A 55821-nucleotide genomic window follows, 5' to 3' on the forward strand; every position below is an offset into this window, starting at 1 on the left:
CGCCGCGGACGCCCAGCGCCAGCGCGATGATGTCGACCTGCTTGCCGCGCGCGCCCATGCCCTGGCCAGTGGCGCGCCGTTACCCGAAGCCATGGAGCCGGACGACAGCGCACTCGACCCGCTGCTGCTGGAAATTTTCCGCAACGAAGCGCAGAGCCACCTGGACAGCCTCAACCAGTTTTTGCACCAGGCCACCGAACAGATGCCGCTGCCCGTCAGCGATGAGTTGCAACGCGCCCTGCATACCCTCAAGGGCAGCGCCTACATGGCGGGGGTGCTGCCCATCGCCGAACTGGCGCGGCCGTTGGACCACCTGACCCGTGAATACAAGGCCCATCGCTTGCCGTTGGACCTGGATGAAATCGAACTGCTGCTGGAGGGCGAAGCCTTGTTCCAGCGCGGCCTGCGCCAGTTGGACAGCGATCCTCTGGTGCCCATCAACGGCGCGGCCGACTTGATCAAGCGCACCCAGGCGCACCTCGACAGCCATCTCGAAGCGGTGCTCAATGCGCCGAGCGCCGGCCTGCGGGTCAAGCGCGACCCACACTTGATCAGCAACTTCCTGGCCCAGGGCATGGACATCCTGCTCGACGCCGAAAGCCTGCTGCGGCGCTGGCAGCAACACCCTGGCGAGCGCCAGGAACTCAGCGCATTGCTGGACGAGCTGACCACCCTGGGCGAGGGCGCGCACCTGGCCGACCTGCACCCGATGGATGAGCTGTGCGAAGCCTTGCTCGACCTGTATGGCGCAGTGGAAGAGAGCAGCCTGGCGGTCAGCGAGCGGTTTTTCCAGGAGGCCGAGCAGGCCCATGAAGCCCTGATCAATATGCTCGACCAACTGGCCGCCGGCCAGGAAGTCAGCCCGGCGCCGGCGCGCATGAAAGCCTTGCGCGAGTTGCTCGATGAAGGGCTGGACCCCAGCGCCACCGGCCTGATCAAAACCGACGGCAGCCGCGCATTGAGCATTGCCGAACTGGGGGCGGCCACCACGCAGTTGCAACAGGACTGGGTGGTGGACGATGAAATCGTCGAGATTTTCCTTGAGGAAGCGGTGGATATCCTCGACAGCGCCGGGCAATCCCTCAAGCGCTGGTTGCTGGAGCCCGACGGCGTGGCGCCGCTGTCGTCCCTGCAACGGGACCTGCATACCCTGCGCGGCGGCGCGCGCATGGCCGAAATCGGCCCGGTGGGCGATCTGGCTCAGGAACTGGAAAGCCTTTACGAGGGCCTGGTGGACCGGCGCTACAGCTACTCCGGTGAAATAGCGCAAGTGTTGATGGACAGCCACGAACACCTGGCCTTGCAGTTGGAGCAGTTGCAAGAGCAGCAACCCCTGAGCGACTCCAACGCCCTGATCAGCCGTTTGCGCGAGGTGCGCCAGAACGCTGCGCCGGTCGCGGCGCCCACTGCACCCGAGGCGCAGGGGGCCGGTAGTGATCCCGAGCTGCTGGATATCTTTCTTGAAGAAGCGGCCGACATCCTCGACAGCTCCGGCGCCGCGCTGTTGCGCTGGCAGGCCGAGCCCCAGGGCCGTCAGGAAGTCGAGACCCTGCTGCGCGACCTGCACACCCTCAAGGGCGGCGCGCGCATGGTCGAAATCGGCCCGATCGGTGACCTGGCCCATGAGCTGGAGTTTCTCTACGAAGGCCTGTCGGCGGGCTTGCTGGCGCCCACCAGCGAGCTGTTCGCGCTGCTGCAAGGCTGTCACGACCGTCTGGCGCAGATGGTCGAGGCGGTGGCGGCGGGGTTGCCGGTCGGCTCGGTGGAACGCCTGATCGAACGCATCAAAAGCCTGGTCCAGCCCAGCGAGGACCAGGCGGTACCGGTCGCCATGGTCGCCAGCAAACCGGAAGCGCCGGCAGCCAGCGAGCCGGGCGCGGACATGGTGAAAATCTCTGCCGAGCTGCTGGATGACCTGGTCAACCTGGCCGGCGAAACCTCGATTTTCCGTGGGCGTATCGAGCAGCAGGTCAACGATGCTCGCGCCGCCCTCAGCGAGGTGGAAACCACCATCGAGCGTATGCGCGACCAACTGCGCCGCCTCGATACCGAGACCCAGGGGCGCATCCTCAGCCGTCAGCACGCCGAAACCGAGCGCCTGGGCTATGAAGAATTCGACCCGCTGGAAATGGATCGTCATTCCCAGTTGCAACAGTTGTCCCGTGCGTTGTCCGAGTCAGCCTCGGACCTGCTGGACCTCAAGGAGACCCTCGACCAGCGTAACCAGGACGCGCAAAACCTGTTGCAGCAACAGGCGCGGATCAACACCGAGCTGCAAGAGGGCCTGATGCGCACGCGCATGGTACCGTTCGAGCGCATGCTGCCGCGCCTCAAGCGTATCGTGCGGCAAGTGGCCGGCGAGCTGGGCAAGGACGTGGAATTCGTGGTCGGCAATGCCGAGGGCGAGATGGACCGCAACGTGCTGGAACGCATGGCTGCGCCCCTGGAACATATGCTGCGCAACGCCGTCGACCATGGCCTGGAATCGCGGGATGCGCGGTTGTTGGCGGGTAAGCCGGAGAAGGGCCGGATCACCTTGGACCTGAGCCACGAAGGCGGCGACATCATCTTCGACATGCGTGACGACGGTGCGGGCGTGCCTCTGGATGCGGTGCGGCGCAAGGCGATCAAGCGCGGCCTGCTGGACCCGGAGATGGAGATCAGCGACCGCGACGTGTTGCAGTTCATCTTGCAGCCGGGCTTTTCCACCGCCGAAAAAATCACCCAGATTTCCGGGCGCGGCGTGGGCATGGACGTGGTGCATGAAGAAGTGCGCCAACTGGGCGGCAGCATGGTGATCGACTCCACGCCGGGGCAGGGCGTGCACTTTCGCATTCGCCTGCCGTTTACCGTGTCGGTCAACCGGGCATTGATGGTGCAGTGTTTTGAGGATCAGTACGCGATTCCGCTGAACACCATCCAGGGCCTGGTGCGCGTGCTGCCCAATGAGCTGGAAGGGCATTACCAACTGGACCCGCCGGTGTATGAATACGCCGGCCAGCACTACGAGTTGTATTACCTGGGCGAGTTGCTGCACACCGTGGCCCGGCCCAAGCTGTTGGGGCAAAGCCAGCCGCTGCCGGTGCTGCTGATGCAGTGCAACGAGCGGTACATTGCGGTGCAGGTGGACGACATGGCCGGCACCCGGGAAATCGTGGTCAAGGGCCTCGGCCCGCAGTTTGCGGCGGTGCAGGGGCTGTCGGGGGCGACCATCCTCGGCGATGGCCGGGTGGTGTTGATCATCGACCTGCTGGCGCATATCCGCGCCCTGGCCCCGGCCTTGCCGGCCCAGGCGGCGGACACCGCATTGGCGGTCAACGAGCCGCAGAAAAAACAGCGGTTGCTGGTGCTGGTGGTGGACGATTCGGTGACCGTACGCAAAGTCACCAGCCGCCTGCTGGAACGCAACGGCATGAACGTACTGACCGCCAAGGACGGCATCGACGCCATCGCCTTGCTTGAAGAACACACCCCCGACCTGATGTTGCTGGACATCGAAATGCCGCGCATGGATGGTTTTGAAGTGGCGATCCAGGTGCGCAACGACCCGCGGCTCGCGCGCCTGCCGATCATTATGATCACCTCGCGCACCGGCCAGAAACACCGCGACCGGGCCATGGCGATTGGCGTCAACGACTACCTTGGCAAGCCCTATCAAGAGTCGGTGTTGCTCGAAAGCATCGCCTACTGGAGCCCGAAACATGCTTGACCACCGCACCAGTCAACTCACCGGCTTGCTGCTGCCCCTGGCCGACCGCCACCTGCTGCTGCCCAACGTGGCGGTGGCCGAGCTGATCGACTTCCAGCGCGGCGAACCGGCCAGCGACGCCCCGCCGTGGTACTTGCGGCCAGTGACCTGGCGCGACCAGCAACTGCCCCTGATCAGCTTTGAAGCGGCCTGCGGTGGCACCAGCGTCGTCAGCGAACGCGCACGAATCGTCGTGCTCAACGCCCTGGGCGGGCGCCCGACATTGAAGTTTATTGCGCTGGTGATCCAGGGCATTCCCCGTTCGTACAAGCTCGACAGCCAACTGAGTTATGTGGACGTCCCCCTATCACCGCTGGAACTGGCGGCGGTACAGGTCGGCGAACATGTGGCGAAAGTGCCGGACCTGATGGGGCTGGAAGCGCTGCTGGTCGAAGCTGGCCTGGCCTGAACCCCCGTTCTCAGCACCTCTGAAGACCCAATGTGTGGAGACCTCCCACAGCTAGCTGCGCACGAAAGCTTGAAGCAGGCCGTAATCGTTCAGATCGGCTGCGCGCAGTGCCTGGATGTAGCGCATACGGACTTCATTGGCGGCGATCAGGTTAGCGCTTCCCCAGGAGAAAAGTGCGAGCCCTTGTTGTCTGAGCAGGCAGTCAGCCATCAAGCGCGCGTGGCGACCGTTGCCATTGGGGAATGGGTGCAGTGAAACCAGTTGGTGATGGAAGCGGACAGCAACCTCTTCGCACGGGAATACATCGTGTTCCAGCCAATACGTTGTGTTGTCTAGAAGGTGACGTAGGTTGACTGAAATCTTCGTCCAGTCGCAGCCGATATTTTTGTCGGAGTGCCTGAATGTCCCAGCCCATTTCCATGTATCACTGAACATTCTGACGTGGAGTTGACGGCAGAAATGTTCATTCAAGACATCAAGCTTGTTTTGTCGCCCCAGCCAACGCATTGCCTTGAGGATGTTTGCAGCTTCCCATTCATCCAGCTCGCCTTGGGTGGTGATGTGCCTAGGCTTGAGCCCTGCTACTTCGTCGGGATCCAGGGGTGTTTGGCCGGGTTTCAGCTCAAGTACTATCGCCACAATCGAGCCCATGAGCCGCGGAGCAATTCCATACGGCGAGCGGCCACCTGACGCTCGACGAACGTATCTGACGGGCGCTGGTTTTCGAGGCCCATCGTATGAGCGACACCCATCACTTCTTGCCTGGCCAGTACCTCGGCGCGCGCCTGCACCATCTCGCGCAGCGGTTTTCTTGGCACCAGAGCGTAAACAAGCTCACAGTCCAGACCTGCCGCCAACTTACGCAACTGGGCGAGTGTGATGCGATCATCGGCTTCGGCCTGCTCCGACTGCTGCAACGTCGCAAAGGCAACGCCAAGCAGGGCTGCCTGGGACCTCAGCGATCGGCCCAATGATTCTCTGATCGAGCGCAGCCATCCTCCAGGCGGGGTGGATTTACCGCTTAGTGTTTCAAACGGCTCCAGGGCCTTTTCTACTTGGGCAAGGCGCAGTTCGTTGAGTGAGGAGGAGGTCATGGGGGCACCCGTATTTGCCTATCAGATGTTCACACCGCGAAATTGCGGATGTGTTTGCATCGTTGATCTTAATTTATCGAATGCCTATAGGCATACATTTTCAGGCTATATGTATGTTTATAGGCAGTCAATATTGAATGTTTTGTATGTCTATAGGCATTCATTTTTAGTGTGAGCAAGAGGGTTCGGATACAAAAGGCTAGTGAGGCGATGTCCGAGCAACAACCCCCAAAACCTGTAGGAATGATCGTGCGGCATGATTCCTTCAGATTTTTCCCGCACGTTTTCGTGCCGCCCATGAACTTGTCGCTCGCCGCCTTCGCGCCTAGGCTTGGTCGGTCATCGCAAAAAACGGTGACACGGACGTGCAAGTCCGGTTACATATCGGCGCACCAACGCCCATAGCCATTCAACGGGCGTTTTTTTTGTCTGCTGTGTTTGTTATGGCGGCTGTGCGTGGGAGACCTTTGGGTCTGCCGGGGTCCGATATGCCCGGTCTTGCACACCTGCGCACAGCTGCCACCCGATTTGCGTGCAAGCAAGTGGTGTCAGTCTCCTTCACATATCGGAGATGTTCACCATGATCAAACCCACCCCCAACCCACCTACCTCATCCAGTATCTTCACCGTCAACCCACACCAGAACACCGAAACCCTGCTGGTCAACGCCAGCGAAACCCTCGCCTCCCTCAACGCCCTGGCCTTTGAGCTCAACGGCGCCCAGCGCGGCGTACTCCTGGCCATCCAACAAATGACCGAACTGGGCCAACTGCTGGTCGAGCGTGCGCTGGAGCAAATATCGCCTGCGGCCGCTGCGTAAAACTTGATCAGTCCCAGAAAGGGACCGTTCGTTCCCTTTTTGGGACTGATGCCTGCTCGGGTAAAGCCCCACGTAAACCCGCCGATAACCCAAGGAGTCTTTCGGTGGAAGCAACAACACAATGTGGCTATTTGACGTATTTGCCTGGCTGTACAACCTCACCCCGTTTACCGGTGCTTTGCTGTTGTGGTTCCTGGTGTTGGTGCTCACTGCCTGCGCGACGATGAAGTACCCGACACGGCGCGGCAAGCTCGTAGGCTTCGGGATTTCGGTGGTGGGCGCGGTGTTTATTCTGGGGTACCTGGAAACCCTCGTGCTTAGCGACACAGGCAAAGAAATCAAGGATGTTGTGAAAAACCTGGTGGTCATGAGCCTGGGCGGTTTGGGTTCGGGCCTGCTTGCGGTGGCCATATCGGACGGACCGAGCAAGGCCGAAATTGAACAGACCCGCGCAAGCATCCGGAACTGGGGCCTGACGGTCTTTGAATACCTGTTCGTGTTTATCCTGGTGTGTTCACTGGTGTTGGCTGCTATCTGCCTGCTCCTGTGGCTCCTGGATTGGCCCGTGGTGTCGGGGCAGGAAGTCACTGGCCTGTTGCTGGCTTTCCTGGGCGCAGCGTCGGGCTGTGCGATCGTCTCCTATTTGCGTCGATTGATGAAGTGGGAACAGTTGGGCGTGGCCGTGTTGTTTGGGCTGTTGCTGTTTCTGCTGCCCGTGTACGTGCAGGCGATTTGGGGGCTGGTGAGCTGGAGCCTGGCGGCGGTGCTGGGGTTCCATGGCGTAGCGGGCATTGCGATGGGCTGGACCGTGTGGCGCCAGCGCAGGGAATGGCGGCGCTCCTGACCGTTACTCCAACCGTAACAGTCCACCACCGAGCTTGATTGATACCCCCCCGATTCACTCCTATGGTGAGCTCCACGACAGCGAACCCGTGGAGCGATCATGACAACAACAATAACCCCCGACTCGCGCTGGACGCGGCGCCGCGACGAGAAGCGGCGGCGGCTCGGGCTGGTGCAGGCGTTTGCCGACGGGGCCGTGCTGCCCAGCGACCGGATCGTCGAGGCCCTGCAAGCCCTGATCCTGCCCGGCGACCGGGTGGTGCTGGAAGGCAATAACCAGAAGCAGGCTGACTTTCTTTCGCGCTCCCTGGCCAAGGCCGACCCGGCCGTGCTCCATGACTTGCACATGATCATGCCCAGCGTCGGGCGTTCCGAGCACCTGGACCTGTTTGAAAAGGGCGTCGCACGCAAACTCGATTTCTCGTTTGCCGGCACCCAATCCCTGCGCATCAGCCAGCTCCTTGAAGACGGCCTGCTGGAAGTCGGCGCGATCCACACCTACATCGAACTCTATGCGCGACTGGTCGTAGACCTGATCCCCAACGTGGTGCTGTCCGCCGGCTTTATGGCCGACCGCGCCGGCAATATCTACACCGGCCCCAGTACCGAAGACACCCCGGCGCTGATTGAGCCGGCGGCCTTCAGCGATGGCATCGTCATCGTGCAGGTCAACCAATTGGTCGACGACGTCAGCGACTTGCCCCGTGTGGACATCCCGGCCAGTTGGGTGGATTTCGTGGTGGTGGCCGACAAACCCTTCTATATCGAACCGCTGTTCACCCGTGACCCCCGGCATATCAAGCCGGTGCATGTGTTGATGGCGATGATGGCGATCCGTGGCATCTACGAAAAACACAATGTGCAGTCGCTGAACCATGGCATTGGTTTCAACACTGCCGCGATTGAACTGATCCTGCCGACCTACGGCGAGTCCCTGGGCCTTAAAGGCAAGATCTGCCGCAACTGGACCCTCAACCCGCACCCGACGCTGATCCCCGCCATCGAAAGTGGCTGGGTCGAAAGCGTGCATTGCTTCGGCACCGAACTGGGCATGGAAAACTACATCGCCGCGCGCCCGGATGTGTTCTTCACCGGTCGCGACGGCTCGTTGCGCTCCAACCGGATGTTCTGCCAACTGGCGGGGCAATACGCGGTGGACCTGTTTATCGGCGCCACCTTGCAGGTGGATGGCGACGGTCATTCGTCCACCGTGACCCGTGGCCGGCTCGCCGGGTTTGGTGGCGCGCCGAATATGGGCCACGACCCGCGCGGGCGCCGCCACGGCACCCCGGCCTGGCTCGACATGCGCCACGACGACGCCCCCGAAGCCTTGTTGGAACGCGGCAAAAAACTAGTGGTGCAAATGGTCGAGACCTTCCAGGAGGGCGGCAAACCGACCTTCGTCGACACCCTCGACGCGGTGGAAGTGGCGCGCAAAAGCGGCATGCCCCTGGCGCCGATCATGATTTACGGCGACGACGTGACCCACTTGCTCACCGAAGAAGGCATCGCCTACCTGTACAAGGCGCGCTCCCTGGAAGAGCGCCAGGCGATGATCGCGGCGGTCGCCGGGGTGACTGCCATCGGCTTGCGCCACAACCCCAAGGACACCGCGCGCATGCGCCGCGAAGGCCTGATCGCCTTGCCCGAAGACCTCGGGATCCGCCGCACCGATGCCACCCGCGAACTGCTGGCGGCCAAAAGCGTGGCCGACCTGGTGGACTGGTCCGGTGGCCTGTACAACCCGCCCGCCAAGTTCAGGAGCTGGTAAATGCAAGCACTCAAACTGCACACACTGACCCTGGCCGAGCAACTGGCGGACCTGGCGGTCGAGGCGCTGATCGACGAAGCGGACCTGTCGCCCAAACCGGCGCTGGTGGATCGGCGCGGCAATGGTGCCCATCAGGATTTGCACCTGGGCCTGATGCACGCCTCGGCGCTGTCCCTGTGGCCGGCCTTCAAGGAAATGGCCGAAGCGGCGATTGCCCTGGGTGAGATTGGCCTGCCGCTGCGCGAAGCCCTCGGACGGATCGGCCGCGAAGGCGAGCAGGCGATGCTCGCCACCACTCAGGGCGTGAACACTCACCGTGGCGCGATCTGGGCCCTCGGTCTGCTGGTGGCCGCTGCCGCGCTGGACCCCACCTCCCGTCACGCCAGTGCCCTGAGCCTACGGGCTGCGCGCCTGGCCCTGCTCAATGACCGTTTTGCACCGCAACCGCTCAGCCATGGCGCGCAAGTCGCGCAACGCTATGGCGTGCGTGGCGCCCGCGAAGAAGCGCAACTGGGCTTCCCCGCCGTGCTGCAACGCGGCCTGCCGCAACTGCATGCAAGCCGCCTGCAACACCACGGCGAGCAGAACGCGCGCCTCGACGCACTGTTGGCGATCATGACCCAGCTGGCCGACACCTGCGTGCTCTACCGCGCCGGCACCGACGGCCTGCAGGCCATGCAACTAGGCGCCCAGGCCGTGTTGGATGCGGGCGGCAGCGCGAGCCTGGCGGGGCGGCGTCGCCTCAATGAATTGGACCAGCAACTGCTGGCGCTGAATGCTTCCCCCGGTGGCGCCGCCGACCTGTTGGCCGCGTGCCTGTTTATCGACCGCATCGAGTCTTGCGACGGAGCGTTTTGATGGAAACCCTATCCTTTGAATTCCCCGCCGGGCAGCCGCCCAAAGGCCGCGCGCTGGTGGGTTGCGTCGGTTCCGGCGACCTTGAAGTGTTGCTGGAACCAGGCACGGCGGGCACCTTGAGCATCCAGGTGCAAACCTCGGTCAACGGCGCCGAGCAACGCTGGCAGCACCTGTTCCAGCGGATCTTCCAGGAACAGACCCCACCGGCCTTGAACATTCAGATCCACGATTTTGGCGCCACCCCCGGCGTGGTGCGTTTGCGCCTGGAGCAAGGTTTCGAGGAGCTTGGCCATGAATGATTTACTCAATAGGCACAGCTTCGTCGAACTCGGTGCCCGCCAGCGGGCCAAGGCCTTGCTGGATGTCGGCAGCTACCGTGAACTGATCGACCCGTTCCAGCGCGTGATGTCGCCGTGGTTGAGTCGCCAGGGCGTGGTGCCGCAGGCCGACGATGGGGTGGTGATCGCCAAGGGCACGCTCGACGGCCTGCCGCTGGTGATTGCGGCCATCGAAGGCAACTTCCAGGGCGGCAGCCTGGGTGAAGTGGGCGGCGCGAAAATCGCCGGTGCCCTGGAACTGGCCGCCGAGGACAACCGCAACGGCATTCCCACGCGGGCTGTGTTGCTGCTGGAAACCGGCGGCGTGCGCTTGCAGGAAGCCAACCTCGGGCTGGCGGCGATTGCCGATATCCACGCCGCGATTGTCGACCTGCGCCAGTACCAGCCGGTGATCGGCGTGGTGGCCGGCAGCGTGGGCTGTTTTGGCGGCATGTCCATTGCCGCTGGCCTGTGCAGTTACTTGCTGGTGACCCGCGAAGCACGCCTGGGCTTGAACGGCCCACAAGTGATCGAACAGGAAGCCGGCCTTGAAGAATACGACTCCCGTGACCGGCCCTTTATCTGGAGCCTGACCGGCGGCGAGCAGCGCTTCAACAGCGGCTTGGCCGACCGTTATGTGGCGGACGATGTGGCGCAGATCCGCCAGCAGATCAGTGAACTGTTGCAGCAAGGTTTGCCGGCAGTGCAACGCAGCCGTCAGGCCGACTATTACCTGGCGCGCCTGGCTGAGCTGGACGCCGAACCGCAGATCGAGCCGGCCACGGTTCGCGACCTGTATCAGGGAGAACGCCCATGAGAGGCTTGCAGTGGTTCAACGCATTGAGCGCCGGCGCAGCGCCAGTGGCGGGTTTGCCGGCGTCGTTGAAAGTCGCCGATGGCGTGCTCGGCGAGCAGGCCGTACGTTTTATCGCGGTAGTGCCGGATGCTGCCAACCGCTTCCCGCGGGCGCGCCAGGGGGAAGTCGGTTTGCTGGAAGGCTGGGGCCTGGCCAAGGCGGTGGATGAAGCCGTCGCCAGCGGCGATCAACGCCCGATTGTTGCCATCGTCGACGTGCCCAGCCAGGCCTATGGCCGTCGCGAAGAAGCCCTGGGCATCCATCAAGCCCTGGCGGCGGCGGCAGACAGTTATGCCCGCGCGCGCCTGGCCGGGCACCCGGTGATCGGGTTGCTGGTGGGCAAGGCCATGTCCGGGGCGTTTCTCGCCCATGGCTACCAGGCCAATCGCCTGATCGCCCTGCGCGACCCTGGGGTGATGGTGCACGCCATGGGCAAAGCCTCGGCGGCGCGGGTGACCCTGCGCAGTGTCGAAGAACTGGAAGCCCTGGCCGCCAGCGTGCCGCCCATGGCCTATGACATCGACAGCTATGCCAGCCTCGGCTTGCTCTGGGAAACCCTGACGGTCAGCCAGATCGAACAGCCGACCGTCGACGACCTGGCGCGGGTCAGGGATTGCCTGGTGCAGGCGATCAAGGATGTGCAGAACAGCGGCGTGCGCGATTTGCGCGGGCGCCTGGGCGCCGCCAACCGTGCCGCGTCCAGCCATGTGCGCCAACTGCTGCGGGAACAATGGTGAACGCCCACGACTTGCTCTGGGGCATGACCCCAGCGCACCTGCCTGCTGACGCACCGGCCTGGGTACTGGCGGTGATCGGGGCGGGGCAGCCGGTGGTGGTACGCCGGGCGCTGGCCGAACCGGGCTATGTGGCGGTGGGTGTGCGTGGGCGTTTGCGCGAGCAGCGTTTTGCGGCCGTGATGCCCCTGGCGGCTGTGCAACGGCGAGTGACACCCGAGGCCCTGCGCGGAATGATCTCACCCCGTGATTTGCCAGCGTTGCGCGCCCTTGATCAACTGCGGCCGGTGCTGGCGCAAGAGGCTTGGGGCGTGACCGGCAGCGCGGGGTTCGAGTTGGCCACGGGCATTGAAGCGCTGCATGCCCAGAGCGATCTGGACCTGCTGCTGCGCACTCCCGAGCGTCTTGATCGCGGCGATGCCGAGGGTCTGTTGGCGATTCTGGACACCGCGCCGTGTGCCGTGGACCTGCAATTGCAAACCCCTTATGGCGCCGTCGCCTTGCGCGAATGGGCCGGCCCAGCGCAGCGGGTACTGCTGAAAAACGCCAGCGGTGCGCACTTGGTCAACGACCCTTGGCAGGCGGTGGCATGAGCAGCCTCCTGGTGTTCCCGGGGCAGGGCGCCCAGCGTCCGGGCATGCTCCAACAACTGCCCGCCAGCGTCCTTGATGAGGCCAGTGATGCGTTGGTCGAAGATGTGCGCCAGCTCGATTCGGCGCACGCCCTGGCCAGCACCCGCGCTGTGCAACTGTGCCTGCTGATCGCCGGCGTGGCCCATGCCCGGCAATTGCAACGCATCCCGGATTACGTGGCGGGTCTGTCCATCGGAGCCTATCCGGCGGCGGTGATCGCGGGCGCCCTGGAGTTTGCCGATGCGCTCCGGCTGGTCAGCCTGCGCGGTGAACTGATGCAGCACGCTTATCCACAGGGCTATGGCATGACCGCACTGATCGGCCTGGAGTTATCCACCGTCGAAAGCGTGCTCGCCGAGGTCCACAGCACGCAAACCCCGGTGTACCTGGCCAATATCAATGCCGACAACCAGTGCGTGATTGCCGGCAGCGATGCCGGCATGCAGCGTGTCGCGGATCGTGTCAAAGGCCAGGCCGTGGCCAAGCGCCTGGCCGTCAGCGTGCCGTCTCATTGCGCACTGCTGGAGCAGCCGGCCGAGGCCCTCGCCGAGGCATTCGCCAAGGTTGCGCTCAAGGCGCCGGCCATCACTTACCTGAGCAGTACCCGGGCGCGGCCGATCCGTGATCCCGCGCAGTTGCGCGACGACCTGGCGTTCAACATGTGCCGCATCGTTGATTGGCGCGGCACCGTGCAAAGCGCCTATGAGCGTGGTGTACGCCTGCAGATCGAACTGCCACCGGGCGCAGTCCTCACTGGCCTGGCGCGGCGTGTGTTTGAGCAAGGCACCGTGATCGCCTTCGAAGGCGCGCGCCTGGACACCTTGCAGGCCCTGCTGGAACAGGAGGGCCGCCACCACCGATAAAACGTGAGCTTGGCTTTCGAAGCACAAAAACAACAATTTCGATCAAGCATCAAGAGGACTACCAGCATGATTATTTACGGTGTGGCGTTTCTGGCCTTGTGTACCCTTGCAGGCTTGTTTGTCGGCGAGCTGTTGGGCCAATGGATGGGCATTCCGGCCAACGTCGGCGGGGTGGGGATCGCGATGTTGCTGCTGATCGGCCTGGGCAGTTACCTCGGCAAGCGTGGCCTGTTTACCGGCAAATCCGAGCAGGGCGTGAGCTTCTGGGCGGCGGTGTACATTCCCATTGTGGTAGCCATGGCAGCCCAGCAAAACGTATATGGCGCGATCAGTGGCGGCCCCATGGCGATCCTCGCCGGTACGAGCGCGGTGGTGGTGGCATTTGCCCTGGTGCCGGTGCTGGTACGCCTCGGCAACCGTGAGCCGGATGCGGTCGTTCCCACCAAGTCGGCAGGGTGAGCGCTATGTACGAATCCTTGATGAAAGTCATCACCGGCTACGGCCTGATCAGTGGTTTTGCGGTGATCGGCCTGACCATGTGGGTGTCCTACTGGATCAGCGACAACTTCACCAAAGGCCGCCTGCATGGCTCGGCCATCGCGATCCTGCTGGGGCTGGTGTTGTCCTATGTGGGCGGTGCGTTTACCGGCGGGGCCAAGGGCGTGGTGGATATCCCGCTGCTGTCGGGCATCGGCCTGCTGGGCGGGGCGATGCTGCGGGACTTTGCCATCGTCGCCACCGCGTTTGGTGTGAGCGTCGATGAACTCAAACGCGCCGGGTATGTGGGGGTGCTGGCGTTGTTTGTCGGCGTCGGTTCGTCATTTATCGCCGGCGTCGGGGTGGCCATGGCGTTTGGTTATACCGATGCGGTGAGCCTGACCACTATCGGCGCGGGTGCTGTGACCTATATCGTCGGGCCGGTGACCGGGGCGGCGATTGGCGCCAGTTCCGAGGTGATGGCACTGTCGATTGCGGCGGGGTTGATCAAGGCCATTTTGGTGATGGTAATGACCCCGTTCGTCGCGCCGCTGATCGGCCTGAACAGCCCGCGCAGTGCGGTGATCTTTGGCGGGTTGATGGGGACCTCCAGCGGTGTGGCTGGCGGGTTGGCGGCGACTGATCCGAAGCTGGTGCCTTATGGCTGCCTGACGGCGGCGTTTTATACGGCACTGGGGTGTTTGTTGGGGCCTTCGTTGTTGTTTTTGCTGATGCGGGGGTTGGTGGGGTAGAGCACAACATTTCGATTGAATGATCGGGCCTCATCGCGGGCAAGTCGCACAGCAGCTCCCGCATTTTGATGTGTGAATACATTCAAATGTGGGAGCTGCGGTGCGACGATTCGACTTGCCTGCGATGGCGGTTTCAAATTTGCCGATTGGCATACATCCGACACTCCGCCAACAACGCCAGCAAGTTCGGATCACGCTCCTTGGCCTTCAAGAACACCACGCCAATGTGCTGCTGCAACCGGTAGCGTGGCTGCAACGGGATCAGCTTGACCCGGTTCTCATACACCGCCGCAATCCTCCCCGGCAGCAGCGCATAGCCAACGCCCGAGCTGACCATGCTCAGCAGGGTGAAGATGTCGTTGACCTGCATCGCCACCTTCGGCTCGAAGCCCGCCTGCTTGAACACCCGCGCACCGTCCTGGTGGGTGGCGAAGCCTTGGGTCAGGGTGATGAAGGTGGCGTCGCGCACCTGGGCCAGATCGATTTCCTGTTCGCGGTCCAGGGGCGAGTCGGCGGGGGTGGCGAGGAAGATGTCGTCGGAAAACAGCTGAATCTGCGCGCAGTCCGGCTCGACGGCCTGGTCGTCGAGGGAGATCAGGATCGCATCCACTTCCATGTTCTTGAGCTTGTACATCAGGTCGACGTTGGAGCCCAGGATCAGGTCGATATTCAGCTCGCTGCGCCTGATTTTCAGGCCCATGATCAGTTGCGGCACGGTCTTGACCGTCAGTGAATACAAGGCGCCGAGCTTGAAGCGTTCGGCAGAAAAACCGGCGGCTTCGCGGGTCAGGCGCACGCTGTCGACCACCTCTTGCACCAGCTTCTGTGCGCGTTCTTCGAGGACGTAGGCGCTTTCCAGCGGGGTGAGGTTGCGCCCTTCGTGTTTGAACAGCGGGCAACGCAGGGCGTTTTCCAGGGAATGGATGGCCCGGTGCACGCTGACATTGCTGGTCTGCAACTCGGCGGCGGCGCGGGCCAGGTTGCCGGTGCGCATGAAGGCCAGGAAGATTTCCAGTTTCTTGAGGGTGAATTCTTCGTCGATCAGCATGGCGATGACTCTTATTCGAATGCGTTCGATTGTGCCCGCAAAACCCCGCTGCTCCCAGCCATGTAGCGCTATCTGTACCGCAGTCGTCATAACGGTCTTGCACTCTCGTCTGGCAGGCCTGAGCCTTATGGGGTAGACGCAGCAGTTTTGGAGGTCGGCGACACATGTATCACGGAGAACGATTCAACGCCTGGAGCCATTTGCTCGGCGCCGTGGCAGCCTTTATCGGCGCGGTGTGGATGTTGGTGGTGGCGAGTATGGACGGCAGCCCGTGGAAGATCGTCAGCGTGGCGATCTACGGGGTTACGCTGCTGGTGCTGTACAGCGCCTCGACGGTGTATCACAGCGTGCGCGGGCGCAAGAAAGCGATCATGCAGAAGGTCGATCACTTTTCGATCTACCTGCTGATAGCCGGCAGCTACACGCCGTTTTGCCTGGTGACCCTGCACGGGCCGTGGGGCTGGACGCTGTTCGGGATTGTCTGGGGGCTGGCGGTGATCGGGATCCTGCAGGAGATCAAGCCGCGTTCCGAGGCGCGCATATTGTCGATTGTGATTTATGCGGTGATGGGCTGGATTGTGTTGGTGGCGGTCAAACCGTTGATTGCCGCGCTGGGCATGGACGGGTTTATCTGGCTGGCGTCGGGTGGGGTGTTGTACACGGTGGGGATTATCTTTTTTGCCCTGGAACACCGGTTAAGGCATTCCCATGGGATCTGGCACTTGTTTGTGATTGGTGGCAGCCTGCTGCATTTTGTGGCGATCATGCGCTACGTGCTCTGAAACTGTAGCCGCTGGCTTGTGTGGGAGCTGGCTTGCCTGCGATAGCATCACTGCGGTTTAACTGATGAACCGAGGCGCCTGCATCGCAGGCAAGCCAGTTCTCACAAAAGCCCAGTCCCACATGGGTTTTGTGGTGTTTTAGAGACGGTCTAACTGCTCCTGTGCACGGCTGCCAAAGATCTCCAACAGGCTCGCCAACATATGCGGCGGCGGTTCGTCGGCGCGGCTCAGGGCATACAGGGTGATGGGCAGCGGCGGGGCCAGGGGGCGGATGCAGGTGCTGTCGGTGGATGCACCCAGCGCGGTGAAAGGGTCGATCACCGCCAGGCCGGCGCCTGATTCGACCATGGCGCGGGCCAGGGAATAGGTCTGCACCGAGATCCGCACGCGCGGCGGCGGCTCGACCGCTTCCAGGTAGCTATCGAGCCGCGCCGACAGTGGGTCGGCACTCGACAGGCCAATCAACGGCGCGCCCGCCAGGGCCATCAAGGGCAAGGGCTTGCCCAGTTCCGACGCCGGCCAGAAGCCCCGTGGCGCCAGGGCCACCAACACGCCGTGGGCCAATGCCTGGGCCTTGAGCCCCGGATGGTCCGGGGACTTGAGGGTCAGCGCCACATCCATCTCGCGCATCAACAGGTTTTGCACCAGCTCACGGCTGTGGGCGCTGGACAGTTCGCAGGCGATGTCCGGGTAGCGCTGGGTCCATTCGCCAATCGCCGGCGGCAGCAGCGACAAGGCCAGGGCTGGCGTAGCGCCGATACGCAGGCTTTGGCCGGGTGCGCGCCGCAGGTTCTGCGCCAGGCGCCGCACGCCTTGCAGGCTTTCGCTGACCTTATCGACTTCGCGCTCCAGGGCCAGGGCTTCCGGGGTGGGCTGCAGCTTGCCGCGGATGCGCAGGAACAGCGGGAAGCCCAGTTGCAGCTCGGCATGTTGCAGCACCTTGGTCACCGCCGGTTGCGAGACATGCAGCAACTGCGCGGCGGCGCTGACCGAGCCGGTCTGGCGGATGGCCTGGAAGATTTCGATATGACGCAAGCGCATGACGAGTCCATAACCTTTGTTTATAGGTGGCCCATCTTTATTCATTGTCCGGCGCCTGTCACCTGCCCCTACCCTTGGACGCTCATTACAACGCTTGGGAATCGACATGGCTCAGCAGGTTTGCATCATTGGCGGTGGGGTCATCGGTCTGGCGAGTGCCTATGCCCTGGTGCGCGCCGGCATGGACGTGACCGTGGTCGAGGCCCGCGACAGCCTGGGCAGCGAGACCAGCTTTGCCAATGGCGGCCAGTTGTCCTATCGCTACGTTGCGCCGCTGGCGGACAAAGGTGTGCCGCTGCAAGCCATTGGCTGGCTGCTGCGCGGTGATTCACCCTTGAAGCTGCGCCCGCGCCTGGACCCGGCGCAATGGCGTTGGATGGCCTCGTTCCTCGGCGCCTGCCGGGCTTCGGTAAACAAGCGCAATGCCGGCCACTTGTTGCGCCTGGCCAGCCTGAGCCAGGGCATCTTGCAGCAGTGGCGCGAAGAAGACGGGCTGGACGGTTTCGACTGGAAACGCAACGGCAAGCTGGTGACGTTTCGCAGCCACCACACGTTTGAACACGCTCGCAATAAGGTGCTCGATCGCCTGCAACAGCAAGTGCTGTCGGCGGCCGATTGCACGCGCCTGGAACCGACCCTGGGGGCCACGGATTTTGTCGGGGGCATCTACACACCCAATGAAGAAGTGGCGGATTGTCATGGCTTCTGCCAGCAATTGGCGGCACGCCTGGAAGCGTCGGGTCGTTGCCGGTTTGTGCTGGGGCGCAAAGTCACGGGTATCCGCCATGCCAACGGCACGGTGCAGGCGATTGAGTTGGGTGGCGAGGTGATGCCGGTGCAGCACCTGGTGCTGGCGGCGGGGGTGCGCAGCCCCGAGTTGGCCTTGCCGGGCATCGCGTTGCCGCTGTATCCGCTCAAGGGCTACAGCTTGAGCGTGCCGATTGGCGAGCAGCACGCCGCGCCGAAAATCAGCATCACCGACTATGACCGCAAGATCGTCTACGCGCGGATCGGTGAGCAACTGCGGGTGGCGGCGATGGTCGACATCGTCGGCTTTGATACGGGCCTTGAGCCCAAGCGCCTGGCCCTGATCAAGCGCCAGGCCAGTGAGACGTTCCCCTTGGCCGGCGATTACAGCCAGGCCATCGAATGGGCCGGCATGCGCCCGGCCACCCCCAGCGGCGTGCCGCTGATTGGCGCCAGTGTGTACCGCAACCTGTGGCTCAACCTTGGCCATGGCGCCCTGGGTTTCACCCTGGCCTGTGGCAGCGGCCAGCTGTTGGCCGAACTGATCGGCCGGCATACCCCTTCCATTGATATGCAGGGCCTCGCGCCCCGCGCCGCATAGGACACTGCAATGACCATCACCCGGATCAACAGTAATAGTCGCCTGTCGGGCGCCGTGACCTACCAGGACCTGGTATTCCTCTCCGGCCAGGTGCCGGGCGAGGGCCAGGACGTCGCCACCCAGACCCAAGAGGTGCTGGCCAAAATTGATGCGCTGCTGGCCGAAGCCGGCAGCGACAAGGATCATCTGCTCAACGCGACGATCTACCTGAAAAACATTCAGGAGGGCTTTGCGCCGATGAATGATGCCTGGTCCGCCTGGCTCACGCCCGGCCAGGCACCGACCCGCACCACCCTGCAGGCGGAGCTGGCACGCCCGAGTGTGCTGGTGGAAATCAGCGTCATCGCTGTGCGCCGCCCATAACAAGAAAACCAACGGAGAATAACAATGCAAAAAATCACGTTGATCGGCACTGCGCTGGGGCTGTTGTTGACTGCCCAGGCCCAGGCCAATGAAGCGCCGCTGACGGGCACCCTGGCCAAGGTCGCGAACGCCAAGAGCATCACCCTGGGCTATCGCGATGCGTCGGTGCCGTTTTCCTATGTCGGCGACCATACCGGCAAGCCCATGGGCTATTCGGTGGACCTGGCGAGCAAGATTGTCGAGCGTATCCAACAGAAGACCGGCGTGCCCCAGCTCAACGTGAAGTACAACCTGGTCACCTCCCAGACCCGTATTCCGTTGGTGATCAACGGTACCGTTGACCTGGAGTGCGGCTCCACCGGGGTGACGGCCGAGCGGCAGAAGCAGGTGGCGTTTTCCTATGGCTTTATCTACGTGAAGGGCCAGTTGCTCACTGCCAAGGACAGCGGTATCCAGCGCTTCGCCGACCTGCGCGGCAAGAACGTGGTGACCACTGCAGGCACCACCAACGAGCGCTTCCTCAAGAGCTACAACCACGAGCACAAGCTGGATATGTCGGTGATCAGCGCCAAGGATCACGGCGAAGCGTTCCAGATGCTGCAATCGGGCCGGGCCGTGGCGTTTTATATGGACGATGCGTTGCTCTACGGCGAGCGCGCCAAGGCCAAGGACCCGCACAAGTGGGTGGTGGTGGGCGAGGAGCAATCGCGGGAAATCTACAGCTGCATGGTGCGCAAGGACGACCCGCAGTTTCTGGCGGTGGTCAACGAGACCCTGGGCGAGCTGTACAGCTCGGGGGAAATCAATGGGATCTACCAGCGCTGGTTTGAACAGCCGATCCCACCGAAGGGCTTGAACCTGGAATTCCCCATGACCAGCGAGCTGAAGGCGATTATTGCCAAGCCGGTCAGCGATCCGGTGGAGTAACCCACCCATCCCGATGTGGGAGCTGGCAAGCCAGCTCCCACCGTTTTGATTGGGTTTGCACAGTGGGGTTAGAAATCGCCCCACAGTTGTTGCGCGACGGATAGCGCAACTACGGGCGCGGTCTCGGTGCGCAATACTCGCGGGCCCAGGCGTGCGGCGTGGAAGCCAGCATTTTGCGCGCTCTGGACTTCGCCATCGGTCAAGCCTCCCTCCGGCCCGATCAAAAACGCCAGGCTCGACGGTTTGGCATGGCTCACCAGTGGCTCGGCCACCGGGTGCAGCACCAACTTCAAATCCGCCTCGGCTTGTTTCAACCAATCGGCCAGCAACAACGGTGGGTGAATCACCGGCACCGTGGAGCGCCCGCATTGCTCACAGGCGCTGATTGCGACCTGGCGCCAGTGCAGCAGGCGCTTGTCGGCGCGTTCGTCCTTGAGGCGCACTTCGCAGCGCTCGCTGAAAATCGGTGTGATGGCGTTGACCCCAAGCTCGGTGGCTTTCTGGATGGCCCAGTCCATGCGCTCGCCACGGGACAAGCCCTGACCCAGATGAATGTGCAAAGGCGACTCCACCTGGCCGGCGAAGGCTTCGGTCAGTTGCACTGTCACGCGTTTTTTCCCGACTTCCAGCAGGCTGCCGCGAAATTCCTGGCCAGAACCGTCGAACAGTTGCACGGCATCGCCTTCGTTCATGCGCAGCACGCGGCTGATGTAGTGCGCCTGGGCCTCGGGCAACTCGTGGTCGCCAAGGCTCAACGGGGTATCGGTGAAAAAGCGGGACAGTCTCATTTCTGTTCTCGGGAAAATGCAAAACCTGTGGGAGCCGGGCTTGCCCGCGATGCGGCAGGCCAGGCGCCAGATTAATGGGGTGGGTTCAATCAGCCGGGGTCGCGAAAGCCTGGGTGGAAGTCCTTGGGTACGGCCACGCTGACTGTGCTGTTAGTGGCGATATCAATGCCTTCAGTGGCCACTTCAGCGAGGAAGTCGATCTGCTCCGGGGTAATCACGTACGGCGGCAGGAAGTACACCACACTGCCCAGCGGGCGCAGCAATGCGCCGCGTTCCAGGGCGTGCTCGAACACCTTCAGGCCGCGCCGTTCCTGCCAGGGGTAGGCGGTCTTGGTGGCCTTGTCCTGGACCATCTCGATGGCCAGCACCATGCCGGTCTGGCGCACTTCCGACACATGGGGGTGGTCCACCAGGTGCGCGGTGGCCGTGGCCATGCGCTGGGCCAGGGCCTTGTTGTTCTCGATGACGTTGTCTTCTTCGAAGATATCCAGGGTCGCCAGGGCCGCCGCACACGCCAACGGGTTGCCGGTGTAGCTGTGGGAGTGCAGGAACGCGCGCAGGGTCGGGTAGTCGTCGTAGAAGGCGCTGTACACATCTTCGGTGGTGACCACGGCGGCCAGCGGCAGGTAGCCGCCGGTGAGGGCCTTGGACAGGCACAGGAAGTCGGGGCGGATGCCCGCCTGCTCACAGGCGAACATGCTGCCGGTGCGGCCGAAACCCACTGCGATTTCGTCGTGGATCAGGTGCACGCCATACCGGTCGCAGGCTTCGCGCAGCAGCTTGAGGTACACCGGGTGGTACATGCGCATGCCACCGGCGCCCTGGATCAGCGGCTCGACGATCACCGCGGCGACGCTGTCGTGGTGGTCCGCCAGGGTCTGTTCCATGGCATGGAACATGTTGCGCGAGTGTTCTTCCCAGCTCATGCCGGCGGGGCGCAGGTAGCAGTCCGGGCTGGGCACCTTGATGGTGTCCAGCAGCAGGGCCTTGTAGGTCTCGGTGAACAGCGGCACATCGCCGACCGACATCGCGGCGATGGTTTCGCCGTGGTAGCTGTTGGTCAGGGTGACAAAGCGCTTTTTATTCGGCTGGCCGCGGTTGAGCCAATAGTGAAAGCTCATCTTCAACGCGACTTCGATGCACGACGAGCCATTGTCGGCATAGAAGCAGCGAGTCAGGCCTTCGGGGGTGAGCTTGACCAGACGCTCGGACAGCTCGATCACCGGCTGGTGGCTGAAGCCGGCGAGGATCACGTGCTCCAGTTGGTCCACTTGGTCCTTGATGCGCTGATTGATACGCGGGTTGGCGTGGCCGAACACATTGACCCACCACGAGCTGACCGCATCGAGATAGCGCTTGCCTTCGAAGTCTTCCAGCCATACGCCTTCACCGCGCTTGATCGGCACCAGCGGCAGTTGCTGGTGGTCTTTCATCTGGGTGCAGGGATGCCACAGCACGGCGAGGTCGCGTTGCATCCACTGGTTATTCAAGCCCATCTTTTAGTCTCCTCGAAGCGCTGCCACTGCCTGCGCAGGCAAAACAATCGCGCAAGCCTATGCAATGGTGGGCTGTGTCACAACCCATGGGCGGTGAATTGGCAGTAAATGTAGGACGGTCTGTCACGTTTGTGCTGAATAGTCCTTAATCCCTAGTTAATTTACTGTTCATAGGCTCAATATCGGATAAGTCGATCTTTTGAAGCGAAATTTTCCGCTTTATGTCGATAAGTAAAACGCTAGTCTTGGGTACGGCTCTTACGGGATTTGGGGAATGCAACTACGAAACACATCGACCCGCTACGGTTGGGTCAGCATCGTTATCCACTGGAGTGTGGCGCTGGTGGTGTTTGGTTTGTTCGCGCTGGGCCTGTGGATGGTCGGCCTCGACTACTACAGCCTGTGGCGCAAAGACGCCCCGGACTTGCACAAAAGCATCGGTATTACGCTATTCGCCGTGATGCTGGTGCGGATTGTCTGGCGCCTGCTCAGCCCGCCGCCGCCCGCACTGGCCAGCTATAGCCGCATGACACGTCTAGGCGCGGCGTTTGGCCATGCGTTCCTGTACGTCGGCTTGTTTGCCGTGATGATTGCCGGTTACCTGATTTCCACCGCAGACGGTGTCGGGATCCCGGTGTTTGGCCTGTTTGAAATTCCTGCCGTGGTTTCCGGTCTACCGGACCAGGCAGACGTAGCCGGCCTGGTGCATTTTTACCTGGCCTGGGTGCTGGTGGTGTTTGCCGGCCTGCATGGCGTGGCCGCGTTGAAACACCACTTCATTGATCGTGACGCGACCCTGGTTCGTATGCTGGGGCGCAAAGCCTGATGTTCAACCTCGACTCACAAGGAATAGAAAGCATGTTGAAAAAGACTCTCGCCGCTCTGGCAATCGGTACTGCTCTGCTGTCTGCCGGTCAGGTGATGGCTGCTGATTACAAGATCGACAAGGAAGGCCAGCACGCCTTCATCGACTGGAAAATCAGCCACCTGGGCTACAGCTACATCCACGGTACCTTCAAGGACTGGGATGGTACGTTCAGCTGGGATGCCGCCAAGCCTGAAGCCAGCAAAATCGCCGTCGACGTGAAAACCGCCAGCCTGTGGTCCAACCACGCTGAACGTGACAAGCACATCGCCAGCAAGGACTTCCTGGACGTTGGCAAGTTCGCCGATGCCAAGTTCGTTTCGACCGCAGTTAAACCAACCGGCGAAAAAACGGCTGACGTGACCGGCGACCTGACCTTCCACGGTGTCACCAAGCCTGTGACCTTCAAGGCCACGTTCAACGGTGAAGGCAAGGATCCGTGGGGCGGCGAACGTGCTGGCTTCAACGCCAAGACTACGCTGAACCTGAATGACTTCGGCGTCAAAGGCCCTGGCCCGACTTCCCAGACTGTAGACCTGGACATCACGCTGGAAGGTGTCAAAACGAAGTAAATTCGCAGGCTGCATAAAAAACCGGATCGTGAGATCCGGTTTTTTTTAGCCTGGAATACGGTCAATGTAGGAGCTGGCTTGCCTGCGATAGCGGCAGGTCAGCCACCTGCGATGCAGGCTGAAGTACCGTCATCGCAGGCAAGCCAGCTCCTGCAGTTGATCGTTCTCGAGCCCATAAAAATGCCCCGGATCTTTCGATGCGGGGCATTTTTCATGGTGCTTTGAAAATCAGCGGTTGCGGGTCAGCAACGCTGGTTTTTCACCACGAGGGCGGCCTGGCAGTTGATCCAACTGCTCAGGTGTCGGGAAGCGATCGCTTTTCGACTCCTTGTGGATGATCTTCGGCGTCGTGCCGCTGCGCGGGTTCTGCACGGCAGGTTCCGAGGCGCGTGGCTGCTCATCACGTGCAGGGCGGCGGTTGCGCGACTCTTCGCGACGGGCCTGGCCATCACGCGGTGCGCCGTTACGCGGACCATTGCGCTTGGCCGGTGGGGTGCCGGTGGTAGCGCCGTTGCTGCTGCGCGGACCGTTCTGGCGACCCTGTGGCTGGCCGCCGGTGCGCGGAGCGCCTGCACCAGCGCCCGGTGCCGGGGCACCTGGACGACGACCACGGCCCTGAGCCGGTTTGGCCTGTGGCACGTAGTCCACGCGGTTACCGAAGTTATCCACGTCATCGTCGAGGAACTCGTCCGGTGCGCGGTCGGCTGCGGCGCGTGGCGGCTGGCTCGGCTGGCGCTGTTCGCGGGCCGGGGTGCCTTCGCGGGGCTTTTGCTCGCGGGCTGGGCGTTCGCCACGGCCGTTGGTAGGTGCCTTGTCTTTGCCACCCTTGTCCTTGCCTTTGTCGCGACGACCACCGCCACCACCGCCGCCGTTCGGGCCATCGCCCTTAGGACCACGTGGGTTGCGCGGGTTACGCACGTCCGGACGCTCGCGCACTTCCGGTTTTTCGGCTTCTACGGTGCTGGCATCGAAGCCCATCAGGTCGCCGTCGGCGATTTTCTGCTTGGTCATGCGCTCGATGCTTTTCAGCAGTTTTTCTTCATCCGGGGCGACCAGGGAAATGGCCTCGCCCGAACGACCGGCACGGCCAGTACGGCCGATACGGTGCACATAGTCTTCATCGACGTTTGGCAGTTCGAAGTTGACCACATGCGGCAGTTGGTCGATATCCAGGCCGCGGGCGGCGATATCGGTGGCGACCAAGATCCGTACGGAGCCGGCCTTGAAGTCGGCCAGGGCCTTGGTCCGCGCGTTCTGGCTCTTGTTGCCGTGGATGGCGACGGCGGTCAGGCCGTGCTTGTCCAGGTACTCGGCCAGGCGGTTGGCGCCATGCTTGGTGCGGGTGAACACCAGCACTTGTTCCCAGGCACCGGCGGTAATCAGGTGGGCCAACAGCGAGCGCTTGTGGCTGGCTGGCAGGCGGAACACCCGCTGCTCGATACGCTCGACCGTGGTGTTGGGCGGCGTGACTTCGATGCGCTCGGGGTTGTGCAGCAGCTTGCCGGCCAGGGCGGTGATGTCGTTGGAGAACGTTGCCGAGAACAGCAGGTTCTGACGCTTGGCCGGCAGGCGCGCGAGGACTTTCTTCACGTCATGGACAAAGCCCATGTCGAGCATGCGGTCGGCTTCGTCCAGCACGAGGATTTCCACGTGGGACAGATCGACGCTGCCTTGGCCACACAGGTCGAGCAAACGACCAGGGCAGGCGACCAGCACGTCAACCCCACGGGACATGGCCTGAACCTGGGGGTTCATGCCAACGCCGCCGAAGATGCAGGCACTGACGAACTTCAGGTCGCGGGCGTACAGCTTGAAGCTGTCATGCACTTGTGCGGCGAGTTCGCGGGTAGGGGTCAGGACCAGTACGCGGGGTTGGCGCGGGCCGTGACGCTGGGATTTGTCCGGGTGACCATTGGGGAACAACCGCTCCAGAATCGGGAGGGCGAAGCCGCCGGTTTTACCAGTACCTGTCTGAGCCGCGACCATCAGGTCGCGACCTTGCAACACGGCGGGAATAGCCCGCTGTTGCACCGGAGTAGGCTCGGTATAGCCCGCTGCCTCGATGGCGCGGACTAAAGCCTCGGAGAGACCGAGGGAAGCAAAGGACATGAGTAATCCTGTTTGTAGTTAGGGCTTGGCCCAAAGGGATAATCTTGCCGGGCGCGAATCGCGTTTAGAGGAACGCAACCCCGTCCGGTCCTGCTGGGGCTGGCAGGCACCCCAACGGCTCGCGCGGGCTGCAAAGCTGCGCAGTAGCGGGGTTGGATGCCTGTTATACGACCACAACGGCCGGGCGTAAGCCTGGCGGAAAGGCCGGAGTATAACAGAGCAATCACCGCGCGCCGCTTTCCTGCTGCTCAACGGTTTACTCCAGCGGCGGCGAGGGGGCAGTTTTGGCACTGTTGCCGGCATATTTTGCACTCAGGGCGGCATAGGCGGGCTCTTGCTTGAAGCGCTTGAGCTCGGCACCAAAGCGCTGCACCAGCAAGTCCATACCCGCGCCACGGCGTACGGCGAGGAATTGTTTCTGGCTGCTGATCACCGGCGACGCCTGGGTAACGTGGTGTTCCAGGCCCAACTCCTTGAGCACATGCTGGCCAACCCGGCGGTCGGTGATCACCAGATCAATCCGGCCACGGGCCAGTTTACCGAAGTTGGCCTCATGGCTGGGGGCCGGCTCGCGGGTAAACAGGGTGGATTCGCTGAACCCGGCGCTATACAGGTAGCCGGGGGAGGTGCCGATGGTCAGCCCTTTGAGGTCATCCAGGGTCTGGAACGGATGTGGGCGCTCGTTGGCGTAGAACATCACAAACTCAACCTGGGAAAGCGGTTCGCTGGGATAAAGCAGCGCCGCGTCGCGTTCGTGGCTGTGGAAAATATCCAGCGCACCATCCGCCAGGCCCTGGTCGAGCATGGCTAGGCAACGTTTCCAGGGCAGGAACTGCCATTGCACCTCGATCCCCAGGCGCTCGAACACGATGACGGTGGCCTCGTAGTCGAGCCCACGCATCTGGCCGTTTTCTTCGTAGACGTAAGGGGCCCAGGGTTCGGTGACAATGCGCAATTTCTCGCCGTGGGCGGTCAGGCTCAGGCAAGTGAAAAGGACAGCGGTCAACAGCTGGAAAATGACGGGCATACCCTGAGGTTACGACTGTCGCAGGTTAAAGAGAAGCTCTGGATCGGGGATCTTCAGGCCGCAAACCTGAACTTTTATTGTGCCGCCGGGCCGGGAAGGAATCCCGGCTGGCGGTACAAAGGGGCAGCCTCAGCGTGGCAGCTTGAGGTTGTTCCAGATCGCCAGGCTTGGGTCAGCCTGGTTCAGGGTGTAGAAGTGCAGGCCCGGCGCGCCACCTTGCAGCAAGGTTTCGCACATTTCACTGATGACTTGCTCGCCAAAGGCCTGGATGCTTTTGACGTCATCGCCATAGGCTTCCAGCTGCTTGCGTACCCAGCGTGGGATTTCTGCACCGCAGGCGTCAGAGAAGCGCGCCAGCTTGCTGTAGTTGGTGATCGGCATGATGCCCGGCACGATTGGGATATTCACACCCAGGGCCTGCACGCGCTCGACGAAGTAGAAGTAGCTGTCGGCGTTGAAGAAGTACTGGGTGATCGCACTGTTGGCGCCGGCTTCGGCCTTGCGTACGAAGTTGCGCAGATCGTCTTCGAAATTGCGCGCCTGAGGGTGCATTTCCGGGTAGGCGGCCACTTCGATATGGAAGTGATCGCCAGTTTCTTCACGAATGAAGCTCACCAGGTCATTGGCGTAGCGCAACTCGCCGCTGGCCATGCCCATGCCGGATGGCAGGTCACCGCGCAGGGCGACGATACGCTTGATGCCGGCGGCCTTGTACTGGGTCAGCAGGCTGCGCAGGTCGGCCTTGCTGTCGCCTACGCACGACAGGTGCGGTGCGGCGGGCACTTTGGCTTCGCTTTCCAGTTGCAGCACGGTGTTGATCGTGCGATCACGGGTCGAGCCGCCTGCGCCGTAGGTGCAGGAGAAGAAGTCGGGGTTGTAGCTGGCCAACTGCTTGGCAGTCGCCATCAATTTTTCATGCCCAGCATCGGTCTTGGTCGGGAAGAACTCGAAGCTGTAGCGACGGTCTTGGGACATGGTCATACCCTTGGAAACTCAAAAAACCGGAAGACATACACCGTCAATGTGGGAGCGGGCTTGCTCGCGAAAGCGGAGTTTCAGTCAACATACCTGATACTGAAACATCGCTTTCGCGAGCAAGCCCGCTCCGACAGAAGCCTGCCCTCCACATGGAGAGCAGGCAACAGGCCGATCAGTAGCGGTAGGCGTGCGGCTTGAACGGACCTTCAACCGTCACGCCGATGTAGTCGGCCTGGGTCTTGGTCAGTTGCGTCACGACGCCGCCGAAGCCGCGGACCATTTCCAGGGCCACTTCTTCGTCGAGTTTCTTCGGCAGTACTTCCACGGTCAGGCGCTCGGCTTTCTGGGCGGGCGACAGGTCGGCGTATTTCTGGCCGAACAGGAAGATCTGCGCCAGTACCTGGTTGGCGAACGAGCCATCCATGATGCGGCTTGGGTGGCCAGTGGCGTTACCCAGGTTTACCAGGCGGCCTTCGGCCAGCAGGATCAGGTAGTCATCGTTCTGTGGGTCGAAATCGCCAGCGCCGGTACGGTGAACCTTGTGCACCTGAGGTTTGACTTCTTCCCATGCCCAGTTCTTGCGCATGAAAGCGGTGTCGATCTCGTTGTCGAAGTGACCGATGTTGCACACCACGGCGCGCTTTTTCAGGGCCTTGAGCATGTTGGCATCGCACACATTGACGTTACCGGTGGTGGTCACGATCAGGTCGATCTTGCCCAGCAGGGCTTTGTCGATGCTCGCTTCGGTGCCGTCGTTCTGGCCGTCGATGAACGGCGAGACCACTTCGAAACCGTCCATGCAGGCTTGCATGGCGCAGATCGGGTCAACTTCGGAGACCTTGACGATCATGCCTTCCTGACGCAGGGACTGGGACGAACCCTTGCCCACGTCGCCGTAGCCGATCACCAGGGCTTGCTTGCCCGACAGCAGGTGGTCGGTGCCGCGCTTGATCGCATCGTTGAGGCTGTGACGGCAGCCGTACTTGTTGTCGTTCTTGCTCTTGGTCACCGAGTCGTTGACGTTGATGGCCGGGATTTTCAGCTCGCCCTTGGCCAGCATGTCCAGCAGGCGGTGTACGCCGGTGGTGGTTTCTTCGGTCACGCCATGGACGCGGTCCAGGATGGCCGGGTACTTCTTGTGCAGCAGCTCGGTCAGGTCGCCGCCGTCGTCGAGGATCATGTTGGCATCCCAAGGCGCGCCATCTTTCAGGATGGTTTGCTCCAGGCACCACTCGTACTCTTCTTCGGTCTCGCCTTTCCAGGCGAAGACAGGGATGCCAGCGGCTGCGATGGCGGCAGCGGCCTGGTCCTGAGTCGAGAAGATGTTGCAGGACGACCAGCGCACTTCGGCACCCAGGGCAACCAGGGTTTCGATCAGCACGGCAGTCTGGATGGTCATGTGGATGCAGCCGAGAATCTTCGCGCCCTTGAGCGGCTGTTCAGCGGCGTACTTGCGGCGCAGACCCATCAGGGCTGGCATTTCGGATTCGGCGATAAAGGTTTCGCGACGGCCCCAGGCAGCGAGGGACATGTCGGCGACTTTGTAGTCGGTAAAACCTGCAGGCGTGATTACAGCGCTCATGAAGAGCCTCCATTCGTAGTGTGCGAATGGGCGCCGTTGTGCGTTTAGTATCCAGCCAGGACAACCCGGCCGGGCAACGCCCCATCCGAGCCTGACAGGCCAGGGCCTGCTGCAGCGCCCCTCGGACAGGTGGCGGGAGAACGGTATCAATTACAGATGACCGTTTTGAAGCGGTGGCGATTATAGCTGCCTGCGCCTGACTTCCCAAGCCTTTCTGTCGGGGGCATGAAGATCGTTCATGGTGCTGATAGGCAATGGCTCATAGAGCTTGGGCCGACGCTCTGCCATGATGTTGCCCATCATTCGGCAAGACGCTTTGGAGTGAACATGAACTTCCACACCCGCAAATGGGTAAAACCCGAAGACCTCAACCCCAACGGCACCCTGTTCGGTGGCAGCCTGTTGCGCTGGATCGACGAAGAAGCGGCGATCTACGCCATCGTTCAACTGGGCAACCAGCGTGTGGTGACCAAGTACATCTCCGAGATCAATTTTGTCAGCGCCTCGCGCCAGGGCGACATCATCGAGCTGGGCATCACCGCCACCGAGTTTGGCCGCACCTCCATCACCCTGACCTGTGAAGTGCGCAACAAGATCACGCGCAAAAGCATCCTCACCGTGGAAAAAATGGTCTTCGTCAACCTCGGCGAAGACGGTCTGCCGGCACCCCACGGGCGTACCGAGATCAAGTACGTGAAAGACCAGTTCCAGGATGACAACCTCACTGAGTAACCCCGGCCCGGCCTGATTTGATTTACCAAATCTGTCCGGGTGGATCGCTTCCAGGCTTTCTCTGCACTCAGGACCACATCCTGTAGAGAGAGCCCGCAATGAAAGTGACCGCCAACCCGGCTGCCAAGACTCAGCCGTCATCGCGGCAACCCCCGCCACCCCCCGCCCAAGGCACCAAGACACCCTTGGTCGAGGGCGTCGGCCCGCGAAAGCTGAGCCTGTTTCGAGACAGCAAGGGGCAGGTGGAGGTGGTGCTGTCACCCCCTGCGGTCAGCCATCTGGTACTCAGCGGCGGTGGCGCCAAGGGCATCGCCTTCCCCGGGATGGTCCAGGCCCTTGAAGAAACCGGAACACTGCCAGGCATCTCTGCCATTTCTGGTTCATCTGCCGGTGCGATTTCTGCAGCGCTGCTGGCCAGTGGCATGGGAGCCAAGGCCTTCGGCACGCTCTCAAACAGCATTGATCTGCCCAGCCTGCTCAACAGCCCCAACCCTGTGACGGCCTGGCTGCAAAATGCCGGGGCGAGCCTCGGCAAACTTGCCGGGCGCCTGCCAGGCCCGGCGGGCAACATTTCCCAATTGCTGCTGACCATGATGCCGCGCCTGCAAACCCAGGCGCACTCGCTCGAAGACCTGATCCGTAACGAGTCACGCAAGTCGATCCTGGCCCATATTGCCGCCATGCCCAGGGCGGCCCGCCCCGACGAAGTGATGAAAATCGCCGACAGGCTGAGCGCCGGAGGGGCACCGACCTTTGCTGATCTTGACGTGCTGAGCAGGCATATCCCGGCGATCAAACAACTGAACATCACGGGGACCGGCATGTTCGATGGTCGCCCGCAGTTGGTGGTGTTCAACGCCAGCCTGACCCCGGATATGGACATTGCCCGCGCCGCGCATATCTCGGGCTCCCTACCGGGACTGTTCAAAAGCCCTGCCGAGCAAGGCCATGGGTTTCAGGCGGTGGGTGAAACCACTTTTTTCCAGGACGGTGGCTTGGTGCTCAACACCCCGGCACCCGGGGTGATCGAGCGCTCGTTTCCCGAGAGCCCGCTGAGCCAGCCGGAGTCGTTGATCGTCAAATTCGAGTCCCAGGCTCCTGCATCGCAGAAAAAGAGCGGCAGCGTCATAAGCGCTGTTGCGGACAAACTGACAGGCACTGCCCATACGGCTGCAGGCGCCTATCAACAGCAACGCCTCAAGGAATTTAACGAGCAAACCGTGGTGCTGCCGCTCAAATCCGCCAAAGGTGACTTTAGTGGCCTGCTCAGTGGCACGGTCAATTTCACCATGACCGCCGAGCAGAAAAAGCATTTGCAGGCCCAGGCCCGGCAAGCGGTGACGCAGCACCAGGAGCAGCGCAGCAAGGTGCGTGAGCGGCACTTGTTCGAGTCATTGGACGACGCGGTGCTGGCGATGGACGATGCAATGCTTGCCAGCGTGCAAGTGGCACTCCAGAAGGATCCCGCCGCGGCGAATGTGCTGCGTTTTCGCAAGCAGGCACAGCAGGCATTGCAAGCTCTGGACGCAGCGATTACCGAGGCCAACAAGGCAGGCAATACTTTGGTCTTCACGCCTGGGTTGCTCTCTGCGCTGCGTAACCTGGATGCACTGGTTACCCGGCCCCAGCATATCGAGTGGTTGGGGCGGCGGCTTAACGCCCCTGGGCAGCATAACTTCCAGCAACTGTTGCAGGTGGTTGCCAAGCACAATCAGGGGGCTTCCACGCCAACCTCCAAGGTCATGACCAGTGCCGTGGCTCAAATGCAGCGACGGGATATTGCCGTAAAAGCCGACAACTTCACCCGCGAAGTCATCTACCCCTCCCTCTACCGTGCAGGCCAGACGGCCGCCAACGTCGAGCTTCTGCAGCGGGCCGCGCGCGACCTGGCCACGGCCACGACGCCGGCCGAGTTCAATCGGGTGCTCGACGACATCATTGAACACTATGGTGCGCGTAATAAACCCTGGTCCAAGCCACTGAGCTCGACCACCGTGGAAATGGCCAAGGCCTGGCGCATCCCGCTTTAGTTCTCCGGCCACTGAACAGCCACTGCGCCAGCGTGTCGTAGCTACAGGCACCCCTTGGACACTGGAACATCATGGCCACCCACAAAGACGGCAAAACTCCCAACCTGTCGCAGGAAGAGCAGCAGGATGTGGACAAGAACCAACCGCCCAGGGCAGCGGTGCTGCATGAAATCATTCGCACCCAGGGCGACCAGGAACTGGAGCGCAGCGTCGCGGCGCTGTGGTGGTCGGCGCTGGCCGCCGGCCTGACCATGGGCCTGTCTTTAATGGCCATGGGGCTGCTCAACTCACGCCTGCCGGGCGGTGAAGGCTTCAAGGTGATTGCCAGCTTTGGCTACTGCGCAGGTTTTCTCGCGGTGATCCTTGCGCGCCAGCAACTGTTCACCGAAAACACTCTGACCGCCGTGCTCCCGGTGATGAGCAAGCCGACCCTGGGCAATGCCGGGCGCCTGCTGCGGTTGTGGACGGTGGTACTGGTGGGCAACCTTTGCGGCACCTTGCTGGTGGCCTACGTGATGCTGCACCTGCCGATTTTCGACACCAAGACCGACCTGGCCTTCCTCGACATCGGGCGCAAGGTCATGGAGAACGACACGGGCCAGATGTTTGCCAAAGGCATCGTCTCCGGCTGGATGATCGCCACCATGGTGTGGATGATTCCGTCCATGGAAAGCGCCAAGATGTGGATCATTATCCTGATCACCTACCTGATGGCCCTGGGTGATTTCACCCACATTGTCGTCGGTTCGGCGGAGGTGTCCTATCTGGTATTTGCCGGCGAGCTACCGTGGAAGGACTTCTGGCTGGTATTTGCCGGGCCGACCCTGGCGGGCAATATCATCGGCGGCAGTTTTATCTTCGCGCTGATCAGCCATGCGCAGATTCGCAGCGAAGGCAGCCTGCCGGGCAAGCAGGCTGCGGACCCGAGGCATCCGCAGTCGATTGACAAGGATCAGTGATGTTCAGGCCTTGGAATAACAGGGAAAACGGCAGCGCCGTTACCATTACACCGATGGTGGGTGGCAGGCCGATAAAGCGGAAATTCACATAGGTGAGCAGGGCGGTGAGGCAAATGAAGGCTGCAACAAGTTCAAGCATCCGGGGGGCCATGGGATAGAGGGCGGGGTGCAGCGGGGTGGTTTTTAGTATAAACAGGTGCTGAAACATGAAGAATCAACTCTGACCATTCTGACAAGGGGCTCCCTGTGGTTGCGACAGCCTTGGTGCTGGTAGCGGCGCTGTTGCATGCGACGTGGAACACCTTGATCAAGTTCAGCGGCGAGCGCCTGTTGGTGATCGCCTGCATGGACAGCGTGGCCCTGTTGTTTGTTCTGCTGGCAGTGGGATTTGTGTCGTTGCCGCCCCTGGAAATCTGGCCGTGGATCATCGCATCGGCCTTGTTCGAGTTGCTCTATCGCTACCTGCTGATCCAGGCCTACCGCGTTGGCGACCTGGGGCTGGTGTATCCGCTGATGCGCGGCTTATCACCGCTGGTGGTGCTGGCGTTGACCCTGGTGTTTGCCGGGGAAGTGCTCAGTACCCAGCAGATTGTCGGCATCCTGCTGATCCCGTTCGGCATGCTGTGCCTGCTTTGGCAGGGCGGTGGCGGGGAGCGGCTGCCCTGGTCGATGTTGCCGGTGGTGGCGCTGATCGGCCTGTGCATCGGCTGCTACACCTTCCTTGATGGCCAGGCGCTGCGGCGCTGGTCGCACCCGTTGGACTATCTGGTATGGCTGACCCTGCTCAGTGCCTGGCCCTTTCCCCTGCTGGCCATGGTGCGCAAGCGCGCGGCGTTCAGCCTGTTTTGGCGCACGCAATGGCGGTTGGGGCTGAGCGTGGGGTTGTGCGTGTTGTTGAGCTACGCTCTGGTGCTTTGGGCCATGCAGTTGGGCTCAATTGCCGAGGCCGCCGCGCTGCGAGAAGTCAGCGTGATCCTGGTGGTGTTGTTCGGTATGCGTTACCTGAAAGAACCTTTCGGCCGCTCCCGGCTCTTAGCCTGTGGGTTGGTACTGATCGGCATGCTCGTGATGAAACTCTAACCAGCGGATAAAACTAAAAAAGGAATGAGTGATGACTGTTGCTTTCTGGTGTGTGTTGATCGCAATTTTTCTGCCTTACCTGTGTACTGGCGTGGCCAAGTTCAGTGGTGGCAAATTCGGGCCCCGGCAGAACCACGACCCCCGGGCCTTCCTGGAAACCCTCGAAGGCTTTGCCAAACGCGCCCATAGCGCACAGCTCAACAGCTTTGAAGTGACCCCGGCGTTTGCCGCAGCGGTGATCATTGCCCACCTTGCGGGCAACGCGGAACTGGTGACCATCAACGTACTGGCGGTGCTGTTTATCACCAGCCGCCTGCTGTACATCATCTGCTACCTGGCGGACTGGGCGATCTTGCGTTCGCTGGTGTGGTTTGTGGGCATGGCGTTGATTGCGAGCTTCTTCTTCGCTTCGATCTAAGGCACGCAGCCAACCCTTGTGGGAGCTGGCATGCCAGCGATGGCGGATTTGAAACCGCCATCGCCGGTAAACCGGCTCCTACAAAGGCGCGTCCGGCACTTGAGGCAGCGCCGCACCCTTGGGCCACAGCATCCAGATCTGGCCTTGCTGCTTCATGTTCCCGGCCAGCTCGCCCGCTGCATCACCCGTGCCCCAGAACAGGTCTGCACGCACCTCACCGACAATCGCGCCCCCCGTATCCTGGGCCGCTACCGGCCGTACGATCGGTGCGCCATCGGGACGGGTGGTGGACAACCACAGCAGGCTGCCCAGTGGGATCACCTTGCGGTCTACGGCCACGCTGTAGCCTGCGGTCAGCGGTACGTTCAGCGAGCCGCGCGGGCCTTCATTGCTGTCGGGCCGGGTGCTGAAGAACACGTAGCTGGGGTTGCTCGCCAGTAACTCCGGGATCCGCTCGGGATGGGACTTGGCCCAGGCACTGATGGCGCCCATGCTCACTTCTTCTTTCTTCAACTCGCCTTGCTCCACCAGCCAGCGGCCGATAGGGCGGTAGGGGAAACCGTTCTGGTCGGCATAGCCCACGCGCAGTTGACGACCGTTCGCCAACTGGATACGGCCCGAACCCTGGATTTGCAGGAATTGCAGGTCCATCGGGTGGGTCAGCCAGGCGATGGGCTTGGCGCTGGAGCCTTGCTGGTTGAGGGTGCCGGCATCGTCATAGGGCTTGAGTACCCGCCCTTCCAGGCGCCCACGCAGGCGTTTGCCCTTGAGCTCCGGGTAGATGCTTTCCAGGTTGACGATGATCAGGTCGTCCGGCACCCCGTACACAGGAACATGGGCGGTCTTGGTTTCGGTAAGGCTGCCAGGGTAGACCGGTTCGTAGTAGCCGGTGATCAGGCCATTGGGCGTGTTGTCTGCCGAGCGCAAGCCATACACGTCCAGCTGTTGCTTGAGGAAACCCCGGATATCACCGGCATTGCCCGGCACATTGGCCGCGGCAGCGCAGGTGGTGCCCCACACCGGATCGTTCTTCAGGCGTTGGCAGGCACTGCGCCAGGATTCGAAGCCGGCTTGCAGGTCAGTGTCCGAAACTTCCGGCAGGGCTTCCCAGGTGGCGCTGACATAGGTCGCCACGGCGTGGGGTTTTTCCGGCTCGGGCTTGGGGGCCGGGGCGTTGCCACCGTCGCATCCGGCGAGCAGCGCGATCATCGGCAGAGCCCATGCCAGTCGGCGGCTCCAGGGGGTCAACAGGTTATTCATGCAAGTAATTCCCGAGGCGGTAGCCGGTACCGATTACGGCACAAGCGTCCATATTATTAATAGGGCTATTGGTCTTTCCGGGCGGGGCGGGGATACTGGCCGCCGTTTCCCGTGACCCTGAGCCACCATGACTTTTAAAAAACTGACTGTTGTATTGCTGGCCGCTTTGACGCTGACCGCCTGCGGCGGCGTGGATCCGAACTCGCCATTGGGCCAGCGCAAGGCCATCTTCAAGCAGATGCTCAAGACCGGCGAAGACCTGGGTGGCATGCTGCGCGGCCGTATTCCGTTCGACGGGGCGAAATTTGCCGAGGGTGCGGTCAAGCTCGACACCCTGTCCCATGAGCCGTGGAAGCACTTTCCAACGGTGCGCGAAGAAGATCACACCAGTGCCAAGGACGATGTATGGCAGAAACAGGCCCAGTTCCAGGAACTGGCGCGCAACCTTGAGGCGGCCACCGGTGAGTTGGTGATCGCCAGCCAAGTGCAGCCTTACAAAGCCAGTGACCTGAAGCCGGCCGTGCAGAAAGTCGAAGATGCGTGCAGCGCCTGTCATAAGCAGTTTCGCGACCATTGAGGCATCGGTCGGATGCGTCTTACTTGTCCAGGTCGTCGAGGGCTTGCTGTAGCTCTTTGCGCGACTCGGCGAGCTTGTCCTTACGCTTGTTGATCTTCTCGGAGTCGCCTTTTTTCATGGCCTTGTCGAGGTCAGCCTGACGACGGCTGACTTCGTGCTTGGCATCCAGCACCTTGTTCTCGCGTTCCTTTTTCAGGGAGGCGTCGGTGCAGTGGGCGGTGACTTCGCTCAAGGCTTTTTCCAGACCGGCTTGTTGCTCACTGTTGCCATGGGCCTTGGCTTGTTCGATCTGCAGGCTGATGGCCTGGCGCTTGGCAGCGCAACCGGTCAGTTGCGGGGCTGTCTCGGCAGCCAGCAAGGGAGTGGTCAGAAAACTGGTGACGGTCAACAGGGCAAGCGGTGCAAGAAACTTCATAAAAACTCCAAAATAAACAAGATCGTTGTCAGGTGGGCAGGATGATTTCTGCCGGTACCGATGAATGTAGCGGGCCGGGCCTAAAAACCGTCGATCCCGGCAGCCCGTAGTGTTTCGCTCATGGCCACCACCTGAGGGTCGCGAAAAAAGGCGCTCAACTGCGCCGCGCGTCCCGGGCCGATTCCTGCCTCGGCCTGCCAGGCTTGCGTGTCGCGGGCGGCCAGGGCATGCCAGCCACCCACCAGGTTATTGCGGGCGGTCGGTGGAACCCCCAGCGCCATCAGCCATTGAGCGAACGGTCGCTGACGTGCGGTCTGCAGGCTCGCAAGCAGGCGCGTCGTGCTGCGGTCGCCGAATCCGTCAATGGTAGCAAGCTCTGTCTCATCAAGGTTCAACCAATCCACCAAACCGCTGATTTGACCGGCCTGGATCAAGGAGTTCCAGGTCTCGCGGCCAATGTGTGGCAGATCCAGCCCCTGCTTGCCACTGAGCCAGGTCAGTCGGGCCAGCAGTTGCTCCTCGCAGGCCGGGGCCAGACGCAAGCAGCTCAGGTGATGGAAGTCGCCCGCCACCGGGGCCGCGACATCGACCCGTGGATAGCTGCGCAGGATGACCTGGTCGAGCCTGGGAATCACTTGGCCGGCAAGGCTGATGGACACCTGGTCGCCGGGCCGGATATCGAGTTGTTGCCAGCGTTTCAACGAGCCGATGCTGACGCGCTTGATCTGACGATCGTCGAGCATTACCGGGTGCAGTTCCAGGATCGGGGTGATACGGCCGGTGCGGCCGATCTTGAACTGCACCTGGCGCACATGGGCCAGGGCTGTGATGACCGGGTATTTCCAGGCAACAGCCCAGTAAGGCGTACTGGCCTGCCAGCGTTCGGCCGGGGCGCGCTGGATTTGATGCAGCACCACGCCATCAGTGGCGAAGGGCAAAGGGTGCCCATGCCAGAACGCTCGCCAGTGACGGGCCTGCTCGAAGGTGTCGATGGGCTGGCTGTAGCGACGGCTGTCGGTAAAACCCCAGTGTGCAAGGGTGTCCAACTGCTGCTTGAGGTCCGCCGGCCCTTGCGGCCAGGCCCAGACAAACAGGCCGATGCCGGCGGCGTCGGCGTCACTGAGGTGTTGGCGGTTCATCAGCCCGGAGATTTTGCTGCGGGCATTCATGCCGCCCGTCTCCCCTTGTATATGGGCGTCCAGGCGCCAGTACAGCTCGCCCTGCAAGAGCAGGTCGATGGCCTCGGGCAGTTGTTGCACAAGGCCGGGGATCTTGCGGGCCGAGTCCGTCCAGTCATGGCCGAACAGGCCGTCGCCGCGGCTGATCACCTGGGCCAGGCGACCCCCACGATAGACCAGGCTCACGGCCACCCCATCGACCTTGGGTTGTATCCACAGGTCGCTGCGTGTGCCGATCCAGTCTGCCACGGCGCGGTCGTTGACCAACTTTTCAAGGCCCGTGTGCGGGACGGGATGGGCGACGGTGCCCCGCGAGCTGACCAGGGGATTTTGCGCAGGTGACGGCGCCTGTGCAAAGCAAGCCCGCCACTGCTCCAGGCGCATGCGGGCCTGGTCATAGAGCTCGTCGCTGACCAGGGATTGGCCGAGTCGGTGGTAGCTGTCGTCCCACAGGTCGATTTGCCGTTGCAGGGCGGTGATTTCGTCCCGGGCCTTGTCGGCTTGCCAGTCCGGGCAGCCCTGCGCCCAAGCGACGATAGGGAAGAGCATCAATAGCAGGTAGGTCAGCAGGCGTGGTGTCATCATGAGCATCCTTGCTCTGAAGGGGCGCCCAGCCTAAAGCAAGCAAACGCCCATAAAAAAGCCCCGCAGGCGCGAGGCTTTTTACCGGGTGTTTCTGCTTACTTGAACAGACCGCCCAGGGCTTTCACGGTGTCGTTGCTGTCAGCCTTGGCCTGCTGCTTTTGCGCGGTTTCGTCGAGCTTGCCTTGGGACTCGCCGACTTTTTTGCAACCTTTGTTTACCTGGTCCAGTGCTGCCTGCATGGCCTTCACTTTCAGGTCTTCGCCATTGGCTTTGGCGGCGTCGACTTTGGCTTGCAGCTCCTGGCTCTGTTTTTCGCAGTTGCCGGTAGCGCCGCCCAGTTGGGAAGTCAGGGCGCCAGTCAGGCCGCTCAGGTCAGCGGCTTGCACTGGCAGGGCGAACAGGCTGAGCAGTACGGCGGCAGGAGCGAAGGTGGAAATACGCATGAAAAACCTCAATGTTCGATTGCCTGCGCACTTGGCTGTCCCGAGCAGGCGCAGTGCAGTATCCAATGTGGTTAAGGGCTCGGGAGGGCGCGAATTCTAGTGGGCCATCATTTAGCCTGCAAGGTTTGGATCCAATAAATGTGAACTATTTGCCAGGTTCGCCGTCGCGCTAACCCCCACCCGCAAAAAAGCGCAACAAAAAGCCCCACCGGGAAAACCCGGCGGGGCTTTGGGTGCTACGTGCTGCGATTACAGACCGGCAGCGGTGCGCAGGTCGTCGGCGCGGTCGGTTTTTTCCCAGGTGAACGTGGTGAAGGTGTCGTCGCCGACGGTCTTCTGTTCAGGGGTACGACCGAAGTGGCCGTAGGCCGCGGTTTCCTGATACATCGGGTGCAGCAGGTCGAGCATGGTGGTGATTGCGTACGGACGCAGGTCGAAGATCTCACGCACCAGCTTGACGATCTTGTCATCGCTGATCTTGCCGGTGCCGAAGGTGTTCAGCGAGATCGACGTAGGCTGGGCCACACCAATGGCGTAGGACACCTGAATCTCGCAACGCTCGGCCAGGCCAGCGGCGACGATGTTCTTGGCCACGTAACGACCGGCATAGGCTGCCGAGCGGTCAACCTTGGAGGGATCCTTGCCGGAGAACGCGCCACCGCCGTGACGGGCCATGCCGCCGTAGCTGTCGACGATGATCTTGCGCCCGGTCAGGCCGCAGTCGCCCACCGGGCCGCCGATGATGAACTGGCCGGTCGGGTTGATGTGGAACTGGGTGTCCTTGCTCAGCAGTTCGGCAGGCAGCACGTGCTTGACGATCAGCTCCATCACACCTTCGCGCAGGTCTTTGTAGGAGACTTCCGGATTGTGCTGGGTCGACAACACCACCGCGTCGATGCCCACCACTTTGCCGCCTTCGTAACGGCAGGTCACCTGGGACTTGGCGTCCGGGCGCAACCAAGGCAGCAGCCCGGATTTACGGGCCTCGGCCTGGCGCTTGACCAACTGGTGCGAGAAGGTGATCGGTGCAGGCATCAGCACGTCGGTTTCGTTGCTGGCGTAGCCGAACATCAGGCCCTGGTCGCCGGCGCCCTGGTCTTCTGGCTTGGCGCGGTCGACACCCTGGTTGATGTCGGGCGACTGCTTGCCGATGATGTTCATCACGCCGCAGGTCGCGCCGTCGAAGCCGACGTCAGAGCTGGTGTAGCCGATGTCGGTGATCACGTCACGGACGATCTGCTCCAGGTCGACCCAGGCCGACGTGGTGACTTCACCGGCGATGATCGCCACGCCCGTTTTCACCAGCGTCTCGCACGCCACGCGGGCGAACTTGTCTTCAGCAATGATGGCGTCCAGCACCGCATCAGAAATCTGGTCGGCGATTTTGTCCGGATGCCCTTCAGACACGGACTCGGAGGTGAAAAGGGAATATTCGCTCATCTCGATGTTTTCCTGATATTTACCGATGGTGAGTGTCGCCAGTTGGCCGCTGAAAGTGGCGGACCTGAATCTGGAAACCATTACGTAAGCCTACATACAGGCTTTCCCCGGGAACGAGTCCCGCAGCGGTGGCCCAACGGGCCAGATCGTCCTGTTCAAACCCCAACCATAGATCACCGCAGGCCTCCCTGGCCCAACTCTGGTTGTGGCTGCATAAATCAGTTACTAGCAGGCTGCCACCCGGTTGCAGCAAACCGGCCATCTGTCTGAGAGCATCGGCCGGCGCGGCAAAATGGTGAAGAACCATGTTCAACACCACGCAATCGGCTTGCAGCCCGACCTCATTCAAGGCATCGGCCAGTTGCAGGCGGACGTTGCCCAATTGCTCGCGCTCGCACAGCTGGCGCGCCAGTTCCAGCATGGCCGGGCTGTTGTCCAGCGCCGTCACCTGGTGGAAGCGTCGTGCCAGGTCCGGCAGGAACCCGCCGTCGCCCGGGCCGACTTCCAGCGCCGTGGCACCTGGGTTGAAGCCCAGCTTGTCGAGCAGCGCCAATACGCTTTCGCGGTATTGAGGCAGCCCGGCAATCAGGTCCTGCTGGGCGCGGAACTTGTCCGCTACCCGGGAGAAAAAGTCCTGGCTGGCCGCAGCGCGTTGCCCGTGGACCTGGGCGATCCGCGACTGCACGTCAGCCGGCAGGGCCAGGTTGTCCACTTCTTCGAGCAATGCAGCGTGCAGCTTGCCACCCAGCAAATCGGTGTGGGGCAGGGCGCGACGGTAAAAAATCGCATTGCCTTCACGGCGGGTGGCCACCAGGTCGGCCTGGGCCAGCACTTTCAAGTGGTGGCTCATGCCGGACTGGCCAATGGCAAAGATCCGCGCCAGTTCCAGCACACCAAACGAGTCGTTGGCCAGGGCGCGCAGTACATTCAGGCGCAGCGGATCACCGCCGGCCTTGCACAGGGCCGCCAGCTCATCGCAATCGTCGGGGCGAATGGAAGGCGCAGGTAAGTTCATAAGGCCAGCAGTCTAGTGATGAGGTCAAATCCCCGCAAGGCCAATATCAAAAAGTTTTGATATTGGTCGATAATCGGTGGTTATAAGCAGGCGCTATAACCTTTAGACGAACGGCGGGAAGTGTTCTTGCCGCCAATGCAGTCCAAACCACAGGAAAAACCTACATAAGTCGGTATCTGTCATTGCCCCTGAGGCCTTGGCTGAGGGAAAATGCCGGTCCTTTTTTCCGTTTCTTTTATTCAACCTCCAGGAGATCAGCGATGCCCAGCCGTCGTGAGCGTGCCAACGCCATTCGTGCCCTCAGCATGGATGCCGTGCAAAAAGCCAACAGCGGCCATCCCGGTGCCCCAATGGGCATGGCGGATATCGCCGAGGTACTTTGGCGTGACTACCTGAAACACAACCCGAGCAACCCGTCGTTCGCCGATCGCGACCGCTTCGTGCTGTCCAACGGCCATGGCTCGATGTTGATCTATTCGTTGCTGCACCTGACCGGCTATGACCTGTCCATCGACGACCTCAAGCAGTTCCGCCAACTGCACAGCCGCACCCCGGGCCACCCGGAATTCGGCTACACCCCAGGCGTCGAGACCACCACCGGTCCCCTGGGCCAAGGCCTGGCCAACGCCGTGGGCTTCGCCCTGGCAGAAAAAGTCCTGGCGGCGCAGTTCAACCGTCCTGGCCACAATGTTGTCGACCACCACACCTACGTGTTCCTGGGTGATGGCTGCATGATGGAAGGCATTTCCCATGAAGTCAGCTCCCTGGCCGGCACCCTGGGCCTGGGCAAGCTGATTGCTTTCTACGATGACAACGGCATCTCCATCGACGGCGAAGTCGAAGGCTGGTTCACCGACGACACGCCAAAGCGTTTCGAAGCCTACAACTGGCAGGTGATCCGCAATGTTGACGGCCATGATCCGGAAGAGATCAAGACCGCCATCGAAACCGCGCGCAAAAGCGAGCAGCCGACCCTGATCTGCTGCAAGACCACCATCGGCTTCGGTTCGCCGAACAAGCAAGGCAAGGAAGACTGCCACGGCGCCCCATTGGGTGACGCGGAAATCGCCCTGACCCGCGAAGCGCTGAAGTGGAACCATGGCCCGTTCGAAATCCCGGCTGATATCTACGCCGAGTGGGACGCCAAGGAAGCCGGTCGCGCCGCAGAAGCCGAGTGGGACCAGCGTTTTGCGGCCTACTCCGCAGAGTTCCCTGAGCTGGCCAACGAACTGGTACGCCGCCTGGCCGGTGACCTGCCTGCTGATTTCTCGGAAAAAGCCTCGGCCTACATCGCCGAAGTCGCGGCCAAGGGCGAGACCATCGCCAGCCGTAAAGCCAGCCAGAACACCCTGAACGCCTTTGGCCCGTTGCTGCCTGAGTTCCTCGGCGGTTCGGCTGACCTGGCCGGTTCCAACCTGACCCTGTGGAAAGGCTGCAAAGGTGTCTCGGCTGAAGACGCCAGCGGCAACTACATGTACTACGGCGTGCGCGAGTTCGGCATGAGCGCCATCATGAACGGCGTTGCCCTGCACGGCGGCCTGGTGCCTTACGGCGCGACCTTCCTGATGTTCATGGAATACGCGCGCAATGCCGTACGCATGGCCGCGCTGATGAAGAAGCGTGTGATCCATGTGTACACCCACGACTCCATCGGCCTCGGCGAAGACGGCCCGACGCACCAGCCGGTCGAGCAACTGACCAGCCTGCGCACCACGCCGAACCTGGATTGCTGGCGCCCAGCCGACGCGGTGGAATCCGCGGTGGCCTGGAAGCACGCGATCGAGCGCAAGGATGGCCCTTCGGCGCTGATCTTCTCCCGTCAGAACCTGCAACACCAAGTGCGTACTGACGCGCAGATCGCCGACATCAGCCGTGGTGGCTACGTGCTCAAGGACTGCATTGGCGAGCCGGAGCTGATCCTGATCTCCACCGGTTCCGAAGTGGGCCTGACCGTTCAGGCCTACGACAAGCTGACCGCCCAAGGCCGCAACGTGCGCGTTGTGTCCATGCCGTGCACCAGCGTGTTCGAAGCCCAGGACGCCGACTACAAGCAATCGGTCCTGCCGTTGCAGGTCAGCGCGCGTATTGCCATCGAAGCGGCGCATGCCGACTACTGGTACAAGTACGTGGGCCTGGAAGGTCGCGTGATCGGCATGACCACCTACGGTGAGTCGGCGCCGGCGCCAGCGTTGTTCGAAGAGTTCGGTTTCACCCTGGAAAACATCCTGGGTCAGGCTGAAGAGCTGCTGGAAGACTAAGTCAGTCTGCGTTGTCTGTACTGGCGCCATCGCGGGCAAGCCCGCTCCCACATTTGGATCTCGGTCTAATGTGGGAGCGGGCTTGCCCGCGATAGCGATGGAACATTCAACACTGAACGAACATTGATCGAGAACCCCATGCCTCAACCCCGTCCCTACAAAGTTGCACTCAACGGCTACGGCCGGATTGGTCGTTGCGTCTTGCGTGCGCTGTTCGAGCGAGGGGCGGCGGCCGGGTTTGAAATTGTCGCCATCAACGATCTGGCCGACATGGCCAGCATCGAATACCTGACGCGCTTCGACTCCACCCACGGCCGGTTCCCCGGCGAAGTGCGGATCGACGGCGATTGTCTGCATATCAATGGCAACTGCGTGAAGGTTTTGCGCAGTGCCACGCCCGAGGGCATCGACTGGGCGGCGCTGGGCGTCGACCTGGTGCTGGAATGCTCCGGGGCCTACCACACCCGGGCCGATGGCCAGCGGTTCCTCGACGCCGGCGCGCCGCGCGTGTTGTTTTCCCAGCCGATGGCCAGCGAGGCGGATGTCGACGCCACTATCGTCTATGGGGTCAACCAGGACTGCCTGACCGGTGACGAGTTGCTGGTGTCCAACGCCTCCTGCACCACCAACTGCGGTGTGCCGTTGTTGCGCCTGCTGGACCAGGCGATTGGCCTGGAATATGTGTCGATTACCACTATTCACTCGGCGATGAACGACCAGCCGGTGATTGACGCCTATCACCATGAAGACTTGCGCCGTACCCGTTCGGCGTTCCAGTCGGTGATTCCGGTGTCCACCGGCCTGGCTCGTGGTATTGAACGCCTGCTGCCGGAACTTGCCGGGCGAATCCAGGCCAAAGCAGTGCGCGTGCCGACGGTGAACGTGTCGTGCCTGGATATCACCATGCAGACTGTCAGCGACACCGACGCCAGCGAGGTCAACCGGATCCTGCGCGAGGCTGCCACCAGCGGCCCGCTCAAAGGCCTGCTGGCGTACACCGAGTTGCCGCACGCCAGTTGTGATTTCAACCACGACCCGCATTCGGCCATCGTCGATGCCAGCCAGACCCGCGTTTCCGGCCCCAGGCTGGTGAATATCCTGGCCTGGTTCGATAACGAATGGGGCTTTGCCAACCGCATGCTGGATGTTGCGGAACATTATCTGCACATCGCTTCTTCAAAATTAGCCCTTCAAAATCAAGTAATTCAGGAACTGCGACCATGACCGTGTTGAAGATGACCGACCTCGATCTGCAAGGTAAGCGCGTACTGATTCGCGAAGACCTCAACGTCCCAGTCAAGGACGGTGTAGTCACCAGCGATGCGCGAATCCTGGCTTCGCTGCCGACCATCAAGCTGGCCCTGGAAAAAGGCGCGGCCGTGATGGTCTGCTCCCACCTGGGTCGTCCGACCGAAGGTGAGTTCTCCGCCGAAAACAGCCTCAAGCCTGTAGCCGATTACCTGAGCAAGGCCCTGGGCCGCGAAGTGCCGCTGGTGGCTGACTACCTGGGCGGCGTTGACGTCAAGGCCGGCGACATCGTGCTGTTCGAAAACGTGCGCTTCAACAAAGGCGAGAAGAAGAACAGCGACGAACTGGCCCAGCAATATGCTGCGCTGTGCGACGTGTTTGTGATGGACGCCTTCGGCACCGCGCACCGCGCCGAGGGTTCGACCCATGGCGTGGCCAAGTTCGCCAAGGTGGCCGCTGCTGGCCCGTTGCTGGCTGCCGAGCTGGATGCACTGGGCAAGGCCCTGGGCGCACCAGCCCAGCCAATGGCTGCCATCGTGGCCGGTTCCAAGGTGTCGACCAAGCTGGACGTGCTCAACAGCCTGAGCCAGATCTGCAACCAACTGATCGTGGGCGGCGGCATTGCCAATACCTTCCTGGCCGCTGCTGGCCATCCGGTAGGCAAGTCGCTGTACGAGCCGGACCTGTTGGACACCGCCCGTGCCATCGCGGCCAAGGTCAGCGTACCGCTGCCGGTGGACGTGGTGGTTGCCAAGGAATTTGCCGAAAGCGCCGAAGCGACCGTCAAGCTGATCGCAGATGTGGCGGCTGACGACATGATCCTGGATATCGGCCCGCAAACGGCGGCCAACTTCGCCGAGCTGCTGAAAGCCTCCCGGACTATCCTGTGGAACGGCCCGGTCGGTGTGTTCGAGTTCGACCAGTTCGGCAACGGCACCAAAGTGCTGGCCAAGGCGATTGCTGAAAGCTCGGCATTCTCCATTGCCGGCGGTGGCGACACCCTGGCGGCCATCGACAAGTATGGCGTTGCTGAGCAGATCTCCTACATTTCTACCGGTGGTGGCGCGTTCCTTGAGTTTGTCGAAGGCAAGGTCCTGCCAGCCGTTGAAGTGCTGGAAAGTCGAGCCAAGGGCTGAGACCCGCAGCCTGGAAAAGGAGCATTCCCATGATCAAGCCATTCGCGCTGGTGATTGCAGCAGGCCTGTTGGCCGGCTGCGGCAGCGCGCCCAAGGCGCCGGTAGACGACGCCCCAGGGGCTGCACCGCACAAGGGCTGCTACCAGGCCGACTGGCAGGCTGAAACCATGCCGGTGATCAGCAAGCGCATAGGGCCCGACGGGCTGGAGAAATACGATTCCCCGCCCAAAGGTAAGGAACAGGGTTGCCCTTGATGGGTCTGATTCACTAACCGACAGCAGTGGCGGCCTCGGGCCGCCGTTCGAGGATTGGCAATGAAAGGCGTTATCGCCCTGGCAGCACTGGCTCTATTGGCCGGTTGTGCCAACCTGAACATGTTCAACAAGGCACCAGCGCAGCAAGAACCATGGACCACCTGGGTATGCGACAGCCAGGCCCAGGTGAACTGGCGGTTTGTCGATACCGACCACAAGCAGGTGGATGTGCGCCTCGGCGGCTCCGACCTGGTGTATCGCCTCAAGGAAGATGTGGCCGCTTCCGGCGCGCTGTACAGCAATGAGCAACTGGCGTTTCACACAAAAGGTGAGGAAGGCCTGGTTTACTGGGTTGCCACCGATGATTTGATCGGCCGGGGCTGCAAGGCCCAGTAATACAGAGCACATGGGATCCGGTTCCAATTCGACAAAGATTGCGAACCTCACCCTGCAATAACGATTCAGCAGGCCAAGGCTCAACCCCTTGATCTGCAATAACTTGAATAGCAGCCGCCGCTACGGCAGGCTTGCACGATTAACGACCCTCGACCGGGAGAGAGACACAATGGCACTTATCAGCATGCGTCAAATGCTGGACCACGCAGCCGAGTTCGGCTACGGCGTCCCAGCCTTTAACGTCAACAACCTTGAGCAGATGCGCGCCATCATGGAAGCCGCTGACAAGACCGACTCCCCAGTGATCGTCCAGGCTTCGGCCGGTGCCCGCAAATACGCCGGCGCACCGTTCCTGCGTCACCTGATCCTCGCGGCAATCGAAGAATTCCCACACATCCCGGTGTGCATGCACCAGGACCACGGCACCAGCCCTGACGTATGCCAGCGCTCCATCCAACTGGGCTTCAGCTCGGTGATGATGGACGGCTCCCTCGGCGAAGACGGCAAGACCCCGACCGACTACGACTACAACGTGCGCGTCACCCAACAAACCGTGGCCCTGGCTCACGCCTGCGGCGTTTCGGTAGAAGGCGAACTGGGCTGCCTGGGCTCCCTGGAAACCGGCATGGCCGGTGAAGAAGACGGCATCGGCGCCGAAGGCGTGCTGGATCACAGCCAGATGCTGACCGACCCGGAAGAAGCCGCTGACTTCGTCAAGCGCACCCAGGTCGACGCCCTGGCCATCGCCATCGGCACCAGCCACGGCGCCTACAAGTTCACCAAGCCGCCTACCGGCGACGTGCTGGCCATCGACCGCATCAAGGAAATCCACAAGCGCATCCCCAACACCCACCTGGTGATGCACGGTTCTTCCTCGGTACCGCAAGAATGGCTGGCGATCATCAACCAGTACGGCGGCGACATCAAAGAAACCTACGGCGTACCGGTTGAAGAAATCGTCGAAGGCATCAAGCACGGCGTGCGCAAGGTCAACATCGACACCGACCTGCGCCTGGCTTCCACCGGTGCGATGCGTCGCCTGATGGCCACCAACCCGAGCGAGTTTGACCCGCGTAAGTTCTTCGGCGCCACTGTGACTGCGATGCGTGATGTATGTATTGCGCGTTACGAAGCGTTCGGCACGGCCGGTAATGCTTCGAAGATCAAGCCGGTGTCGTTGGAAGCGATGTATCAGCGGTATTTGAAAGGTGAGTTGAACGCTAAGGTCAACTAAGCCTCAGGTGTTAATAAAAAGCCCGCAGAGATGCGGGTTTTTTGTGCTCGCTATTTGAGGCCGCCTACAAACCAGTGTGGGAGCGGGCTTGCCCGCGATAGCGGTGTATCAGTCGATAAATGGATGACTGATACGCCCTCATCGCGGGCAAGCCCGCTCCCACATTTGGATGGTGTTCGGCTTATTTATCGACCAGTATTTTGGGGTTTGAATTCCCCCACACCGTATAAAGGTCAGCCAACAACGCCCCATTGATATCCTCTACCTCCGCCTGGGTGGTCTGGACATTCCCCTGCTTGCCAAACAGCACCACCTCATCTCCGCTCTTCACGGTTGGCACATCCGTCACATCCACCATCAGCGTGTTCATCGACACCTTGCCCACCACCGGCACCCGATGCCCGTTGATTAGCACGATGCCTTTATTGGTGAACGCCCGGCGATAGCCGTCGGAATAGCCCACGGTGATGTTGGCCAGTTTTGAATCGCGCTTCAGGGTGTAGGTGCGGTCGTAGCCGACGGTGTTGCCTTTCGGGTAGCTGTTGACCGAGGCCACGTGGGATTTGAACTGCATCACCCGCTTGTATTCGGTAAACGACGGCACGGTGTCGCCAAACAGCAGGCCGCCGGGGCGTACCATGTCCAGGCGGGACTCGGGCACTTCCAGGGTGGCGAAGGAGTTGGCCGCGTGCAGGGTGATTTTACTGCGGTCCAGTTGGGCGACGTTGATCAGCCAATTGGCCTGCTCGTTGAAGGCCTTGAGACCGGTGCGTACGTCGGCGGCGTCTTCGACGGCGAAGTGGGTCATGATCGCCTTCACTTCCAGGTTCGGCACCTTGGTGATGGCTACGGCGTCGCGGCGGCCCTGGGCAGTGGTCATTTCTACGCCATTGCGGCTCATGCCACTGGAGTTCAGGCCCAGGTGTACTACCAGCGGGCGGCCATGATGTTCGGCGATCAGGCTGGCGCGCACGGCGAAGTCGAGGTTGCCCACCAGTTCTTCGACGTTGTACGGCAGCGCCGCTTCCAGTTCGCTCAGGGCGGCTGTACGCACGCGGATCAGTTGACCCTTGAAGCCGCTTTCGCGCACGACGCGGGCTTCTTCATTGCTGGCCACGCCCACGCAAGGCACACCGAGCTTGATCACCGATGGCATCAGCAGGCCAATGCCGTGACCGTAGGCGTCGGCCTTGAGCACGGCGCAGATTTTCGACTTGTCGGCGAGGCTGGCTTGCAGGGTACGGATGTTGTGTTCAAACGCGGCTTTGCTGATCTCAACCCAGGCGTTGCTGTCCTGGATACTGACCTGGGCCACCCCGTCGGTCATCGACAAGGGCGGGGCAGCGAAGGCCGGGTTTTGCAGCAGAACCATGCCCATGGACAGGGCGAGTAGGGTGCGAGTGAAGGGCATTGATGAGTCTCCATGACTTTCTTATAGGTAAGCATTGCGCATGCGCGGCGCCATACTCGAATTGTCCTACAAGAAAGTCGAGACCCAGGGTCGCGGTTCTGTCCTAAAGCGTCGTGAGAATGATCAGACTGTCAGTTGTGATCAATATCCAGCTTGGCAAATGTCACCTTGCCGCCTTCCTTGCTGTCGCCACTGTTGTCTTGCACATATACGCCGGCCTTGAAGTACAACGGCTTCTTGCCCCAGGCGGCACCGAGGCGTTCGTTCCATTGGCCGTTGGCGGCCTCGATGCTCAGCAGGCCGGCTTTGTTCAGGTGGATGACGTAGGTGAAGTTGCGCTGCAGGGGCACATTCTCGGCCACGATAATCACCCGGCCTTTGCTGTCATCGGGGCGCATGCGCACCTTGGCGACGATGTTGCCGGTCTGGGTTTTTTCCTTGTATTGGTATTCGACTTTGACCAGCGGTTTCTGGCTGTCATAGGCGTGAATCTGACCGATCACGATCTTGCCCGAGGAGGGCACCTGGTTGATGGCCAGGGTGGCGCGCAGGTAGTTGTCGGCCTCTGGGTAGGTCCAGTTGCGCAGCCGGCCGTCGGCATAGGTTTCCCGCAGTTCGCTGCGCGGGTAGATGGCGTTTTCGGTACGGGTACCGGTGACGGGGGACCAGAATTGCACGCTGCTGCCTTCGGCCTGGAAGTATTTGCCATTGAAACCACTGAGCAGTTTGGGGGTGTCGATGGTGGCTGGCGGGGTGCCAACAGGGATGCTCAGGTTCCAGGTGGACAGATCAATCATTGAGTGCGCCTTTGCTGTACGAAAGAAGGGTCAAAAGGCTTTGGCCCAAGGGCTGGCGCGTTCTTTATAAGCGGCTGGTAACGGTTTGTTAATGATTTTATGGCGGTTTATTGGCGCCAGTGGTCTGTCAAAAAGCCATCCTTCCCGTAATCCGTGGGCTGTAGGCGCTGACCGTTAGTCGGTTGTGTGGCCTTTGGCGCAATGATGGCATCGGCGCACCTTCTGCTTTATGGGATCCAAGGCTAGAGTGACTCCACATTGAATGTCCGGTTTTGTCGCAAAAATGACCGGAATGAACCCTCAAGGAAGAGATGCAGCATGGAATGCGCTCCAACCCCGGCCGAAGGCTGCTCAGTGCTCCTGGTGGTCGATGACTACCCGGAAAACCTGATCAGCATGCGCGCGCTCCTGCAGCGCGACGACTGGCAGGTGGTGACGGCAGCCTCCGGCGAGGAGGCCCTGGGGCTTTTGCTCGAAACTGACGTGGACCTGGTGCTGCTGGATGTGCGGATGCCGGGTATGGACGGCTTCGAAGTGGCGCGCTTGATGCGCGGCAGCCAGCGCACCCGCATGACCCCGATCATCTTCCTGAGTGCCACTGAGCAATCGCCCGCCGCAGTGCTGGAGGGCTATGCCAGCGGCGCTATCGACTACCTGTTCAAGCCCTTCGACCCGCTGATCCTCAAGCCCAAGGTCCAGGCCTTGCTGGAGCATCAGCGCAACCGGCGGGCCTTGCAGCGCTTGAGTCATGACCTGGAGCTGGCCCGGGCCTTCAATGCCTCGGTGCTCGACAACGCCGCCGAGGGCATTCTCGTGGTGGGCGAAGACGGGGTGATCAGCTACGCCAACCCGGCTATTTCGCGACTGCTCAACGCCACGGTGGGCGAGTTGCAAGGCCAGGCGTTCCTGGGCTTCCTGCAAAAACCCCATATGCCCGACTGGTTTGCCTGCGAGTTGTACACCGGCTACCTGCGCGGTGAAACCTGGCGCCTGCACGACGCGATCCTGCGCACCGCGCCCGGCCAGCAACTGCCGGTGGCCATGTCCTGTGCGCCCTTGCCCCGCGAACAGAAGGCCATGGTGGTGACCGTGCAGGACATGTCGCAAGTGCGCCATCTGCATCAGCAACTGGAGTCCCAGGCCGTCACTGACCCCCTCACCGGTTTGCTCAATCGGCGTGGTTTCTATCAGACCGTGGAGACGATCCTGTTGCGCAACGAGCGCAGCGAGCATTCCACGGTGCTGCTGTATATGGACCTGGATGGCTTCAAGCGGGTCAATGATTCCGTAGGGCACGATGCCGGCGACCGGGTACTGCGTTGGGTCTCGGAGCAATTGGCGCTGTGCCTGCGCAGTTGCGACATTCTCGGCCGCCTTGGTGGGGATGAGTTCGTCGCGTTGCTGGAACTGGAATACCCGGAGCAGGCTGCCAAGCTTGCCGAACAGTTGATCGAGCGGGTGTCGATCTGCCAGCAAGTGGACGGCCTGGAGGTGATGCTGGGGGTCAGCATCGGCATTGCCATCTTCCCCGATTGCGGCCGTGACCTGAGCGGCCTGCTGCGCGCCGCCGATATCGCCATGTACGAAGCCAAGCGCGCCGGGCGTCAGCAATATCGCTATTACGATCAGGAAATGAACGGCCGGGCCCGCTCGCGCCTGATGCTTGAAAGCAGTGTGCGCGAGGCCATCGACCATAAGCAGGTGACCTTGGTGTACCAACCCCAGGTGTCCCTGGTGGACGGGCACTTGCGCGGGGTCGAAGCCTTGTTGCGCTGGCAGCACCCGAGTGTCGGCGATGTGCCGCCCGGGTTGTTCCTGCCCTTGCTGGAGGAGGCGCGCCTGATCAGTCAGCTCAGCAGTTGGATCTTCCACCAGGTGGCGCTGGCGCGACAGGCCTGGGCCCCGGTCATGAGTGACGACTGGGTGCTGAGCGTGAGCCTGAGTAGCAGCCAGTTCAATATGCCCAACCTGGCGACCCAGCTGCAGCAGGCACTGGAGCGACATGGGTTGCAGGGGCGGCAACTGGAAGTGGAAATAGCTGAAGAAAGCCTGATGCACAATATCGAAGAGTCCACCAAGCAGCTCAAGCAACTCCGGCGCCTGGGTGTGCGAATAGCCCTCGATGACTTTGGCTCGGGCAACTGCTCCCTGGCGCATCTGCGTGACCTGGAGTTCGACACGCTCAAGCTCGACCCCGGCCTGGTTGCCCGCGTACTCAACTCGCCACGGGAGGCCGCGCTGGCTCGCAGTATTATCGAGCTGTGTGGGCACTTCGGCTTGCTGGTGATTGCCGAGGGCGTGGAAACCCTTGAGCAATGCCACTGGCTGCAGGCCAATGGCTGCCAATTCATCCAGGGCCCGCTGGTGGCCCCGTCGCTGATGGCCGACGATATTTCCCAGTGGCCGCAGCCTTTCGCGCTGCGCGCAGGCCCCTGCTGAATTCGCTACACTGGCGACCTCACGCCCCTGCCGTTCGAACCCATGACTGCGCTGAAATACCTCCAGGCCTATCCCGCCGCCCTGCAAGAGCAAGTGCGCCAATTGATCGCCAAGGATCAATTGGGCGACTACCTGCACCAGCGTTACCCCGAGCGCCATGCGGTGCAGAGTGACAAGGCGCTGTACAGCTACGCCCTGGCCCTGAAGCAGGAGCACCTGCGCAATGCACCGGCCATCGACAAAGTGCTGTTCGATAACCGCCTGGACCTGACCCATCGCGCCCTGGGCCTGCACACCACGATTTCGCGGGTGCAGGGCGGCAATCTCAAATCCAAGAAAGAGATCCGCATCGCCGCGTTGTTCAAGGACGCGGCGCCGGAGTTCCTGAAGATGATCGTTGTCCACGAGTTGGCGCACTTCAAGGAATCGGACCACAACAAGGCGTTCTATAAACTCTGCGAATATATGTTGCCCGGCTACCATCAGGTGGAATTCGACCTGCGGGTGTACCTGACCTATCGCGACTTGCAGGGCGCAGCGCGGGATTGAACCAAGAGGAAGCGAGCATGGATGTGAGCAAGACCAAGAGCAGTTTCTACCGCCGCCTGTATGTGGCGTATCTGATCGACAGCCAATTGGCCAGCAGCGTCCCGGCGTTGACCGAAGTGACCGGCATGCCCCGGCGCACGGCCCAGGACACTATCGCCGCATTGGCGGACCTGGACATCGTCTGCGAGTTCGAGCAGGAAGACGGCGCCCGCAATCATGCCGGGCGCTATCGGATTCGCGATTGGGGGGCGATTGACCGTGGCTGGATCGAGCGCAACCTGGTGCAGGTCAAGCAGGTGTTGGGTTATCCCTGAAATTGGGTTGGCAGGTCTGACGCTATCGCGGGCAAGCCCACTCCCACATTTGATCGCAATCAACCTGTGGGAGCGGGCTTGCCCTCGATAGCATCCTCAAGCGCGCCGCATCCCAATATGCGGAATATCATCCTCCAGGTATTCCTCACCCTCGACCTTGAACCCGTATCTGCCGTAGTACCCCTGCAAATGCGCCTGGGCTGAAAGAAAAATCGGTGTCTGCGGCCAGATATCGTCGATCTGCTTGAGGGTTTCCTCCAGCATCTGGTGGCCCAGGCCAGTGCCCCGGGCTGCCTCGGCCACCAGCACGCGGCCGATAACCACGTCACCGCCATGCAGCTCCGGGTCCAGCAGGCGCAGGTAAGCCACCAATTGGTTGTCCTTCCAGGCCATCAGGTGGTGGGTGTCGCCCTCCAGATCCTGATCGTCGATGTCCTGATAGATGCATTTCTGCTCGACGACAAATACCTCTGCCCGCAGACGCAAAATGGCGTAGAGCTGTTCCTTGCCCAGATCATTGTGGTGCTTGCAAACCCAATCGACAGTCATCGTTCCATCTCGCATAAAGACCTAGCCTGGATAGTAATGCCCTGGCCGGCAACTGTCTTGGGGGGTGGCATAAACACCTGTGAAACCTTATTTTTTGTGAATGACGTCAATTTGCCATCATTGAGTGCTTTCGCGGTTCAGTTCTTTGTGTAATCTGCTGTACACCGCGAGCGATAAGCTACAGTCATGTGCCTGGGCATTGTTCTTCCAGACGCCATTGCCCGCAAGGAACTGCCCGCTGTGCAAGGACATTAAGCATGCTGCGACTGTCTCGTGCCGTTGCTTTGCTGGTATTGCTGTTGCTGGTCCCGACGGTGGCCGCAGAACGTTTGCGCCTGGTGGCAGATGCATGGCCGCCGTTTACCGATGCGACCCTGCTCAATGGCGGGCTGGCCACCGATATCGTCAGCACCGCCCTGGCGCGTGCCGGCTTTGCCAGCGATTTCGAGCAAGTGCCGTGGGCGCGGGCGTTGATGGGGGTGGGCGACGGGCGTTATGACGTGTTGATCAATGCCTGGTACGACGAGGCGCGTACGCAGTTGGGGCAGTTTTCCGACGAGTACCTGCTCAACCGCGTGCGTTTTATCAAGCGCCGTGATGATCCCATCGAGTTCCAGAACCTGCAGCAACTGCATGACTATCCCGTCGCCGTGGTACGCGGCTACGCCTATTCGGCGGAGTTCGATGCCGATCCCCAACTGCAAAAAGTCCCGGTGCATAACTTCGCCATGGCCGTGCGCATGCTCGCGGCCCGGCGCGTGCGGCTGACGGTCGAGGATGAGTATGTCGCGCGTTTTCACCTGGCGCGGGAATCACCCAGGGTGCGCAACGCGGTGGAATTCCTGCCCAAGACCTTGAGTGAGAACAGCCTGCATATTCTGGTCAGCCTGAAAAATCCCAGGCATGAGCAGATTGTTGCGGGGTTTGATCGGGAGATTGCCCGGATGAAGGCAGATGGCAGTTATGCGCGTCTTCTCAAGCAACACGGGATGTAGTGTTCTTGAGGCCGCCATCGCGAGCATGCCCGTATTCGCAGATCAAAATGTGGGAGCGGGCTTGCTCGCGATAGGGCTCTAAGCCGCACTGGTTTCCTTGATCAAATGCGCCGCCAGCGTGCGCAACGGCCCCAGTTGCCGACAGATCAATGCCAACTGCGTCTGCACCAGGCGCTGTGCTTCGTCGATCTCATCCGGCATCTGCTCCAGCTCCACTGCCAGCGCTTCCTCGGCATCGCTCTGCACCGCAATCGGCTGTTTGTTCGCCAACCCACTGGCGATTTCGTCGATGCTCGTGGCGAGGGTCTTGCCCGCGCCTTCGATCAGGTGCTCGCGCACATCGGCCGGTAGTTGGGTGTCGCGGTGGGCACCCAACCCCGACAGGTAACTGAGCAAGGTGTGGGACAGCACCAGGAAGCGGAAGCCAACGTCGGCTTCCTTACGGAAGTGCCCCGGTTCCATCAGCATATTGGCCAGGGTGGTGGACAGCGCGGCGTCGGCGTTGTGCGCATTGCGCCGGGCCAGGCGGTAGGCCAGGTCGTCGCTCTTGCCGGCGGCATATTGCTGCATGATCTGGCGCAAGTAGATGCTGTTGCAGGTCAGGGTGTTGGCCAGCACTTTGTTCAGGCGTCGGCCTTGCCAGTCCGGCAGGAACAGGAACACCGCCAGCCCGGCGATCAGGCTGCCGAGCAAGGTATCGAACAGGCGCGGCAGGAACAGCCCATACCCATCGCCCACCTGGTTGAAGCAGAACAGCACCATCAGGGTAATGGCGGCGGTGGCCAGGGTGTAGCGGGTGGTGCGGTTGATAAAGAACACCAGCCCGGCGGCGATGGCGAACATCGACTGCACCAAGGGGTTAGGGAACAGATCGAACAGGGCCCAGGCCACCGTCAGGCCGATGGCCGTGCCGACGATTCGCTGGCCAAGCTTGCGCCGCGTGGCGCCGTAGTTGGGCTGGCAGACGAACAGGGTGGTGAGGATGATCCAGTAGCCCTGGGACGGGTGG

At 61.7% G+C, this 55821-nt stretch carries 55 protein-coding genes, 1 pseudogene and 1 riboswitch (2 of these 57 cut by a window edge); of the genes and pseudogenes, 35 read left to right on the forward strand and 21 right to left on the reverse strand.

All coding sequences use genetic code 11. From position 1 onward, the window contains the following. A protein-coding gene (locus HBR93_RS08190; protein WP_169960109.1) for an Hpt domain-containing protein crosses the window boundary here: on the forward strand, positions 1-3709 show its 3' portion. Its footprint begins 2147 nt before the window's first position; 3709 of the gene's 5856 nt are visible here — the last part of the coding sequence; its start codon lies off the left edge, out of view; the stop codon is at positions 3707-3709. After that, on the forward strand, positions 3702-4157 hold the full coding sequence (locus tag HBR93_RS08195) for a chemotaxis protein CheW (RefSeq protein WP_057440365.1): 456 nt from the start codon (positions 3702-3704) through the stop codon (positions 4155-4157). The genes HBR93_RS08190 and HBR93_RS08195 overlap by 8 nt, the downstream gene beginning before the upstream one ends. A gap of 51 nt (positions 4158-4208) precedes the next feature. On the opposite strand, the gene HBR93_RS08200 is transcribed toward HBR93_RS08195, so the two are convergent. Beyond that, a complete protein-coding gene (locus HBR93_RS08200) occupies positions 4209-4808 on the reverse strand; it encodes a mobile mystery protein B (RefSeq protein WP_162947776.1) in 600 nt (199 codons plus the stop codon). Further along, the gene (locus tag HBR93_RS08205; RefSeq protein WP_057440363.1) at positions 4787-5251 is read right to left on the reverse strand and encodes a mobile mystery protein A; all 465 of its coding nucleotides are present in this window, start codon (positions 5249-5251) and stop codon (positions 4787-4789) included. The genes HBR93_RS08200 and HBR93_RS08205 overlap by 22 nt, the downstream gene beginning before the upstream one ends. A gap of 580 nt (positions 5252-5831) precedes the next feature. Between HBR93_RS08205 and HBR93_RS08210 the strand changes: the two genes are divergently transcribed. The 11 genes from HBR93_RS08210 to madM all read left to right on the forward strand — a co-directional run bounded on the left by HBR93_RS08210 (position 5832) and on the right by madM (position 14174). Next, entirely contained in the window at positions 5832-6071 is a 240-nt protein-coding gene (locus HBR93_RS08210; protein WP_057440603.1) for a DUF6124 family protein, read from the forward strand. A 121-nt stretch (positions 6072-6192) separates the two neighbouring features. Beyond that, on the forward strand, positions 6193-6915 hold the full coding sequence (locus HBR93_RS08215; protein ID WP_057440362.1) for a hypothetical protein: 723 nt from the start codon (positions 6193-6195) through the stop codon (positions 6913-6915). A gap of 99 nt (positions 6916-7014) precedes the next feature. Continuing rightward, a complete protein-coding gene (gene mdcA, locus HBR93_RS08220; RefSeq protein WP_169960110.1) occupies positions 7015-8685 on the forward strand; it encodes a malonate decarboxylase subunit alpha in 1671 nt (556 codons plus the stop codon). Continuing rightward, positions 8686-9543, forward strand: coding sequence for a triphosphoribosyl-dephospho-CoA synthase (locus HBR93_RS08225; RefSeq protein ID WP_169960111.1), 858 nt, complete (start codon positions 8686-8688; stop codon positions 9541-9543). It begins immediately after the preceding gene. Further along, positions 9543-9842, forward strand: a complete 300-nt coding sequence (locus HBR93_RS08230; protein WP_169960112.1) for a malonate decarboxylase subunit delta — start codon at positions 9543-9545, stop codon at positions 9840-9842. Before HBR93_RS08225 ends, HBR93_RS08230 begins: the two co-directional genes overlap by 1 nt. Beyond that, positions 9835-10677, forward strand: coding sequence for a biotin-independent malonate decarboxylase subunit beta (locus tag HBR93_RS08235; RefSeq protein WP_169960113.1), 843 nt, complete (start codon positions 9835-9837; stop codon positions 10675-10677). Before HBR93_RS08230 ends, HBR93_RS08235 begins: the two co-directional genes overlap by 8 nt. Further along, on the forward strand, positions 10674-11453 hold the full coding sequence (gene mdcE, locus HBR93_RS08240; RefSeq protein WP_169960114.1) for a biotin-independent malonate decarboxylase subunit gamma: 780 nt from the start codon (positions 10674-10676) through the stop codon (positions 11451-11453). The genes HBR93_RS08235 and mdcE overlap by 4 nt, the downstream gene beginning before the upstream one ends. Next, entirely contained in the window at positions 11447-12043 is a 597-nt protein-coding gene (locus HBR93_RS08245; RefSeq protein WP_169960115.1) for a malonate decarboxylase holo-ACP synthase, read from the forward strand. The genes mdcE and HBR93_RS08245 overlap by 7 nt, the downstream gene beginning before the upstream one ends. After that, positions 12040-12945, forward strand: a complete 906-nt coding sequence (gene mdcH / locus HBR93_RS08250) for a malonate decarboxylase subunit epsilon (RefSeq protein ID WP_169960116.1) — start codon at positions 12040-12042, stop codon at positions 12943-12945. The genes HBR93_RS08245 and mdcH overlap by 4 nt, the downstream gene beginning before the upstream one ends. A 66-nt stretch (positions 12946-13011) precedes the next feature. After that, on the forward strand, positions 13012-13404 hold the full coding sequence (gene madL, locus HBR93_RS08255) for a malonate transporter subunit MadL (RefSeq protein ID WP_115129193.1): 393 nt from the start codon (positions 13012-13014) through the stop codon (positions 13402-13404). A 5-nt stretch (positions 13405-13409) separates the two neighbouring features. Then, positions 13410-14174: a malonate transporter subunit MadM gene (madM, locus tag HBR93_RS08260; RefSeq protein WP_115129192.1), complete on the forward strand. Its 765-nt coding sequence runs from the start codon at positions 13410-13412 to the stop codon at positions 14172-14174. A 133-nt stretch (positions 14175-14307) separates the two neighbouring features. On the opposite strand, the gene HBR93_RS08265 is transcribed toward madM, so the two are convergent. Further along, positions 14308-15222 carry a LysR substrate-binding domain-containing protein gene (locus HBR93_RS08265; RefSeq protein ID WP_057440356.1) on the reverse strand — a complete coding sequence of 305 codons (915 nt, stop codon included), beginning with the start codon at positions 15220-15222 and terminating at the stop codon, positions 14308-14310. 164 nt (positions 15223-15386) lie between these two features. On the opposite strand from HBR93_RS08265, the gene HBR93_RS08270 reads away from it, so the two are divergent. Further along, positions 15387-16004: a hemolysin III family protein gene (locus HBR93_RS08270; RefSeq protein WP_057960867.1), complete on the forward strand. Its 618-nt coding sequence runs from the start codon at positions 15387-15389 to the stop codon at positions 16002-16004. Positions 16005-16142: 138 nt separating this feature from the next. On the opposite strand, the gene HBR93_RS08275 is transcribed toward HBR93_RS08270, so the two are convergent. Next, positions 16143-17045, reverse strand: a complete 903-nt coding sequence (locus HBR93_RS08275; protein WP_169960117.1) for a LysR substrate-binding domain-containing protein — start codon at positions 17043-17045, stop codon at positions 16143-16145. Between the two features lie 106 nt (positions 17046-17151). Here HBR93_RS08275 and HBR93_RS08280 point away from each other — a divergent pair, with 106 nt between their 5' ends. From HBR93_RS08280 to HBR93_RS08290, 3 genes are read left to right on the forward strand one after another with little or no spacing between them, the layout of a single operon-like run. Then, positions 17152-18393 carry a D-amino acid dehydrogenase gene (locus HBR93_RS08280; protein WP_115129191.1) on the forward strand — a complete coding sequence of 414 codons (1242 nt, stop codon included), beginning with the start codon at positions 17152-17154 and terminating at the stop codon, positions 18391-18393. A 9-nt stretch (positions 18394-18402) separates the two neighbouring features. Continuing rightward, positions 18403-18756 carry a RidA family protein gene (locus tag HBR93_RS08285; protein ID WP_115129190.1) on the forward strand — a complete coding sequence of 118 codons (354 nt, stop codon included), beginning with the start codon at positions 18403-18405 and terminating at the stop codon, positions 18754-18756. Positions 18757-18780: 24 nt separating this feature from the next. Beyond that, the gene (locus tag HBR93_RS08290; RefSeq protein WP_057960864.1) at positions 18781-19683 is read left to right on the forward strand and encodes a transporter substrate-binding domain-containing protein; all 903 of its coding nucleotides are present in this window, start codon (positions 18781-18783) and stop codon (positions 19681-19683) included. A 68-nt stretch (positions 19684-19751) separates the two neighbouring features. Here the strand turns inward: HBR93_RS08290 and HBR93_RS08295 are convergent, their stop codons facing one another. Together HBR93_RS08295 and HBR93_RS08300 are read right to left on the reverse strand one after the other, a co-directional pair. Next, complete coding sequence (locus tag HBR93_RS08295; RefSeq protein ID WP_057440352.1) at positions 19752-20471, reverse strand: 16S rRNA (uracil(1498)-N(3))-methyltransferase; 720 nt, start codon at positions 20469-20471, stop codon at positions 19752-19754. Positions 20472-20560: 89 nt separating this feature from the next. Beyond that, a complete protein-coding gene (locus HBR93_RS08300) occupies positions 20561-21967 on the reverse strand; it encodes an adenosylmethionine--8-amino-7-oxononanoate transaminase (RefSeq protein ID WP_169960118.1) in 1407 nt (468 codons plus the stop codon). Between the two features lie 274 nt (positions 21968-22241). On the opposite strand from HBR93_RS08300, the gene HBR93_RS08305 reads away from it, so the two are divergent. Next, entirely contained in the window at positions 22242-22793 is a 552-nt protein-coding gene (locus HBR93_RS08305; protein WP_169960119.1) for a cytochrome b, read from the forward strand. Positions 22794-22825: 32 nt separating this feature from the next. After that, positions 22826-23404 carry a YceI family protein gene (locus HBR93_RS08310; protein WP_057440349.1) on the forward strand — a complete coding sequence of 193 codons (579 nt, stop codon included), beginning with the start codon at positions 22826-22828 and terminating at the stop codon, positions 23402-23404. 228 nt (positions 23405-23632) lie between these two features. Here HBR93_RS08310 and HBR93_RS08315 read toward each other — a convergent pair whose 3' ends face one another. The 4 genes from HBR93_RS08315 to ahcY all read right to left on the reverse strand — a co-directional run bounded on the left by HBR93_RS08315 (position 23633) and on the right by ahcY (position 29100). Further along, on the reverse strand, positions 23633-25513 hold the full coding sequence (locus HBR93_RS08315) for a DEAD/DEAH box helicase (RefSeq protein ID WP_057440348.1): 1881 nt from the start codon (positions 25511-25513) through the stop codon (positions 23633-23635). 256 nt (positions 25514-25769) lie between these two features. Continuing rightward, positions 25770-26540 (reverse strand): transporter substrate-binding domain-containing protein, encoded by a 771-nt coding sequence (locus tag HBR93_RS08320; protein ID WP_169960120.1) that lies wholly within the window; start codon positions 26538-26540, stop codon positions 25770-25772. A gap of 129 nt (positions 26541-26669) precedes the next feature. Next, entirely contained in the window at positions 26670-27515 is an 846-nt protein-coding gene (gene metF / locus HBR93_RS08325; RefSeq protein WP_057440341.1) for a methylenetetrahydrofolate reductase [NAD(P)H], read from the reverse strand. Between the two features lie 175 nt (positions 27516-27690). Beyond that, positions 27691-29100, reverse strand: a complete 1410-nt coding sequence (gene ahcY / locus HBR93_RS08330) for an adenosylhomocysteinase (RefSeq protein ID WP_038444076.1) — start codon at positions 29098-29100, stop codon at positions 27691-27693. Between the two features lie 21 nt (positions 29101-29121). Further along, positions 29122-29229: riboswitch (S-adenosyl-L-homocysteine riboswitch) on the reverse strand. A 198-nt stretch (positions 29230-29427) separates the two neighbouring features. On the opposite strand from ahcY, the gene HBR93_RS08335 reads away from it, so the two are divergent. The 3 genes from HBR93_RS08335 (at position 29428) to HBR93_RS08345 (ending at position 32821) form a co-directional block, all read left to right on the forward strand. Continuing rightward, complete coding sequence (locus HBR93_RS08335) at positions 29428-29832, forward strand: hotdog domain-containing protein (RefSeq protein WP_057440220.1); 405 nt, start codon at positions 29428-29430, stop codon at positions 29830-29832. A gap of 98 nt (positions 29833-29930) precedes the next feature. Then, on the forward strand, positions 29931-31862 hold the full coding sequence (locus HBR93_RS08340; protein ID WP_169960121.1) for a patatin-like phospholipase family protein: 1932 nt from the start codon (positions 29931-29933) through the stop codon (positions 31860-31862). A gap of 71 nt (positions 31863-31933) precedes the next feature. Next, a complete protein-coding gene (locus HBR93_RS08345) occupies positions 31934-32821 on the forward strand; it encodes a formate/nitrite transporter family protein (protein WP_057960860.1) in 888 nt (295 codons plus the stop codon). 1 nt (position 32822) lies between these two features. Here HBR93_RS08345 and HBR93_RS08350 read toward each other — a convergent pair. After that, positions 32823-32960 (reverse strand): annotated as a pseudogene (locus HBR93_RS08350) (sodium:proton antiporter); the annotation flags it as partial. A 107-nt stretch (positions 32961-33067) separates the two neighbouring features. Here HBR93_RS08350 and HBR93_RS08355 point away from each other — a divergent pair. Both HBR93_RS08355 and HBR93_RS08360 read left to right on the forward strand, forming a co-directional pair. Beyond that, positions 33068-33901 (forward strand): EamA family transporter, encoded by an 834-nt coding sequence (locus tag HBR93_RS08355; protein WP_057440225.1) that lies wholly within the window; start codon positions 33068-33070, stop codon positions 33899-33901. A gap of 31 nt (positions 33902-33932) precedes the next feature. Continuing rightward, positions 33933-34319, forward strand: coding sequence for an MAPEG family protein (locus HBR93_RS08360; RefSeq protein WP_169960122.1), 387 nt, complete (start codon positions 33933-33935; stop codon positions 34317-34319). A 78-nt stretch (positions 34320-34397) separates the two neighbouring features. On the opposite strand, the gene HBR93_RS08365 is transcribed toward HBR93_RS08360, so the two are convergent. Further along, positions 34398-35579, reverse strand: a complete 1182-nt coding sequence (locus HBR93_RS08365; RefSeq protein WP_057960858.1) for an MltA domain-containing protein — start codon at positions 35577-35579, stop codon at positions 34398-34400. Positions 35580-35706: 127 nt separating this feature from the next. On the opposite strand from HBR93_RS08365, the gene HBR93_RS08370 reads away from it, so the two are divergent. Beyond that, positions 35707-36156 (forward strand): cytochrome c, encoded by a 450-nt coding sequence (locus HBR93_RS08370; RefSeq protein WP_057440228.1) that lies wholly within the window; start codon positions 35707-35709, stop codon positions 36154-36156. Between the two features lie 19 nt (positions 36157-36175). Here HBR93_RS08370 and HBR93_RS08375 read toward each other — a convergent pair whose 3' ends face one another. The 5 genes from HBR93_RS08375 to HBR93_RS08395 all read right to left on the reverse strand — a co-directional run bounded on the left by HBR93_RS08375 (position 36176) and on the right by HBR93_RS08395 (position 41232). Next, positions 36176-36571 carry a DUF1090 domain-containing protein gene (locus HBR93_RS08375; RefSeq protein ID WP_057440229.1) on the reverse strand — a complete coding sequence of 132 codons (396 nt, stop codon included), beginning with the start codon at positions 36569-36571 and terminating at the stop codon, positions 36176-36178. A gap of 80 nt (positions 36572-36651) precedes the next feature. Further along, positions 36652-38334 carry an NAD-dependent DNA ligase LigB gene (gene ligB / locus HBR93_RS08380; protein WP_169960123.1) on the reverse strand — a complete coding sequence of 561 codons (1683 nt, stop codon included), beginning with the start codon at positions 38332-38334 and terminating at the stop codon, positions 36652-36654. A 95-nt stretch (positions 38335-38429) separates the two neighbouring features. Then, positions 38430-38777: a DUF1090 family protein gene (locus tag HBR93_RS08385; RefSeq protein WP_057440231.1), complete on the reverse strand. Its 348-nt coding sequence runs from the start codon at positions 38775-38777 to the stop codon at positions 38430-38432. Between the two features lie 249 nt (positions 38778-39026). Next, complete coding sequence (metK, locus tag HBR93_RS08390; RefSeq protein WP_057960856.1) at positions 39027-40217, reverse strand: methionine adenosyltransferase; 1191 nt, start codon at positions 40215-40217, stop codon at positions 39027-39029. A gap of 19 nt (positions 40218-40236) precedes the next feature. Beyond that, positions 40237-41232 carry a metalloregulator ArsR/SmtB family transcription factor gene (locus HBR93_RS08395; protein WP_057960855.1) on the reverse strand — a complete coding sequence of 332 codons (996 nt, stop codon included), beginning with the start codon at positions 41230-41232 and terminating at the stop codon, positions 40237-40239. 260 nt (positions 41233-41492) lie between these two features. Here HBR93_RS08395 and tkt point away from each other — a divergent pair, with 260 nt between their 5' ends. The 6 genes from tkt (at position 41493) to fba (ending at position 47758) form a co-directional block, all read left to right on the forward strand. After that, positions 41493-43490, forward strand: coding sequence for a transketolase (gene tkt, locus HBR93_RS08400; protein ID WP_057440233.1), 1998 nt, complete (start codon positions 41493-41495; stop codon positions 43488-43490). 138 nt (positions 43491-43628) lie between these two features. After that, positions 43629-44714 carry an erythrose-4-phosphate dehydrogenase gene (gene epd / locus HBR93_RS08405; RefSeq protein ID WP_057960854.1) on the forward strand — a complete coding sequence of 362 codons (1086 nt, stop codon included), beginning with the start codon at positions 43629-43631 and terminating at the stop codon, positions 44712-44714. After that, the gene (locus HBR93_RS08410) at positions 44711-45874 is read left to right on the forward strand and encodes a phosphoglycerate kinase (RefSeq protein WP_057440234.1); all 1164 of its coding nucleotides are present in this window, start codon (positions 44711-44713) and stop codon (positions 45872-45874) included. Before epd ends, HBR93_RS08410 begins: the two co-directional genes overlap by 4 nt. 29 nt (positions 45875-45903) lie before the next feature. After that, the gene (locus tag HBR93_RS08415) at positions 45904-46128 is read left to right on the forward strand and encodes a hypothetical protein (RefSeq protein WP_169960124.1); all 225 of its coding nucleotides are present in this window, start codon (positions 45904-45906) and stop codon (positions 46126-46128) included. 60 nt (positions 46129-46188) lie between these two features. After that, entirely contained in the window at positions 46189-46524 is a 336-nt protein-coding gene (locus tag HBR93_RS08420; protein WP_057960853.1) for an MliC family protein, read from the forward strand. 169 nt (positions 46525-46693) lie between these two features. Then, entirely contained in the window at positions 46694-47758 is a 1065-nt protein-coding gene (gene fba / locus HBR93_RS08425) for a class II fructose-bisphosphate aldolase (protein WP_029297347.1), read from the forward strand. A gap of 181 nt (positions 47759-47939) precedes the next feature. Here the strand turns inward: fba and alr are convergent, their stop codons facing one another. Together alr and HBR93_RS08435 are read right to left on the reverse strand one after the other, a co-directional pair. Beyond that, entirely contained in the window at positions 47940-49169 is a 1230-nt protein-coding gene (alr, locus tag HBR93_RS08430; RefSeq protein ID WP_057440237.1) for an alanine racemase, read from the reverse strand. A gap of 131 nt (positions 49170-49300) precedes the next feature. After that, positions 49301-49966 (reverse strand): polysaccharide lyase family 7 protein, encoded by a 666-nt coding sequence (locus tag HBR93_RS08435; protein WP_057440238.1) that lies wholly within the window; start codon positions 49964-49966, stop codon positions 49301-49303. 318 nt (positions 49967-50284) lie between these two features. On the opposite strand from HBR93_RS08435, the gene HBR93_RS08440 reads away from it, so the two are divergent. From HBR93_RS08440 to HBR93_RS08450, 3 genes are read left to right on the forward strand one after another with little or no spacing between them, the layout of a single operon-like run. After that, positions 50285-52405 (forward strand): EAL domain-containing protein, encoded by a 2121-nt coding sequence (locus tag HBR93_RS08440; RefSeq protein ID WP_057440239.1) that lies wholly within the window; start codon positions 50285-50287, stop codon positions 52403-52405. 42 nt (positions 52406-52447) lie between these two features. Next, positions 52448-52954 carry a M48 family metallopeptidase gene (locus tag HBR93_RS08445; protein WP_057440240.1) on the forward strand — a complete coding sequence of 169 codons (507 nt, stop codon included), beginning with the start codon at positions 52448-52450 and terminating at the stop codon, positions 52952-52954. 17 nt (positions 52955-52971) lie between these two features. Beyond that, positions 52972-53268, forward strand: coding sequence for a winged helix-turn-helix domain-containing protein (locus tag HBR93_RS08450; RefSeq protein ID WP_038444032.1), 297 nt, complete (start codon positions 52972-52974; stop codon positions 53266-53268). Between the two features lie 96 nt (positions 53269-53364). On the opposite strand, the gene HBR93_RS08455 is transcribed toward HBR93_RS08450, so the two are convergent. Next, positions 53365-53817, reverse strand: a complete 453-nt coding sequence (locus tag HBR93_RS08455; RefSeq protein ID WP_057960849.1) for a GNAT family N-acetyltransferase — start codon at positions 53815-53817, stop codon at positions 53365-53367. A 257-nt stretch (positions 53818-54074) separates the two neighbouring features. Here HBR93_RS08455 and HBR93_RS08460 point away from each other — a divergent pair, with 257 nt between their 5' ends. After that, the gene (locus tag HBR93_RS08460) at positions 54075-54812 is read left to right on the forward strand and encodes a transporter substrate-binding domain-containing protein (protein ID WP_057440242.1); all 738 of its coding nucleotides are present in this window, start codon (positions 54075-54077) and stop codon (positions 54810-54812) included. 78 nt (positions 54813-54890) lie between these two features. On the opposite strand, the gene yccS is transcribed toward HBR93_RS08460, so the two are convergent. Continuing rightward, a protein-coding gene (gene yccS / locus HBR93_RS08465; protein ID WP_057440243.1) for a YccS family putative transporter crosses the window boundary here: on the reverse strand, positions 54891-55821 show its 3' end. It continues 1253 nt past the right edge of the window; the window shows 931 of its 2184 coding nt (coding positions 1254-2184); the start codon falls outside the window, past its right edge; the stop codon is at positions 54891-54893.

It is taken from the genome of Pseudomonas sp. WS 5411 (genome assembly GCF_012985595.1).
Lineage (GTDB): Bacteria > Pseudomonadota > Gammaproteobacteria > Pseudomonadales > Pseudomonadaceae > Aquipseudomonas > Aquipseudomonas shahriarae.

Bases quoted from the DNA above. Each gene is read 5' to 3' on its own strand.
- HBR93_RS08360 (WP_169960122.1), top strand. From the start codon at position 33,933: ATGACTGTTGCTTTCTGGTGTGTGTTGATCGCAATTTTTCTGCCTTAC.
- fba (WP_029297347.1), top strand. From the start codon at position 46,694: ATGGCACTTATCAGCATGCGTCAAATGCTGGACCACGCAGCCGAGTTC.
- mdcH (WP_169960116.1), top strand. From the start codon at position 12,040: ATGAGCAGCCTCCTGGTGTTCCCGGGGCAGGGCGCCCAGCGTCCGGGC.
- HBR93_RS08440 (WP_057440239.1), top strand. From the start codon at position 50,285: ATGGAATGCGCTCCAACCCCGGCCGAAGGCTGCTCAGTGCTCCTGGTG.
- ahcY (WP_038444076.1), bottom strand. From the start codon at position 29,100: ATGAGCGCTGTAATCACGCCTGCAGGTTTTACCGACTACAAAGTCGCC.
- HBR93_RS08285 (WP_115129190.1), top strand. From the start codon at position 18,403: ATGACCATCACCCGGATCAACAGTAATAGTCGCCTGTCGGGCGCCGTG.
- HBR93_RS08290 (WP_057960864.1), top strand. From the start codon at position 18,781: ATGCAAAAAATCACGTTGATCGGCACTGCGCTGGGGCTGTTGTTGACT.
- HBR93_RS08345 (WP_057960860.1), top strand. From the start codon at position 31,934: ATGGCCACCCACAAAGACGGCAAAACTCCCAACCTGTCGCAGGAAGAG.
- madM (WP_115129192.1), top strand. From the start codon at position 13,410: ATGTACGAATCCTTGATGAAAGTCATCACCGGCTACGGCCTGATCAGT.
- HBR93_RS08445 (WP_057440240.1), top strand. From the start codon at position 52,448: ATGACTGCGCTGAAATACCTCCAGGCCTATCCCGCCGCCCTGCAAGAG.
- HBR93_RS08265 (WP_057440356.1), bottom strand. From the start codon at position 15,222: ATGCTGATCGACGAAGAATTCACCCTCAAGAAACTGGAAATCTTCCTG.
- HBR93_RS08335 (WP_057440220.1), top strand. From the start codon at position 29,428: ATGAACTTCCACACCCGCAAATGGGTAAAACCCGAAGACCTCAACCCC.
- HBR93_RS08410 (WP_057440234.1), top strand. From the start codon at position 44,711: ATGACCGTGTTGAAGATGACCGACCTCGATCTGCAAGGTAAGCGCGTA.
- HBR93_RS08455 (WP_057960849.1), bottom strand. From the start codon at position 53,817: ATGACTGTCGATTGGGTTTGCAAGCACCACAATGATCTGGGCAAGGAA.
- HBR93_RS08275 (WP_169960117.1), bottom strand. From the start codon at position 17,045: ATGCGCTTGCGTCATATCGAAATCTTCCAGGCCATCCGCCAGACCGGC.
- HBR93_RS08305 (WP_169960119.1), top strand. From the start codon at position 22,242: ATGCAACTACGAAACACATCGACCCGCTACGGTTGGGTCAGCATCGTT.
- HBR93_RS08340 (WP_169960121.1), top strand. From the start codon at position 29,931: ATGAAAGTGACCGCCAACCCGGCTGCCAAGACTCAGCCGTCATCGCGG.
- HBR93_RS08230 (WP_169960112.1), top strand. From the start codon at position 9,543: ATGGAAACCCTATCCTTTGAATTCCCCGCCGGGCAGCCGCCCAAAGGC.
- HBR93_RS08200 (WP_162947776.1), bottom strand. From the start codon at position 4,808: ATGGGCTCGATTGTGGCGATAGTACTTGAGCTGAAACCCGGCCAAACA.
- HBR93_RS08280 (WP_115129191.1), top strand. From the start codon at position 17,152: ATGGCTCAGCAGGTTTGCATCATTGGCGGTGGGGTCATCGGTCTGGCG.
- HBR93_RS08365 (WP_057960858.1), bottom strand. From the start codon at position 35,579: ATGAATAACCTGTTGACCCCCTGGAGCCGCCGACTGGCATGGGCTCTG.
- HBR93_RS08300 (WP_169960118.1), bottom strand. From the start codon at position 21,967: ATGGGCTTGAATAACCAGTGGATGCAACGCGACCTCGCCGTGCTGTGG.
- mdcA (WP_169960110.1), top strand. From the start codon at position 7,015: ATGACAACAACAATAACCCCCGACTCGCGCTGGACGCGGCGCCGCGAC.
- HBR93_RS08315 (WP_057440348.1), bottom strand. From the start codon at position 25,513: ATGTCCTTTGCTTCCCTCGGTCTCTCCGAGGCTTTAGTCCGCGCCATC.
- metK (WP_057960856.1), bottom strand. From the start codon at position 40,217: ATGAGCGAATATTCCCTTTTCACCTCCGAGTCCGTGTCTGAAGGGCAT.
- HBR93_RS08435 (WP_057440238.1), bottom strand. From the start codon at position 49,966: ATGATTGATCTGTCCACCTGGAACCTGAGCATCCCTGTTGGCACCCCG.
- HBR93_RS08245 (WP_169960115.1), top strand. From the start codon at position 11,447: ATGGTGAACGCCCACGACTTGCTCTGGGGCATGACCCCAGCGCACCTG.
- HBR93_RS08225 (WP_169960111.1), top strand. From the start codon at position 8,686: ATGCAAGCACTCAAACTGCACACACTGACCCTGGCCGAGCAACTGGCG.
- HBR93_RS08195 (WP_057440365.1), top strand. From the start codon at position 3,702: ATGCTTGACCACCGCACCAGTCAACTCACCGGCTTGCTGCTGCCCCTG.
- tkt (WP_057440233.1), top strand. From the start codon at position 41,493: ATGCCCAGCCGTCGTGAGCGTGCCAACGCCATTCGTGCCCTCAGCATG.
- HBR93_RS08295 (WP_057440352.1), bottom strand. From the start codon at position 20,471: ATGAGACTGTCCCGCTTTTTCACCGATACCCCGTTGAGCCTTGGCGAC.
- HBR93_RS08320 (WP_169960120.1), bottom strand. From the start codon at position 26,540: ATGCCCGTCATTTTCCAGCTGTTGACCGCTGTCCTTTTCACTTGCCTG.
- ligB (WP_169960123.1), bottom strand. From the start codon at position 38,334: ATGATGACACCACGCCTGCTGACCTACCTGCTATTGATGCTCTTCCCT.
- metF (WP_057440341.1), bottom strand. From the start codon at position 27,515: ATGTCCCAAGACCGTCGCTACAGCTTCGAGTTCTTCCCGACCAAGACC.
- HBR93_RS08450 (WP_038444032.1), top strand. From the start codon at position 52,972: ATGGATGTGAGCAAGACCAAGAGCAGTTTCTACCGCCGCCTGTATGTG.
- HBR93_RS08420 (WP_057960853.1), top strand. From the start codon at position 46,189: ATGAAAGGCGTTATCGCCCTGGCAGCACTGGCTCTATTGGCCGGTTGT.
- HBR93_RS08385 (WP_057440231.1), bottom strand. From the start codon at position 38,777: ATGCGTATTTCCACCTTCGCTCCTGCCGCCGTACTGCTCAGCCTGTTC.
- HBR93_RS08270 (WP_057960867.1), top strand. From the start codon at position 15,387: ATGTATCACGGAGAACGATTCAACGCCTGGAGCCATTTGCTCGGCGCC.
- HBR93_RS08375 (WP_057440229.1), bottom strand. From the start codon at position 36,571: ATGAAGTTTCTTGCACCGCTTGCCCTGTTGACCGTCACCAGTTTTCTG.
- HBR93_RS08370 (WP_057440228.1), top strand. From the start codon at position 35,707: ATGACTTTTAAAAAACTGACTGTTGTATTGCTGGCCGCTTTGACGCTG.
- madL (WP_115129193.1), top strand. From the start codon at position 13,012: ATGATTATTTACGGTGTGGCGTTTCTGGCCTTGTGTACCCTTGCAGGC.
- HBR93_RS08460 (WP_057440242.1), top strand. From the start codon at position 54,075: ATGCTGCGACTGTCTCGTGCCGTTGCTTTGCTGGTATTGCTGTTGCTG.
- HBR93_RS08210 (WP_057440603.1), top strand. From the start codon at position 5,832: ATGATCAAACCCACCCCCAACCCACCTACCTCATCCAGTATCTTCACC.
- HBR93_RS08235 (WP_169960113.1), top strand. From the start codon at position 9,835: ATGAATGATTTACTCAATAGGCACAGCTTCGTCGAACTCGGTGCCCGC.
- mdcE (WP_169960114.1), top strand. From the start codon at position 10,674: ATGAGAGGCTTGCAGTGGTTCAACGCATTGAGCGCCGGCGCAGCGCCA.
- HBR93_RS08205 (WP_057440363.1), bottom strand. From the start codon at position 5,251: ATGACCTCCTCCTCACTCAACGAACTGCGCCTTGCCCAAGTAGAAAAG.
- alr (WP_057440237.1), bottom strand. From the start codon at position 49,169: ATGCCCTTCACTCGCACCCTACTCGCCCTGTCCATGGGCATGGTTCTG.
- epd (WP_057960854.1), top strand. From the start codon at position 43,629: ATGCCTCAACCCCGTCCCTACAAAGTTGCACTCAACGGCTACGGCCGG.
- HBR93_RS08215 (WP_057440362.1), top strand. From the start codon at position 6,193: ATGTGGCTATTTGACGTATTTGCCTGGCTGTACAACCTCACCCCGTTT.
- HBR93_RS08310 (WP_057440349.1), top strand. From the start codon at position 22,826: ATGTTGAAAAAGACTCTCGCCGCTCTGGCAATCGGTACTGCTCTGCTG.
- HBR93_RS08415 (WP_169960124.1), top strand. From the start codon at position 45,904: ATGATCAAGCCATTCGCGCTGGTGATTGCAGCAGGCCTGTTGGCCGGC.
- HBR93_RS08395 (WP_057960855.1), bottom strand. From the start codon at position 41,232: ATGAACTTACCTGCGCCTTCCATTCGCCCCGACGATTGCGATGAGCTG.